Below are 56,000 nucleotides of genomic sequence, written 5' to 3' on the forward strand. Positions count from 1 at the left end.
GAGCGGATGATGCGGGACGCGAAGATCACGCAGATCTACGAGGGCACCAACCAGGTCCAGCGCATCGTCATGGCCCGCAACCTCCCGTAATCCGGGCCTGACCTGCACCGACGGCCGGACCGCAGCGCGGCCCGGCCGTCGGCGCCCACGGCGGTGCGCCGATGCTAGGTTCCGGAGAATGAGCGAGAAGGAAGAGCAGGACCTGCCCATGAACGACGGGCCCGCCAAGCCCGCGATGCGCGAGGCGCTGGTCGCCGCGGCCTTCGAGCTCTTCCTGGAGCGCGGCTTCGAGCAGACCACCGTCGACGACATCGTCTCGCTGGCCGGCGTCGGCCGGCGCTCCTTCTTCCGCTACTTCCCGGCGAAGGAGGACGTGGTCTTCCCCGACCACGAGCGCAGCCTCGCCGAGATGACCGAGTTCCTGGACTCCGGCAGCGGCGAGGAGGACCCGGTCAAGCACGCCTGCGACGCCGCCCGTCTGGTCCTGCGGATGTACGCCGAGCAGCCCTCCTTCTCCGTGCAGCGCTACCGGCTGACCCGCAAGGTGCCCGGCCTGCGGGCGTACGAGCTGTCCGTGGTCTGGCGCTACGAGCACACCCTCGCCGCCTACCTCCGCGACCGCTACGCCGACCGCCCGGACGGCCCACTGCGCGCGGACGTGATCGCCGCCGCGGTCGTCGCCGCGCACAACCACGCCCTGCGCACCTGGCTGCGGTCGGGCGGGGAGAGCGACTGGGTGGCAGAGGTGGACGCGGCGATGGCCTTCGTCACCGGCACCTGGAGCGACCGGCCGTCCGAGACCGCCGGCGAGGGCGAGTCCGACGAGGTCGTGGTCCTGGTCGCCAGTCGGCGGGCCCCGCTGTGGCGCATGGTCCAGGGCATCGAGAGCGCCCTCGGCGGCGACACCCGGCAGGCCTGACCGGCAGGCCCGACCGACGTGGCCTTACCGGGCACGCCTGACCGGCGGGCTCGACGGGCCGTGCCTCGGCTCACCCGTACGCCGCAACTGCGCTCGGGCCGGGCCCGGTTGACGGCCCGCGCGCATCGCCTGCGCGCCGCTGCCCGGCTTCGGCACCGCACCCGCCCTCGCCGTCGGGCCGGCGGCCTCCGCCGCCGCCTGCCGGTCACCAGCGCCGTCCTCGCCACCGCCCTGTTCGGCGGCGAGGCGGCGAACGCGATGCCGCTGCTGATCGTCGCCACGGTGACGGCGTTCATCACCGGCGAGGCGCTCCGGAGCCGGCCGAGACGTGACACCGCCCCGGACGACCGTACGGCGGTGGCCGGGGTCAGCTGACCTCCGAGCCTTCGGGGGCCGACCCGAGGTGGCGCTCGATCTGCTGCTGGTTCTCCACCAGCCGCAGGCAGAGGTGGCGTAGTTGGGTCAGCTCGTCCGGGTCGAAGCCACGGAAGACGGCGGCCATCGCACGCTCGGTCGGCACCCGGAAGGCATCCAGCCAGGCCAGGCCCTCAGGGGTGGCGCGGACCAGGACGGGCCGGGCCCTCCCGTTCCAGGGTGTCCACCAGGCCGGTGACATTGCGCGAACCACCCGCCGGCCCGCGCCAACATGTTCGGTGCGCTGGAAACCCCTGCGGGGGACAGGAAGTGAACATCCGTCGATTCGTGGGTGGCCGCGCCGCCGCATGCGCCATAACGGAGGGTCCCTGCCCCATCCCTGCCCCACCGGCTCCGACTCCGAGGACCCCACCCATGCCGATCAGCAACTACGGCGTGCTCGCCGCCACCGCCGTCGACCGGCGCCGCGAAGGCGGCACCGACACCCCGCACTACCAGATCCACCTGCGCGACGGGCAGGGCACCGACTACCGCGCGGCGGTCAACGTCCTCTCCCAGCAGGCCCCTTCGGACCTGCTCTACATCGTCGCCGAGAACTTCCGGCACCCCGTCACCGAACTCCTCCCGCCGGCCGGCAGCGGCTGGAACCCGCTGCCCTCCCGGCCCGGCACGGCGAGCCTGGACTTCGTCCGCGGGCACCTCTTCGACCCCGCCGCGATGCGCGTCCTGCCGCCCGACACCCCGGGCGCGGACAACGACCTCGCCGACCTGCTCGACCACCACGTCCAGCAGGCCACCGCCGACCCGGCCGCCACCCTCTACGTCTTCGGCCAGCGCTTCGGCCCCGAACCGGCCGTTCCCGACAAGCTGTTCGGCTACCTCCCCGGCAACGGCGTCCACGACATCCACCTGAACCAGGGCAACAGCGGCCGCTTCACGAGCGACGACGGCGTCTACCAGGACGGCGGCCTGCTCATCCACCTGCCCGCCCTGGACCGCTGGACCGCGATCTTCCTCGCCTCCCAGTCCCAGTCCTGGCACACCGACGACCGCACCGGCCACACCATCCCCACCCGCACCCCCGTCCCGCACCCCACCCGGCACCACCAGCCCGCCGACCGGCAGCACTGAGGCCGACCCCGCCGCCGCCCGGCCCGGTGATCGGGCCGGGCGGCGGCGGGGCGTTCCGGGATTCTTCGGGATGCTCCGGGATTCCCCGGGAAACGCAAAAGAACCCCAGAAGATTCTGGGGTTCCTGCTGGTGTCCGAGGGGGGACTTGAACCCCCACGCCCGATAAAGGGCACTAGCACCTCAAGCTAGCGCGTCTGCCATTCCGCCACCCGGACTAGGTGTCGCCCTCGCGGCTTCCGATCTCTCGTCCGTCGCGCTGACAGATGTAACTGTAGCAAAGATCGGCTTGGGCTCCCAAAACGGTTCCGGACCGGGGTACGGGGCGGGTGGCGGGAACAAGGGGTCGCGTGTGGCGGGGGCGTGACCAGGGGGTTTCGAGGACGTACGGGGGGTGGATCCGGGTCGGGGGCTGGGGGAGGATGGACGGACGTGCTCGTACGGCCCGGGTGCAGGTCCTGGGGATGGCGCGCTGGTGCGTCGGTGCGGGCCAGAGACGAGGAGTGACCGTGAGCGAGCGGAGCGAGTCGGCGGCGCCGAAGGTGACGGCTGAGTCGGAAGTCGCCGGGATCTGTCGCGATCTGATCCGGATCGACACCAGCAACTACGGCGACGGCTCCGGCCCGGGCGAGCGCAAGGCGGCCGAGTACGTGGCCGAGCAGCTCGCCGAGTTCGGGATCGAGCCGAAGATCTTCGAGTCGGCCAAGGGCCGCGCCTCGACGGTGGTCCGGATCGAGGGCGAGGACCGTTCCCGCCCGGGCCTGCTGATCCACGGCCACACCGACGTGGTGCCGGCCAACGCGGCGGACTGGACGTACGACCCGTTCGGCGGCGAGATCGCCGACGGCTGCGTCTGGGGCCGCGGCGCGGTCGACATGAAGGACATGGACGCGATGACCCTGGCGGTCATCCGGGACCGGCTGCGCACCGGGCGCAAGCCCCCGCGTGACATCGTGCTGGCCTTCCTCGCCGACGAGGAGGCCGGCGGTACGTACGGGGCGCGCTACCTGGTGGACAAGCACCCGGGGCTGTTCGAGGGTGTGACCGAGGCGATCGGCGAGGTCGGCGGCTTCTCCTTCACGGTCAACGATCAGGTCCGCCTCTACCTGGTGGAGACGGCCGAGAAGGGCATGCACTGGATGCGCCTGACGGTCGAGGGCCGGGCCGGCCACGGCTCGATGGAGAACGACGACAACGCGATCACCGAGCTGTGCGAGGCGGTCGCCCGGCTCGGCCGGCACCAGTTCCCGTTGCGGATCACCAAGACCGTCCGGGCCTTCCTGGACGAGCTGTCGGACGCGCTCGGGGTCGAGCTGGACCCGGAGAACATGGACGAGACGCTGCGCGTCCTCGGCGGCATCGCCAAGATGATCGGCACCACGCTGCGCAACACCGCCCAGCCGACCATGCTCGGCGCCGGGTACAAGGTGAACGTGATCCCCGGTCAGGCCACCGCGCACGTGGACGGGCGCTTCCTGCCCGGCTACGAGGAGGAGTTCCTGGCCGAGCTGGACAGCGTGCTCGGCCCGCGGGTGAAGCGCGAGAGCCTGCACTCGGACAAGGCGATCGAGACCGGCTTCGACGGGGCGCTGGTCGAGGCGATGCAGACCGCGCTGCGGGCCGAGGACCCGATCGCCCGCGCGGTGCCGTACTGCCTGTCGGGCGGAACGGACGCCAAGTCCTTCCAGGACCTGGGGATCCGCTGCTTCGGCTTCGCGCCGCTGCAGCTGCCGCCGGAGCTGGACTTCGCGGGGATGTTCCACGGCGTGGACGAGCGGGTGCCGGTGGACGGCCTGAAGTTCGGTGTCCGGGTGCTCGACCGGTTCATCGACGCCTGCTGATCGCGCCCACCGCGTCGCGCCTGCTGATCAGACGACTGGGTCGGCCCGCTCCCGGGATGCCGGGGGCGGGCCGACCGCATTGTCGGAGCTGATGATTGTGGGACGGGTTCGGGGAGATCGACAGAAACGATTCTGCCGAGAAATGCTTGCCGATCATGTGTGCGAGACCTCACCGTTGCGAGTGAATGGGAAATCTGTTCCGTACCCCGTTTGCCGCAGCGTCGTTCATCCCTGTGCAGCCCGCCGAACGGGTTGCGCTGTCCATACAGGAGGAATGATGAAGGTCAAGAAGATCGCCGCTGTCGCCGCCGCCACCGGCGGCCTGGTGCTCGCCGCCGCCGGTGTCGCATCCGCTCACGCGGGTGCCGAGGGTGTGGCCGCCGGTTCCCCGGGTGTCGCCTCGGGCAACCAGATCCAGGTTCCGGTGCACATCCCGGTGAACGTCTGTGGCAACACCGTCAGCGTGATCGGCGTGCTGAACCCGGCGTTCGGCAACCACTGCGCCAACATCTGAGCCGACGTCCGGGCCGCTGAGGCCTGTTGAGTGGACTCGACCCGGCCCCCGGGCGGCGGACGCGCCGCACCGGGGGCGTTCGCGTGCGCGGGGGCCGTGATACACGACCGACGACATGATCGCTCGATCGAGTGAAGCCACAGCGTTCGGCTCAACCTCGTCGTTCGCCTGTCGTTAACTCCTGTGCAGTCGAAGACCTTGCGTGATTTATGGATAGACCAAAATTCCGACTTTCATAAGGTTCACGTCAACGTCGACGCGTCGTCTCGAAAACGTCCCGAAAACGTCAGGGGAAAACATGAGGAATGTAGCCAAGAAGGGGATCCTCACGGCCGTGGCCACCGGCAGTGTGCTGGCCTCGACCGCCGGCTACGCCTACGCGGGCGCCGAGGCACAGGGGGGTGCCGTCGGGTCACCCGGCGTCGCCTCGGGCAACTCGGTGCAGGTGCCGGTCGAGGTGCCGATCAACGCCTGTGGCAACACGGTCGACGTGATCGGTGCGCTGAACCCGTCGTTCGGCAACCGCTGCGCCAATGCCGGCAGCGGCCGTCACGCGGCGCCCCAGGGCGGTCAGCCCGGTCAGTCCGGCGGCGGCACCGCGAGCTCCGGCACCGGCGGGAACCGGGGCACCACCGCCTCGGGCTCCTCCGCCTCCGGCACCGCCGCGGGATCGCCCGGCGTCGCCTCCGGCAACAGCATCCAGGCCCCCGTGCACGTCCCGGTCAACGCCTGCGGCAACTCCGTCAACGTGGCCGGCGTCGGCAACCCGGCCTTCGGCAACGACTGCGGCAACGTGGCGAAGCCCGCCCCGGCCCCCGCCCCGAAGCCGAGCGACGACTGCTCCGAGAGCAGCCACCCGGCCCCGCCGCAGCCCGGGGGCGAGACCCCCCCGGGCAACCCGCGCAACGGCGGCTCGTCCACCACGACCCCCGCCGCGCCCACCGCCAACGGCGGCCCGAGCGTCCAGGCCGTCCCGGCCGCCGCCCGTACGTCGGCCCCGGCCGCCACCGCGCCCGGCGCCCCCGTCGACAGCCAGCTGGCCTCCACCGGCGCCGGCGGCGTCGAGATGCTCGGCGCGGCCGGGCTGGCGCTGCTGCTCGGCGGTGGCGTGCTCTACCGCCGCGCCCGCGCCGGGGCCCGCTGAACCGGTAGTCCGCGGCCCCGGTAGGCCGTGGAGCCGGTAAGTCCTCGGGCCCGGTAGGCCGTGGACCCGGTGGATCGCGGACCCGGGCCTCCTCACGCGCGGCTGCGCGCACCCGCCGCGGAAACGACGCACCCGCGGTCGCCGGATGATCCGGCGACCGCGGGTGCGCGAAGGTTTCGTGCCGGCTCCCGCCCGGGGCAAGGCGACCCGCCCGTCACCAGTTCCGGACCTGGCGGATGATCCTCCGCTTGAGCCGGACCGTCCGGCTGCCGTCGGGGAACAGCCTCAGCCGGTCGAGCTCCCAGTGCCCGTACTCGGCATGCTCGGTGAGCAGTTGGCGTGCCGCGTTCCGCGTGGTGCCACGCGGCATGCGCAGCGACTGGTACTCGTACTCCGGCTGCCGGACCGGCTTGCTTGGGATCAAAACGCTCCTCCTGGGGATCACCTGCGGGCAAGCCTACGGCCTGCCCCGGACAGTCGGCCCGGGTATTTCCGGCCGTCCTCCGGTGCGAAAGCGGCGGCCCGAGGGCTCGCGGCCTGAACGGTCGACTGACAGTGCATCAGTTCTGTTGCACCTGTGGAGGGGATACCCCGATCCCGGCGCGGGAAGCGAGGCCAGGGCGGCCCCGCCCGACCCGCCGCGCGCCCTCTACGCCCGTCCCACGCCGGTACCACGGGGGGACGTACCTGTGCAGATCGGACATCAGGGCGGAAGTTGCGGTGAAATCGCGGGTGTAGGTGACAACCGCTGTGCGTACCGACACCGCGGGGAGATAGCGTCTGCACCATGTCTGATGCCGCGCAGCCAACCATTGCCGAGGTACGCGCCGCCGCTGAGGCGGTCAAGGCCGCCATCGACCGTCATCTGGAAGCGGTGTCAAGCCCCAACGCAGCGGATGATCCCGCCGTGTCCGCCGCCTACGAGCAGCTCGCGACGGCGGCCATCGCCTACGACCAACTCCTGTACGAGGCCTACGACGAGGTCACGCCCTTCGAGATCCCCGGGGACGAGGGGCCCGGCGGGTACCACGGCCCCGAACAGCCCGAGGCGATCAGCGTGCTGATCCGCCGTGACTACCACGTCGTCGACCCGAAGCGGTTGCGCGCCCAGGCCGAGCGCCTGGACGAGTCGCTGACCCCGGGCGGTGCCGGTGCGGGCGGGGTGAACGCCGCGATCGGCGTGCTGTTCGGCGAGTACGAGCCGGACGAGATCGCCGCCCGCAGCGAGGAGTTCGGCCTGGAGGAGGGGGACTCGACGCTCTGGGTCGCGGCGGCCGAGCCGACCGAGCCGGGGGAGTGGCTGCCGGAGCCCTTCGAGCACGCCGACCCGCAGCTGCTGATCTGCCGGTTCGACGTGAGCGAGGTCTACGACGACGAGGACCCGGACGACTGACTCCGTCCGGGACGGACGACGGGCGGGCCCCCACCACCGGGGGCCCGCCCGTCGCGCTTCTGCGGCTGAGCCTGTCCGCGCCTAGGCGCACCGGGTTCCAGCGCACCGGGTTCCAGCGCACCGAGTCTCAGTGCATCGGCCTCAGGCCTCCGGGGCGGCGTTCTCGGCGAGGACCGCCCGCAGCCGGGTGGTACGCGGCTGCGCCGGGCGCTCGGCGACGGCCTGGGCGAGGGCCGGGCCCGCCGCGTGCACCACGGACAGGTGCCGCTCGGCCCGGCCGAAGGCGGTGTAGACCCACTGCCGGGTGAGCGCCGGAGCGGCGTCCTCCGGGAGCACGACCACCGCGCCCGGCCAGCGACGGCCGAGCGCCTGGTGGACCGTCAGCGCCCAGCCGTGCCGCAGCCGGGCGGCCTCGGCGGGCGGGACGGTCCGGCGCGAGCCGTCCGCGTACTCCAGGTGCAGGCCGGTCGCGTCGCCGTCCAGCACCCGGGCCGGGCGGGTGATACCGGGTGCGGGGGAGTCGACCACCCGGTCGCCCGGGTCGAAGCCGCCGAACCGGCCGGGGCCGGGGTTGAGCCGCGCCTTGGCGGCGGCGTTCAGCGTCCGGGTGCCGGCCGCACCGCCGTGGCCGGGGGTGAGCAGCACCACCTGCTCGGCGGGGATGCCGAGGGCGCGCGGGATGGAGTCGGTGAGCAGCTGGATGGCTCGGTGGACGGCCTCGCCGGCGTCCTTGGCGGTCAGGATGACCACCTCCTTGTCCGGCGCCTCGACCGGCTGGAGTTCGCCGATGCCGATGCCGGAGACCAGCTCGCCGATCGGGCCGAAGTCCGGGGTGCGGGAGGCGACCGCCGGGCAGACCTTGGCGGCCAGCAGGTCGGCGAAGAAGCGGCCGGGGCCGGCCGACCAGAGCTGGCCCGGGTCGCCGCTGAGCACCAGCCGGGTGCCGTCGGCGAGCGACTCCAGGACGGTCGCGGCCAGTTCGACGTCCAGCAGCGGGGCGTCCAGGACGACCAGCAGGTCCAGGGCGAGCGTGCCGTCCGGGGCGCGGCCGGGGCCGGCCGCGCCGGAGAGCAGGTCGGCGAGGGTGACCACGGGGAGTCCGGCCGCCCCGCTCCCCGCGAGCGCGAGGAAGGAGTCCCGGCCCTGGTCGGTCCAGGTGGCGGCCCAGGCCCGCAGCCCGAGACCCCGGGCGGCGGCGATCAGCGCCACCGGTTCGGCGCGGGCCGCCTCGCCGCCGGTGTGCAGCACCAGGGCGCTGTCGGCGACGGCGCGGATGAGGGCGGTCGCGGAAGAGGAGGGCGCGGCCTCGGCCGCCGCTTCCCAGGCGGCCGGGCCGGGGGCAGCTCCGGTCTCCGCGTCGGCCTCGGTCTCCGTGTCGGTCTCGGCCTCATCCTCCGTCTCGGCCTCGGCCTCGGCCTCCGCGTCGGGCTCGGCGGTGTCCTCGCCGGGCACGAAGGTGGCCATCAGCTGGAGCAGCTTCTCCGCGAGGCTGACCTCCGCCATCGCCGGCCCCTCCAGCGCGAGCAGCGTCCGGGTCGGCGGCTCGTCGTCCTCGCCGCCCGCCGCGTGCGCCTCGGCCCCGGTGAGCTCCTCCTGGGAGGGCAGCACCCGCCCGTCCTCGACGGCGGCCTGGACCGCGGCGACCGGGTCCGGCATCCGGAGCCGGTCGAGCCCGGCGGTCACCTCGGCCAGTTCCAGGGCCGAGTGCCCGCGCAGCGCCGCCTGCTCCAGCAGCCACTGCACCAGTGCCTGGGCGCGGCGAGGGTCGCCCGGCTCGGCGTCGGGGCCGAGCAGTCCGCGGGCGAAGCCGTCCGCCTGCTCGGGACGGACACCGGGCAGGCCCAGCACCGCCCACGGGTCCTCGCGCAGCCGCTCGGCGGCGTCGTCGCCGAGCTCGGCCACGGCGGCGGCCGCCAGTTCGGCCGGGGCGCCGCCGGCGGTCAGCACTGCGGCGGTGGCGCCGAGCGCGTCACCGGGATGAAGGCCGGGCACCACCGCAGCCGGGGCAGCCGGGGCAGCGGGAGCGGCCGGACCGCTCCCGCCCGCAGCGTCCGCAACGGGAGCCTTGGGCCCCGACGGCGGCTGCCGGACCGGTCCCTGCGGAGCCGAGGCTCGGGGCGCCGACCCCTGCGCGGCGATCTCCCGCATCCGCTGCGCCAGTTCCGCGACCTTCGCCGCCTTCTCCTCGGGGGTCAGCTGGGCCCCGGCCGTCGCCTCCGGAGCGCCGTTCCCCGTGTCACTCATCGTCGTCCGCTCCAAAGGTCACTCCACTACACGTTCCACTCGACGATCCGGCCCGGGCGTCACAGCTCGGTCCACCCCTGGTCCGGGTAGCGGTGCACGGGCGACGAGATGTCGTCCAGCGCGCTGCGGATCTCACCCGGAAGCGTAAGCGCCTCCACCGACAACGCCGCCTGCAGCTGTGCCACGGTCCGCGCCCCGACCAGCGCGCTCGCGACTCCGGGCCGGTCCCGGACCCAGGCGAGTGCGACCTCCAGCGGGCTGCTGGCGAGCCCGTCGGCGGCGGTGGCGAGGGCGTCCACGATCCGCCGCGAGCGCTCCCCGAGGTACGGCTGGACGAAGCCGGTCAGGTACGGCGAGGCGCCGCGCGAGTCCTGCGGGACGCCGTGCCGGTACTTGCCGGTGAGCACCCCGCGGCCGAGCGGCGAGCCGGCCAGCACGCCGATCCCGGCGTCCAGGGCGGCGGGCAGGGCCTCGCGTTCGATCCCGCGCTGCAGCAGCGAGTACTCCAGCTGTGCCCCGGCCAGCGCCCCCCGTCCGTGGTGGGCGTGCTGCCAGGTGGCGGCCTTGGCAAGCTGCCAGCCGCTGAAGTCGCAGACCCCGACGTAACGGGCGCGCCCGGAGGAGACGGCGATGTCGAGGGCGCTGAGGGTCTCCTCGACCGGGGTCGTCGGGTCGAAGGAGTGCACCTGCCACAGGTCGACGTAGTCGGTGCCGAGGCGGTGCAGCGAGGCGTCCAGGGCGGCGAGCAGGTGGCCGCGCGAGCCGTCGAAGCGGCGGGCGCTCTCGGGGACGCTGCCGGCCTTGGTGGCGATGACGAGTTCGGAGCGGGGGATGAGGTTGTCGGTGAGCCGGGAGATCAGGTATTCGGCGCCGCCGTCGGCGTACACGTCGGCGGTGTCGACCAGGTTGCCGCCGGCGTCGACGAACTCCTTGAGCTGCTCGGCGGCCTCGTGCTCGTCGGTGTCGCGGCCCCAGGTCATGGTGCCGAGGCCGAGCCGGGAGACCTGTAGGCCGGTACGGCCCAGGTGACGCTGTTCCATCGGGCGGGCCTTTCACTGGCCGGTGGCCCCGGGCGGTTCCGGTAGCCGTGTAAACGCGCAGGTGGGGCGTGCGCTCCCCACGTCGGCTGAGCGTAGCGGCCGGTGCCCGGGCGGGGGCGAAGACCCGCAGGACGTCGACGGCCGGTGCGGCCGGGGCGCGTGTGACCCAGACCACCACTACTCGTCAGTAGCATGTCCGGCGCGGGCGCGGTTACCCTCGGCCCGACCCCAACCCACTGGAAGGTGCGGCAGATGCGACTCGGTATCAACCTCGGCTACTGGGGACTCGGCATGGACGCCGACAACATCGCCGTGGCCCAGGAGGCGGACCGGCTCGGCTACGCGGTCTGCTGGGCGGCGGAGGCGTACGGCTCGGACGCCGCGACGGTGCTCAGCTACGTCGCCGCGAAGACCGAGCGGATCGACGTCGGTTCGGCCATCTTCCAGATCCCGGCCCGCACGCCGGCGATGACGGCGATGACCGCCGCGACCCTGGACACCCTCTCCGGCGGCCGGTTCCGCCTGGGCCTCGGCGTCTCCGGCCCGCAGGTCTCCGAGGGCTGGTACGGCGTGAAGTTCGACAAGCCGCTGGCCCGCACCCGCGAGTACGTGGAGATCATCCGCAAGGCGATGTCCCGCGAGCGCCTGGTCCACGAGGGCGCGAACTGGACGCTGCCGCTGCCCGGTGGCCCGGGCAAGCCGATCAAGCTCACCGTGCACCCGGTGCGCGAGCACATCCCGCTGTACATCGCCGCGATCGGCCCGAAGAACCTGGAGCTGACCGGCGAGATCGCCGACGGCTGGCTCGGCATCTTCTTCTCGCCCGAGCACGCCGCGATGTCCCTCGACCCGCTGACGGCCGGCCGCGCCAAGGCCGGGAAGACGCTGGACGGCTTCGACCTCTGCCCGACCGTGAACCTGGCGGTCGGCGAGGACATCAAGGCCGGGGTCGACGGCCTGCGCTCGTACGCCGCGCTCTACATCGGCGGCATGGGCAGCAAGGAGAAGAACTTCTACAACCAGCTGACCCGGCGGATGGGCTTCGAGCAGGCCGCCGACGAGATCCAGGAGAAGTACCTGGCCAGGGACTACGCGGGCGCCGCGGCCGCCGTCCCGCACGACCTGATCGACGCCACCTCGCTGATCGGCGACACCGCCCGGATCGCCGACCGGATGCAGGCCTACGCCGACGCGGGCGTCACCACGCTCACCCTGGCGCCCTCCGGCTTCACCCTGGACGAGCGGATCCGGGCGCTGCGCACGGGCGTCGAGGCACTGGAGCGCGCCGGCCTGGCTTAGGACGCGCCGGGGAACGGGCGGCACTACAGCCAGTCGTGCCGCTTGAACACCCGGTGCAGGGCCACGCAGACCACGGCCATCAGCGCCAGCACCGCCGGGTACCCCCAGGGCTGGTGCAGTTCCGGCATGTCGTCGAAGTTCATGCCGTAGATGCCCGCGATCATCGTCGGCACGGCGGCCAGCGCCGCCCAGGCCGAGATCTTCCGCATGTCGTTGTTCTGCTGCACGCTGACCTGCGCCAGGTTGGCGTTGAGGATGTCGGACAGCAGCCGGTCCATGCCGTCCACCTGGTCGTTGACCCGGGCCAGGTGGTCGGCGACGTCCCGCAGGTAGGGCGCCGTCTCGGGGCGGACGAAGCGGGCACCGCGCTCCAGCGTCAGCATCGGCTCCAGCAGCGGGCCGGTGGCGCGGCGCACGGACATCACCTGGCGCTTGTAGCCGTAGATCCGCCCGGCGGTGTCGCGGCCGACCCGGCCGGGGGTGAAGATGTCCGACTCCAGCTCGTCCAGGTCGGTCTGCAGCGCGGTGGCCACCTCCACGTAGCCGTCCACGATGGTGTCGGCGACCGAGTGCAGCACCGAACTGGGCCCGTAGCGGAGCAGTTCGGGCTCCTTCTCCAGCCGGGCCCGCAGGTCGCCGAGCGGGCTGTCCTCGCCGTGCCGGACGGTCATCACGAAGTCGCGGCCGAGGAAGACCATCACCTCGCCGATCGTGACGACGTGCGCGCCGGGGGCGTAGCCGAGGGTCTTCAGGGTGAGGAGAAGCGAGCCCTGGTAGGCCTCGGCCTTGGGGCGCTGGTGGGCGCTGACGGCGTCCTCGACGGCCAGCGGGTGCAGTGCGAACTGCCGGCCGACGTGGTCGAGTTCCTCGGCGGTCGGCTCGAAGAGGCCTATCCAGACGAAGCCGTCCGGACCGGCCGCGCGGGCGGCGGCGAGCGCGCCGGCCAGGTCGTCGGGGGCCTCGATCCGGTGGCCGTCGCAGTAGGCGGCGCAGTGGACGATCATGCGGGCCATTGTCACCCGATCGCGGCCGTCCGGCACGGATCCGGAGCGGATCCACCCCGGATCCACCCCTGATCCACCCCGGAGCCGGGGCGGAACGGCCCCACCGCCCGGCCCGCCGGACCCGCGACCGGGCAGATAACCGGACGGTAACCGGCCCCCACGGCCCTGCCCGGAGGCCGTAGGCTGAGCCCCATGCCCACCCTGCTGCTCGTCCGTCACGGCCGCTCCACCGCGAACACCGCCGGAATCCTGGCCGGTTGGACCCCCGGCGTGGATCTCGACGACACCGGGCGCGCGCAGGCCGCCGCGCTGGCCGACCGGCTGGCCGGCATCCCGCTGGCGCAGGCCGTCAGCAGCCCGCTGGAGCGCTGTCGGCAGACCCTGGAGCCGCTGCTGGCCGCCCGGCCCGAGCTGGCCGAGCCGACCGAGGACGAGCGGCTGGGGGAGTGCCACTACGGCGAGTGGACCGGTCGTCCGCTGGCCGAGCTGGCCAAGGAGCCGCTCTGGCGCACCGTCCAGGACCACGCGGCCGCCGCGGCCTTCCCCGGCGGAGAGTCGCTGCGCGAGCTGAGCCACCGCACGGTGAGCGCGGTGCGCGAGTGGAACGGGAAGGTCGCCGCCGAGCACGGCGAGGACGCGGTCTGGATCGCCTGCTCGCACGGCGACGTGATCAAGGCGGTGGTGGCCGACGCGCTCGGCCTGCACCTGGACCACTTCCAGCGCATCAGCGTCGAGCCCTGCTCGGTCACCGCGATCCGCTACACCCCGCACCGGCCCTTCGTGCTGAGGATGGGCGACACCGGCGACCTCGCCTCGCTGGCGCCGAGGACCGGCCCCGCCCCGGCCACCCCGGCCGGCGACGCGGTGGTCGGCGGCACCGCCTGAGCGGCGCCGCCGGTGGCACGAGCCCGCGGCGCCGCCGGTGGCACGAGCCCGCGGCGCCGCCCCCCCCAGTGCCGACTCACACTGCCCGACCCGTGGCGCAAGCCCGCGGCACCCGTCCGAGCGGCACCGCCCGGGCGCCCGCGTGTCACCCCGCCCGCGGCCGTCGGCTCGGCTCCCCGGCCGAAGCCCGAAGGTCGTAGGGTGACTAACGAGTCCGAACACCCGCGATCCCCCACGGCGGATTCGCGCCGACCGACACGATCCGGAGCGAGAGCGTGACCCGTCAGGTCTACTTCTACGACCAGCCCGAACGGTTCGTGGCCGGCACCGTCGGCCAGCCCGGCGCCAGGGCGTTCTACCTGCAGGCCAGCGCCCGGGGCCGGATCACCAGCGTGCTGCTGGAGAAGACCCAGGTCGCGGCGCTCGCCGAGCGCATCGAGGAGGTCCTGGACGAGGCGCTGCGGCGCAGCGGCGGCGACGCCTCCATCCCGGCCGCCGCCCCGAAGGACCTGCTCGACACCGCCCCGCTCGACCTGCCGCTGGAGCAGGAGTTCCGGGTCGGCACGATGGCCCTGGCCTGGGACAGCGTGGACGGCTGCCTGGTCGTCGAGGCGCAGGCGCTGGTCGAGGAGGAGGAAGAGGAGGAGGACGCCGCCGAGGCGGTCTTCACCGACGACGACACCGGCCCGGACATGCTGCGGGTGCGGCTGACCGGCGCGATGGCCCGGGTGTTCGCCAAACGCGCGCTGGACCTGGTCGCGGCCGGCCGCAAGCCCTGCCCGTTCTGCAACCTGCCGCTCGACCCGGAGGGCCACCTGTGCCCGCGCGCGAACGGCTACCGGCGCTGAACACCGAGACCCCGCCGCAGGCCGACCCGACGGCCGCCGCCGCGCTGGCCGCCGACGTGCCCACCGCCCTCGCGCTGCTGCGCCAGGGCGAGCTGACCGTGCACGGCCGGCTCACCGACGCCTCCAACGCCGCGCTGTACTGCACGGTCGCCCACGGCTCGCTCAGCGCGCAGGCCGTCTACAAGCCGGTGGCCGGCGAGCGCCCGCTCTGGGACTTCCCGGACGGCACGCTGGCCGGCCGCGAGGTCGCCGCGTACGAACTGTCCGCCGCGACCGGCTGGGCGCTGATCCCGCCCACCGTCCTGCGCGACGGCCCGCACGGACCCGGCATGGTGCAGCTGTGGGTCGAGCCTGACCCGCAGGCCGAGCCGCTGCTCGCGCTGCAGGACCCGCGCGGCCCGGAGGAGGGCTGGCTGCCGATCGTCCGGGCCGAGGTGGAGGGCGGGCGCACCGCGCTGCTGGTGCACCACGACGACCGGCAGCTGCGCCGGCTCGCCGTACTGGACGCGGTGCTCAACAACGCCGACCGCAAGGGCGGCCACCTGATCCCGGCCGCCGACGGCCGGGTGTACGGCATCGACCACGGCGTCACCTTCAACACCGAGGGCAAGCTGCGCACCCTGCTCTGGGGTTGGGCGGGGGACCCGCTGCCCGTCGAGGCGCTGGAGGTGCTGGCCCGGCTCGCCGAGCAGCTGGACGGCGAGCTCGCCGAGCGCCTCGCCCCGCACCTGACGGGGGCGGAGCTGGACGCGACCCGGTCCCGGGTGGCCGAGCTGCGCGGCTCCGGCCGCCATCCGCTGCCCTCCGAGGACTGGCCCGCGATCCCCTGGCCGCCGGTGTAGGGACGGTCCGGAGCCTGCCGGTCGATGGTCTGGACCTGTCTCCGGAACAGGTCGCACACTGCTCCGATGGACGCGCGACGGACCACCCCCACCCCCCGCAGCTCGCCGGACCTGCCGTTGCACCGCCTGCAGGTCCCGCTGCCCCAGCTGCTCCCGTTCGCCATCGGCAGCTTCGACACGATCGGCCCGCTCTCCCGGGCGGGCTTCCCCCACCGGCACTCGTTCCACGAGATCGTCCACGTCACCGGCGGCCGCGGCGCCCACGTCCTGGACCTGGTCCACCGGCCGCTGGCGCCACCGCAGTTGTGCGTGATCGGCGTCTCCCCGGGTCACTTGCAGACCCTGGTCAAGCAGGCCACCGGCCGCACGCCGGGCGGGCTGATCCGTCGCCAGCAGACCCTGGAAGCCAAACGGCTGCTCGCCTGCACGGATTTGACGATCCGTCAGGTAGCCAAGGAGGCGGGCTTCGCGGACCCGGCGTACTTCTGCCGCTTCTTCCGCCGGGAGACCGGGATGACCCCGGGGGAGTTCCGGGCGCGGGTCGACGGAAATCACCACGATCCCCGGATCATGTCCATCGCGGTCGCGCCGGACGGCCCGTAACTTTACTGCTGGCCACCGGTGGCCGGCCCGGGGCCCTCGGATGGGCGACCGGTCAGGTCCTTGTCATGCCCCCACCATGGCAAGGGCCGCCCCCCTTACGAGCACCCCGTCTCACGAGAACCCCGGCCTCGCGAGACCCCCGCCTCACGAGAAGGAGACGGCGCATGCCCACGCCCGACGGCATGATCAGCCGCAAGACCGTCCTGAAGGCCGCCGCCGCGCTCGGGGCCGCCCCGCTGCTGGTCGGCGGCGGGGCCGCACTGGCCCGCGAGCAGACCGAAGGCCCCTACTTCAAGCCGAACTCCCCGCTGCGCAGCTCCATGGTCGACGACGGCCCCGGCACCCGGTTGGTCGTCAGCGGCTACGTCTTCGGCCGCGCCTGCCGGCCCGTCTCCGGCGTGCTGCTGGACTTCTGGCAGGCCGACGACAACGGCGCCTACGACAACGCCGGCTACACCTTCCGAGGCCACCAGTTCAGCGACGCGGGCGGCGCGTTCAAGCTGGACACCATCGTGCCCGGGCTCTACCCGGGCCGCACCCGGCACATCCACGTCAAGCTCCAGGCCCCCGGCCGCCCGGTCGTCACCACCCAGCTGTACTTCCCGGGTGAGCCGCGCAACAGCACCGACACCATCTACGACGCCCGGCTGCTGATGAACGTCCGGCAGAACGGCAACGTCCGCGAGGGCAGCTACGACTTCGTGCTGGACGTGCCGCAGACCCCCGGCACGCCGAGCCCGACGTCCACGCCCACTCCCACCGGGACGCCCACCACGCCGCCGAGCGGCAGCTGGGCCCCGGGCACCTCCTACCGCGCGGGCGACCGCGTCACCTACTCCGGCGTCTCCTACGTCTGCCTCCAGGCACACACCGCCATGGTCGGCTGGGAACCGCCGAACGTGCCGGCCCTCTGGCAGCGGTCGTAGCGGCTCCGGCCGCGTCCCCCGGGGAGCCGGGCGCCCGGTCGGCGGCAGGGCCGGCCGGGCGCTCAACCCTGCCCGGACCCGGGCAGGCTCCCTGGCGGGCGTCCTGGCGGGGTCGAAAATCCGTGCAATACCAGTCGGGAAGCGGTCAAGCAACGGCAGGAAGCGAATCCAGTCGATCTTGCGCACTGGTTAGGCTTTCAAATGTTCGCAAGGTTAAAGTTGTTTCCATGCATGCCTGGCCCGCCTCCGAGGTTCCCGCCCTGCCTGGTCAGGGTCTCCCCCTCCGTATCCACGACACCGCAGCGGGTACGGTCCGGGAGGTCGTGCCGCAGGACGGCACCGCCCGGATCTACGTCTGCGGTATCACCCCCTACGACGCGACCCACATGGGCCACGCCGCCACCTACAACGCGTTCGACCTGGTCCAGCGCGTCTGGAAGGACGCCGGCCACGACGTCCTGTACATCCAGAACGTGACCGACGTGGACGACCCGCTGCTGCAGCGCGCGGTCGAGACCGGCCAGGACTGGACCGCCCTGGCCGAGCGCGAGACGGCCCTGTTCCGCGAGGACATGACCGCACTGCGCATGCTCCCGCCGGCCCACTACGTCGGCGCCGTCGAGTCGATCCCGTGGATCGTCCCGATCGTCCAGAAGCTGCTGGCCGCCGGCGCGGCCTACAAGGTCGACGGCGACATCTACTTCTCGGTCGACGCCGACCCGCACTTCGGCGAGGTCTCCGGCCTCACCCGCGAGGCCATGCGCCCGGTCTTCGCCGAGCGCGGCGGCGACCCGGACCGCCCCGGCAAGCGCAACCCGCTGGACGCCCTGCTCTGGCTGGCCGCCCGCCCCGGCGAGCCCGCCTGGGACACCGAGCTCGGCCACGGCCGCCCCGGCTGGCACATCGAGTGCGTCGCCATCGCGCTGCAGTACCTCGGCATGTCCTTCGACATCCAGGGCGGCGGCAGCGACCTCTCCTTCCCGCACCACGAGATGGGCGCCGCGCACGCCCAGGTCGCCACCGGCACCCACCCGTACGCCCAGGCGTACGTGCACGCCGGCATGGTCGCCCTGGACGGCCAGAAGATGTCCAAGTCCCGCGGCAACCTGGTCTTCGTGTCGGCGGTGCGCCGCGATGGCGTCGACCCGGCGGCGATCCGCCTGGCGCTGCTCGCGCACCACTACCGCGCGGACTGGGAGTGGACCAAGGACGTCCTGGACGAGGCCGTCGAGCGCCTCGCCCGCTGGCGCGCCGCGGTCTCCCGGCCGGACGGCCCGTCGGCCGAGCAGCTGCTCGCCGAGGTCCGCACGGCGCTCGCGAACGACCTGGACGCGCCCGCCGCGCTGGCCGCCGTCGACCGCTGGGCCGAGCGGCAGGAGACCGAGGGCGGCACCGACATCGGCGCACCCGGGCTGGTGTCCCGCACCGTGGACGCCCTGCTCGGCGTCGCACTGTAGGCCCGCCGTAGTCCCGCTGTAGGCCCGCTGCCGTCACGCACCGCAACGCCGAAGGGGCGTCAGGACCAAGTGTCCTGACGCCCCTTCGGCGGTTCCGGGCGACGCCCGGTGACTACTCCTCCTCGGCGCCGTCCTGGCCCTCCCGGGCCGTTCCAGGCGCCTCCGGCTCGGCCGGCCGCTCCGCCGTGGCGTGCCCGGACACCGGCTTCTCGCCGGTCGGCCCGACGTTCTCCCGGCGGCGCAGGTAGCGCTCGAACTCGCGGGCGATGGCGTCCCCGGAGGCCTCCGGCAGCTCCGCGGTGTCCTGCGCCTCCTCCAGCTGCTGGACGTACTCGGCGACCTCGCTGTCCTCGGCGGCCAGCTGGTCCACGCCGAGCTGCCAGGCCCGGGCGTCCTCGCCGAGTTCGCCCGGCGGGATGCGCAGGTCCAGCAGGTCCTCCAGCTTGTTGAGCAGGGCCAGCGTCGCCTTGGGGTTCGGCGGCTGCGAGACGTAGTGCGGCACCGCCGCCCAGAGCGTCACGGCCGGGACCCCGGCGTGCGTGCAGGCCTCCTGGAGCACGCCGACGATGCCGGTCGGGCCCTCGTACCGGCTCTCCTCCAGGTCCAGTCGGCGGGCCAGCTCCGGGTCGGAGGTGACCCCGCTGACCGGCACCGGGCGGCTGTGCGGGGTGTCGCCGAGCAGTGCGCCCAGGATCACCACCAGCTCGATGCCCAGCTCGTGCGCGAAGCCCAGCAGCTCGTTGCAGAACGAGCGCCAGCGCATGCTCGGCTCGATGCCGCGGACCAGCACGACGTCCCGGGGCGTCGGCTCGGTCACCCGGATCACCGAGAGCCGGGTGGTCGGCCAGGTGATCCGGCGGATGCCGCCGTCCAGCCAGATCGTGGGCCGGTTGACCTGGAAGTCGTAGTAGTCCTCCGCGTCCAGGGCGGCGATCACCTTGCCGCCCCAGGTCTCGTCCAGATGCGCCAGGGCCGCGGAGGCGGCGTCGCCCGCGTCGTTCCAGCCCTCGAAGGCGCAGACCATCACCGGGTCGATCAACTCGGGAACATCTTCCAGCTCGATCACCCAGCGTCTCCCTCCGGTCGGCGGCCTGGCCGGCACCGCCCCGGCTGGTTTGCCGGGGCGCCGACGGGCCGGCTGCCGACTGTCGAACCTCTCGTCTCCCATGGAACGCCTCGCCCCATGGTCCCTACCTGCCCAGCCTACGGGCTTTGATGCGCACCGCGGCCGGGCACCGGGACAGTCTGGGGGAGCCGGCCGCCCCGATCCAGCGGATATCGGGACCCCGCCGACTGACGGGCCGTCAGTCGACGGGCGGGCGCGGACCGCGTCCGCCCGGTGGCGCGGTGCGACGGGCGTGCCGCGACGGCCCGGCGGCGCGATGATGAACAGGCGCGATGACGAACGGACGGGGGCCGGGCGGAAGGGGCCGGACCGATGAACCGATGGCTGTGGACCGGCGCGGGCGCGGCCGCGCTGACCGGTGCCGCGCTGATGGTGGCGGCAGTGGACCGGGCCGGGCGCCGGCTGCCGGTGGAGCACGTCACCGAGGGCGGACTGGAGCTCCACCAGCCGCCCGGCGCGGTCTGGGACGTGCTGACCGACATCGACCTCTACCCGGCCTGGCGCCCGGGCCTCACCCACGTCGAGCGGCTGCCCGCCGCGGCCGGCGGCCGGGTGCGCTGGCGCGAGTACGACCGGCACGGGCACACCACGTACGAGGTGGTGGCGAGCGAGGCCCCGCACCGCCTGGTCACCGGCATCGCCGACCAGGACCTGCCGTACGGCGGCACCTGGACGTACGTGCTCACCCCGGCCGGGCCGGGCTGCTCGCTGACCGTCACCGAGCGGGGCGAGGTCCGCCGGCCGATCCACCGGGCCGTCTCGCACTACCTGACCGGCGAGGACGCGACCGTCCACCGCTACCTGGGCGCCCTGGCCCACCGGCTGGCCGGCTGACGGGCGGCGGCTACCGGACGTCCACCCAGCCGCGCCGGTACGCCGCCCAGTTCTCGGGCGTCGAGGCGAAGTCCACGTACAGCGCGACGCCGAAGTTCGGCCGCCGCAGGTCCTCCCGGCCCAGGCCCAGCCGGACGCCGCGGACGGCCGCGTCGACGGTCTCGGCGTCGCCCCAGTGGCCCCACTTGTCGTCCCAGTAGAACGGCAGGCCGATCAGCAGGTCCACGTCGGCCGGGGTGGCCCGCAGGGCGAGTTCGGTCTGCCGGGCGACGTAGCCGCCGTACAGCGGTTCGGTCGGCATCGAGGTGTCGTAGGTCATCACGGCGATCTGGTCGACCCGGCGGGCGGTCGCGGCGAAGTACGCCGCGTCCCACCACTTGCCGTGGTCGGTGAGCAGGATCCCGGCCGTGTGCAGGCCCGGCACCGGGTCGATCTGCGGAGCCGCGACCGACAGCTTGGCGCCGCGTGCCGCGGTGACCGGGCGGACCTGGTCGAGCAGGGCCAGCCAGCCCGCCGAACCGGGGCGGATCGGCTCCATGTCGAAGTGCACGCCGTCGAAGCCGAGGTCCAGCACCTGGCGGGCGGAGCCGGTGACCCGGTCCCGGGTGGCGGCGTACTCGAGGTCCAGGGCGTCCTTCTCCGGCTTGACCTCGTCGCCCAGCCAGCTCTGCAGCCGTACGTCGGGCAGTGCCCGGTGCACGGTGTCGGTGAACCAGCGGGCCCGTGGGTGGACGGCGGGCGGCAGCGAGCCGTCGTGCTCCAGCGGGCCGGTGTGCACGTACAGGTCGCGAATGCCGGTGCCGGCCAGCTGCCGCACCAGCGCCGTGACGTCGGCCTCGGTCTTGCGGCCGTCCACCCAGGCGTGGCCGAGCCAGACCGCGTCCCGGCCCCGGGTGCGGGCCTCGGCGGCCGGTTCACCCACATAGTGCAGCCGGATCGCGACGAACAGCGAGCCGAGCGCGGCGACCGGCACCGCCGCCGCCAGCGCCAGGACCAGCAGGGTCCGGCGCCACCGGGACCACCCCCGCCATCGGCCGCGCAGCGCCCGGAACGGGGCCGCCAGGGCCCCGCCGATCCGCCGCGCGCAGGTCCGGAATCGGGCCATGCGCTTGCTCCCCCCTTGCGGTCGAGCGCTCAGGATACGGAACGGGCCCCCGGACCGACCCGTCGGCCGGATACCCTGACCACGTGCCTCCCCGACCAAGCGGGGGTGCAAAGCCGACAGCCGTCGCACCAGGGAGAAGCCCCATGGCCACTGCAGCCAATCCGTCCATCACTGCGCAGAGCCGCGCGAACGCGCTGCGTGAAGCGCTCGCCACGAGGGTGGTGGTCGCCGACGGTGCGATGGGCACCATGCTCCAGGCGCAGGACCCGACGCTGGAGGACTTCCAGAACCTCGAAGGGTGCAACGAGGTCCTCAACATCACCCGGCCCGACATCGTCCGCTCCGTCCACGAGGCCTACTTCGGCGTGGGCGTGGACTGCGTGGAGACCAACACCTTCGGCGCGAACTTCTCCGCGCTCGGCGAGTACGAGATCCCCGACCGGATCTTCGAGCTGTCCGAGGCCGGCGCCCGGATCGCCCGCGAGAGTGCCGACGCGCACAGCGCCGCGGACGGCCGCACCCGCTGGGTGCTCGGCTCGATCGGCCCCGGCACCAAGCTGCCGACCCTCGGCCACGCCCCGTACGAGACGCTGCGCGACGGCTTCCAGCAGAACGCGGCCGGCCTGATCGCCGGTGGCGCCGACGCCCTGCTGGTCGAGACCAGCCAGGACCTGCTGCAGACCAAGGCCGCCATCCTGGGCTCCAAGCGCGCCCTGGCCGAGGCCGGGCTGGACCTGCCGGTGCTGGTGCAGGTGACGGTGGAGACCACCGGCACCATGCTGCTCGGCTCCGAGATCGGCGCCGCGCTCACCGCGCTGGAGCCGCTCGGCGTGGACTACATCGGCCTCAACTGCGCCACCGGCCCGGCCGAGATGAGCGAGCACCTGCGCTACCTGGCCAAGAACGCCCGGATCGGCCTGTCCTGCATGCCGAACGCGGGCCTGCCGGTGCTCGGCAAGGACGGCGCCCACTACCCGCTCAGCCCGGTCGAGCTGGCCGACGCGCACGACGTGTTCACCCGCGAGTACGGCCTCTCGCTGGTCGGCGGCTGCTGCGGCACCACGCCCGAGCACCTGCGCGCCGTGGTCGAGCGGGTCCAGGGCCGCGAGATCGCCGTGCGCGATCCGCAGCCCGAGCCCTCGGCGGCCTCGCTGTACCAGGCGGTGCCGTTCCGCCAGGACACCTCGTACCTGGCGATCGGCGAGCGCACCAACGCCAACGGCTCGAAGAAGTTCCGCGAGTCGATGCTGGCCGGCGACTGGCAGGCCTGCGTGGAGATCGCCCGTGACCAGATCCGGGACGGCTCCCACCTGCTGGACCTCTGCGTGGACTACGTCGGCCGCGACGGCGTCGCCGACATGAAGGAGATCGCCGGCCGCCTGGCCACCGCCTCCACCCTGCCGATCGTGCTGGACTCCACCGAGCCGCCGGTGCTGCGGGCCGGCCTGGAGGCCCTCGGCGGCCGCGCGGTGCTCAACTCGGTCAACTACGAGGACGGCAACGCCCCCGACTCGCGCTTCGGCCGGATCGCCTCGCTGGCGCGCGAGCACGGTGCCGGCCTGATCGCGCTGACCATCGACGAGCAGGGCCAGGCCCGCACCGCCGACGCCAAGGTGGAGATCGCCGAGCGGCTGATCGCCGAGCTCACCGCCGACTACGGCATCGACGAGGGCTCGATCCTGGTCGACTGCCTCACCTTCACCCTGGCCACCGGCCAGGAGGAGTCCCGCCGGGACGGCATCGAGACCATCGAGGCGATCCGCGAGCTCAAGCGCCGCCACCCGAAGGTGCAGACCACGCTCGGCCTGTCCAACATCTCCTTCGGCCTCAACCCGGCCGCCCGCGTGGTGCTCAACTCGGTCTTCCTGCACGAGTGCGTGGAGGCCGGCCTGGACTCGGCGATCGTGCACGCCTCCAAGATCCTGCCGATCTCCCGGATCCCCGAGGACCAGCGCGAGACCGCCCTCGACCTGGTCTACGACCGCCGCCGGGACGGCTACGACCCGCTGCAGCGCCTGCTGGAGCTGTTCGAGGGCGTCTCCTCGGCCTCGGTCAAGGCATCCAAGGCCGAGGAGCTGGCCGCGCTCCCGCTGGAGGAGCGGCTGCAGCGCCGGATCATCGACGGCGAGCGGAACGGCCTGGAGGCCGACCTGGACGAGGCGCTGGCCGGCCGCCCGGCACTGGAGATCATCAACGACACCCTGCTGGCCGGCATGAAGGTGGTCGGCGAGCTCTTCGGCTCCGGCCAGATGCAGCTGCCGTTCGTGCTCCAGTCCGCCGAGGTGATGAAGACCGCGGTGGCCCACCTGGAGCCGCACATGGAGAAGTCCGACAACGAGGGCAAGGGCACCATCGTGCTGGCCACCGTCAAGGGCGACGTCCACGACATCGGCAAGAACCTGGTCGACATCATCCTGTCCAACAACGGCTACAACGTGGTCAACCTGGGCATCAAGCAGCCGGTCTCGGCGATCCTGGACGCCGCGCAGGAGCACAAGGCGGACGTGATCGGGATGTCCGGCCTGCTGGTGAAGTCGACCGTGATCATGAAGGAGAACCTGGAGGAGCTCAACCAGCGCAAGCTGGCCGCGAGCTACCCGGTGATCCTCGGCGGCGCTGCGCTCACCCGGGCCTACGTCGAGCAGGACCTGCACGAGATCTACGAGGGCGAGGTCCGCTACGCCCGGGACGCCTTCGAGGGCCTGCGGCTGATGGACGCGCTGATCGCGGTCAAGCGCGGCGTGCCCGGCGCGACCCTGCCCGAGCTCAAGCAGCGCCGACACGCCCGGGTCGAGGTGGAGGAACCGGAGCCCGAGGTCAACCTCGGCCAGATCCGCTCCGACGTCACCGTCGACAACACCGTGCCCACCCCGCCGTTCTGGGGCGACCGGATCGTCAAGGGCATCCCGTTCGCCGACTACGCCTCCTGGCTGGACGAGGACGCGCTGTTCAAGGGGCAGTGGGGCCTGAAGGCCGCGCGCGCCGGAGACGGGCCGTCGTACGAGGAGCTGGTGGAGACCGAGGGCCGGCCGCGGCTGCGGGCCTGGCTGGACCGGCTGCAGACCGAGGGCTGGCTGGAGGCGGCCGTGGTCTACGGCTACTACCCGGCCAACTCCAAGGGCGACGACCTGATCGTCTTCCACGAGGACGGCACCGAGCGCACCCGCTTCACCTTCCCGCGCCAGCGGCGCGGCCGTCGGCTCTGCCTGGCCGACTTCTTCCGCCCGGAGGAGTCCGGCGTGCGGGACGTGGTCGGCCTGCAGGTGGTCACCATGGGCAACCGGATCTCGGAGGCGGCCAACGAGCTGTTCGCCGGGAACTCCTACCGCGACTACCTGGAGCTGCACGGCCTGTCGGTGCAGCTGGCCGAGGCGCTGGCCGAGTTCTGGCACGCCCGGGTCCGCTACGAGCTGGGCTTCTCCGGCGAGGACCCGCAGGACGTCAAGGACATGTTCGCGCTCAAGTACCGGGGCGCCCGCTTCTCCCTCGGCTACGGGGCCTGCCCGGAGCTGGAGGACCGCGCCAAGATCGCCGAGCTGCTGAAGCCCGAGCGGATCGGCGTGGTGCTCTCCGAGGAGTTCCAGCTGCACCCGGAGCAGTCCACCGACGCGATCGTGATCCACCACCCGGAGGCGAAGTACTTCAACGCCCGGTAATCCCTCCGTCCCGCTCCGTTCGCTCTTTCCGGACGAAGCGGGCGTATCCTGGATGATCCTGAACGGGCCGGTCCGCTCACCAGCGGGCCGGCCTGTGCCATCCCCGGGTGCGCCCGGGGCCTGCCGGAAGGATCCCACCATGACCACCAGCTCCACCGCCACCCGTGTCCTGGACCACGGGGACGACCGCGGTCTGCAGGCGGTGCTGCTGGACATGGACGGGACGCTGGTGGACACCGAGGACTTCTGGTGGCAGGCCGAGGTCTCGCTCTTCGCCGAGCTGGGCCACGAGCTGGACGAGGCGGACCGCGCCCATGTGGTCGGCGGCCCGATGACCCGGGTGATGGACTACCTGGTCGCCCGGACCGGGGTGGACATCGCCCCGGCCGACCTGGGCGTGCTGGTCAACCAGCGCTTCGTGGACCTGCTGGCCGGCGGCGTACCGCTCATGCCGGGCGCCGAGCGGCTGCTCAACACCCTTGCCGCGCACGGGATCCCGGCCGCCATGGTGTCCGCCTCGCACCGGCACGTGATCGACATCGTGCTCCGTTCGCTGGGCGCCCACCACTTCGCCTTCACCATCGGCGGGGACGAGGTGCCGCGCACCAAGCCGTTCCCGGACCCGTACCTGGAGGCGGCCCGCCGGCTGGGTGCGGAGCCGGCTCGATGCGTGGTCGTCGAGGACACCCCGACCGGGGTGCGCGCGGGCGAGGCGGCCGGCTGCCCGGTGATCGCGGTGCCCTCGGTGGCGGCGATCGAGCCGGCCCCCGGGCGGCTGGTGCTGCCCTCGCTGGAGCAGGTCGACCTCGACCTGTTGCGCTCGCTGGTCGCCTCGCGGGTCTGACGGACCGCCAGTTTGAGTGTGATTGTCATCTCATTGCGGCCTGCCCCTACCGGCCGGTAAGCGGCTCGACGGCGCTCCGACTCGGGGGGATCGGGGGAGAAAAAGGGCATTGCCTGACATCTCGTCGAGCGCGCCGGGATGCCCTGAACCGCCGTGTCCCAAACGTCATCTGCGCGGGTATCGGTCGTGCGTGTTCGATATGGCACGCTACTCGGGTTTCGTGCCACCGATAAGGACGCGCCCCGTGAAGACTTCAGCTGAACGCCTCGCAGTACTCGGCTGTGCCGGTCTGGTCGCCGTGACGGTGGCCGGCTGCGGATCGGTGACCGACGCCGTCAAGGGGGACAGCGGCAAGTCGATCACCATGGGCACCGCCCAGCTGACCGGCGTGCTGGACCCCGCGGTCTCCTACGACTCCGGCTCCTGGCTGGTCATGCGCAACGCCTTCCAGTCGCTGCTGACCTTCCCGGCCGCGGCCAGCACGCCCACCCCGGACGCCGCGCAGTCCTGCGAGTTCACCGGCGGCGATGCCACCGAGTACCACTGCACCCTGCGGCCCGGGCTGAAGTTCTCGAACGGTCACCCGCTGACCGCCGAGGACGTGGTCTTCTCGATCGAGCGCACCAAGAAGATCAACGACGACGGCGGCCCGGTCTCCCTGCTCTCCTCGATCAAGTCCGTCGAGGCCAAGGGCGACACCGAGGTGCTGTTCCACCTCGCCACGCCCGACGCCACCCTGCCGGCCAAGCTGGCCAGCCCGGCCGGCGCCATCGTGGACCACCAGGTCTTCCCGGCCGACAAGGCCCTGTCCAACGACAAGGTGGTCGGCTCCGGCCCGTACCGCATCGACTCGGTCGAGATGGCGGGCAAGCAGCTGGGCAAGGTCGTGCTGACGCCCAACGACAAGTACGGCGGCGACGCCAAGCTGCGCAACACCAAGTTCACCGTGCGGTACTTCGACAAGGCCGAGGACCTGAAGGCCGCGCTGGACAAGGGCGACGTCGACCTCACCGACAACAGCCTGGAGCCGAACACCGCCGCCCAGATCCGCTCCGACCAGCAGGGCGGCAAGACCGACCTCCAGGTCACCGAGGGCGACAGCAACGACACCCGCTCGCTGGTCTTCAACACCAAGGACCCGGTCGGCGGCAACGTCGCGGTCCGCCAGGCCGCCGCGCAGCTGATGGACCGCAAGGCGCTCGCCCGCGACGTCTTCGCCCGGACCGTCCAGCCGCTGTACGCGATGGTCCCGGCCGGCGTCACCGGCCACACCACCGCGTTCTTCGACCGCTACGGCGACCAGGACGTGAACAAGGCCAGGAAGTACCTCACCGACGCCAAGGTCCAGACCCCGGTCAAGCTCACCCTCACCTGGTCCCGCTCGCGGGCCGGCAGCAACGAGGCCGACACGCTGAAGAAGCAGTTGGAGACCGGCGGCCTCTTCCAGGTCACCGTCCAGCAGGAGCCGGACTGGGAGGCCTTCAAGAAGGGCTGGGTCGACAGCAAGTACCAGGCGTACGTCATCGGCTGGTTCGCCGACTACCCGGACCCGGACAACTACATCGCCCCGCTGCTGGTCAACGGCGGTGCCTACCACCACGGTTGGGACGACCCGCAGATCAGCGGGAAGCTGGTGCCGGAGGGCCTCAAGCAGGCCGACCGCAGCGCCGCCGCGCCCGGCTACGCGCAGATCCAGCAGATCGAGGCCGTCAGCGTGCCGCTGATCCCGCTGTACCAGAACAAGGCCTTCTACGCGGCGCGTTCGTACGTCACCGGCGTCGAGGCCACCGTCGACACCACCGGCTTCTTCCGCTTCTGGGAGATCGGCCGGACCGGCAAGTAGCACACGGACGACGGCGGCCCGTCCGCTCCCCACATCACCACGGGGAGCGGACGGGCCGCCGTCACGTTTCTGCGGGCCACCGCGCGGTGCGGGAGGGGCCGCAGGAGGGGACCGCTACAGCGCGCCCGGGCGCACCAGCCCGCTCTCGTAGGCGTACACCGCCGCCTGCACCCGGTCGCGCAGCTGGAGCTTGGTCAGCACATGGCCGACGTGGGTCTTCACCGTGGTCTCGCTGACGAACAGCTCCGCCGCGATCTCCGCGTTCGACAGCCCGCGCGCCACCAGCTTCAGCACCTCCAGCTCGCGGTCGGTCAGCGCGCCCAGCGCCTGCGGCGGCGTCTCGTCGCCCGACGGCAGCTTGGTGGCGTACATGTCCAGCAGCCGGCGGGTGATGCTCGGCGCCAGCATCGCCGCGCCGTCCGCGACCACCCGGATCGCCTGCACCAGCTCCTCGGCCGGGACGTCCTTCAGCAGGAAGCCGCTGGCGCCCGCGCGCAGGGCCTCCACCACGTACTCGTCCAGGTCGAAGGTGGTCAGCACCAGCACCTTGGCCGGGCCGTCCCGCCCCGGGCCGGCGATCCGCCGGGTCGCCTCGACACCGTCCATCCTCGGCATCCGGATGTCCATCAGCACCACGTCGGGCTGCAGCGCCCGCACCTGGTCCAGCGCCTGCTGACCGTCGCCGGCCTCACCGACCACCACCAGGTCGGACTCGGCCTCCAGGATCATCCGGAAACCGGTGCGCAGCAGCGGCTGGTCGTCGACCAGCAGCACTCGGATCGTCACTAGGACTCCTTGCTCCTCGGATCCCCCGTGGGATCGTCCTCATCAGACGTACGGGCCAGCGGCAAGGGGTACGGCGGCGGAGTACCGCCGAACTCCGGGCAGCTGGCCTGGTGGTCGCACCAGTCGCAGAGGCGGTTGCGGGTGGCCGGGAAGTCCCCGGTGGCCACCGCGTGGCCGATCCGCTCCCACAACGCCCGCAGCTTGCGCTCCACCGCGAGCAGATCGGCCTGGTCCGGGTCGTAGCTGACCACGTCCCCGCCCCCGCCGAGGTAGACCAGCTGGAGGCGCTTGGGGATCACGCCCTTCCAGCGCCACACCACCAGTGCGTAGAACTTCATCTGGAACATCGCCTTGCCCTCGAAGTCCCGCAAGGGCGCCCGGCCGGTCTTGTAGTCCACCAGCCGGACCTCGCCGGTCGGGGCGACGTCCACCCGGTCGATGTAGCCGCGCAGCAGCAGCCCCGAGTCCAGGGCCGTCTCCACGTACAGCTCCCGCTCCACCGGATGCAGCCGGGTCGGGTCCTCCAGCCGGAACCACTGGCCGACCAGCTTCTCGGCGTCCGCCAGCCAGCGGGTGAGCGCCGCGCCGTCCGGGTCGTCCGGGAACAACGAGCCCAGCTCCGGCCGTTCACCCAGCAGCCGCTCCCACTGCGGGCGCAGCAGGCCCAGTGCCCGTTCCGGCGTGCGCTCGGCCGCCGGGCTGTCGAACAGCCGCTCCAGCACGGCGTGCACCAGGGTGCCCCTGGTGGCCGCCGAGCTCGGCGGCTCGGGCAGCCGGTCGATCACCCGCAGCCGGTACAGCAGGGGACAGGTGAGGAAGTCCCCCGCCCGGGACGGGGACAGGCCGGTCGGCGCCGCCGCCGGGCGCACCGGGGCCCCGGTGACGCTGGTGGTGTCGGTCTGCTGCATGACTACGACCCTATTGCCCTTTGCTGTCATCCCGCTGCCACCGTGCTGCCACCGAGGCGCGCGCAGGCCGCGCAGTGGGTATGAAGGCAGCAGGAGGGGCGCGCGGCCCCGGAGTGCCACGATCACGTAGCGTGGGCGCACCGGGGCACGACGGGGGCGACGACCGAAGGGATCACGGTGAGCGACAGCAGGGGGCAGCAGACCTCCGACCAGCCACCGCAGGACGACCGCGGGCGCCCGGCCGGGAAGCCACCGGAGCGCCGCGGCGGCCTCCTGATGGGCCGGCCCTTCGGCGTGCCGATCTACGTCACCCCCTCCTGGTTCGTCATCGCCGCGCTGATCACCTGGGTGTTCGGCGGACAGCTGGGCGACGTGCTGCCCGACCTCGGCGGCGCCCGCTACCTGGTCGCCTTCTCCTTCGCGGTCGCCTTCTACGCCTCCGTCCTGGTGCACGAACTCGCCCACACCCTGGTCGCGCTGCGCTACAAGCTCGGGGTGCGGCGGATCCAGCTGCAGTTCTTCGGCGGCGTCTCCGAGATCGAGAACGAGGCCACCACGCCCTGGCGCGAGTTCTGGCTGGCCTTCGTCGGCCCGCTGCTCTCGCTGGCGCTCGGCGGCCTGTTCTACCTCGGGGTGCGGGCCGTGGAGCTGTCCACCGTCCCCGGGGTGCTGCTCACCGGTCTGATGGTGTCCAACCTGGTGGTCGCCGCCTTCAACCTGCTGCCCGGCCTGCCGCTGGACGGCGGACGGATGCTGCGCGCCCTCGTCTGGGCGATCACCGGCAAGCCGATGACCGGCACGGTGGCCGCCGCCTGGGTCGGCCGGGTGCTGGCGGTCGCCGTGCTGTTCGGCCTGCCGCTGGTCAGTGCCGCCCGCGGGGTCGAGCGCACCACCACCGACACCCTGGTGGACGCGGTGCTGGCCGCCGTGCTCGCCGCGATCATCTGGAACGGCGCCACCGGCAGCGTGCGCAACGCCCGGCTCAAGGAGGCGCTGCCCGGCCTGCGGCTGCGCGACTTCGCCCGCCGGGCCGTCGAGGTCACCGCCGACACCCCGCTCGGCGAGGCGATGCGCCGCGCCCGCGAGGCCGAGGCCGGCGCGGTGGTCGTGGTGGACGGCCGGGGCGAGCCGATCGCGATCGTGCGCGAGTCCGCGGTCCGGGCCGTACCCGAGCACCGCCGCCCCTGGGTGGCCGTCGGCCCGCTCGCCCGCGACCTCGAGCCCGGGCTGCGGCTGGACGCCGACCTGCACGGCGAGGACCTGCTGCGGGCCGTCCAGACCACCCCGGCGGGGGAGTACCTGGTGGTCGAGGCGGACGGCCGGGTGTACGGCGTCGCCGCGCTCAGCGACATCGAGCGGCGGCTGACCGCCGCCGTCGCCGGGAAATGATCACCGTGGTCGGGCGGGAGGCTCCGCTTCCCTTAGGATTGTCCGTATGTCCGAACCGACCGGTGCCGCCCGCCGACGCGGGCCCTTCCAGGTCGGGGACCAGGTCCAGCTGACCGACCCCAAGGGTCGCCACTACACGTTCACGCTCCAGGCCGGGAACCAGTTCCACACCCACAAGGGTGCGTTCCCGCATGACGAGCTGATCGGCGCTCCCGAAGGCACGGTCGTGCGCACCACGGGTAACGTCCCGTACCTCGCGCTGCGCCCCCTGCTCCCCGACTACGTCCTGTCCATGCCCCGCGGCGCCGCCGTGATCTACCCCAAGGACGCGGGGCAGATCCTGGCGATGGCCGACATCTTCGCGGGTGCCCGCGTGGTCGAGGCCGGCGTCGGCTCGGGCGCGCTCAGCATGTACCTGCTGCGCGCCGTCGGCGAGCACGGCATGCTGGCCTCCTACGAGCGCCGGCAGGACTTCGCCGACATCGCCCAGGGCAACGTCGAGCGCTACTTCGGCGGGCCGCACCCGGCGTGGAAGCTCACCGTCGGCGACCTCCAGGACAACCTGGTCGAGTCCGACGTCGACCGCGTCCTCCTCGACATGCTGGCCCCCTGGGAGTGCCTGGACGTCGCCTCCAAGGCGCTCGTCCCCGGCGGCCTCATCTGCTGCTACGTGGCCACCACCACGCAGATGTCCAAGACCGTCGAGGCGCTGCGCGACCACGGCACCTTCACCGAGCCGCAGGCCTGGGAGACCATGGTCCGCACCTGGCACCTGGAGGGCCTCGCCGTCCGCCCGGACCACCGGATGATCGGCCACACCGGCTTCCTGCTCACCGCCCGCCGCCTGGCCGACGGCGTCGAGCCGCCGCTGCGCCGCCGCCGCCCCGCCAAGGGCGCGTACGGCGAGGACTACGACAGCGGGGCGCCCGAGCCGAGCCTGCAGGAGCGCGCCGCCGCCCGCAAGGCCGCGCGCGGCGAGGACGACCAGCCCGACCTGGGCTGAGCCCGCACACCACGCAGGGGTGGCACGAGCAATCTCGTGCCACCCCTTGGCATTTCCGTCGACCGGGTGTGGGACGATGCTCGCTCACGCAGACCAGCTCCTGGAGCTCTGGAGGGGACGCCTGGTGGAGACCGCGGTCGGGACGACGGCGACGGCTGGACAGCAGACACCGCGGGGCCGCACCCGGCCCGCGCACGTGCGCACCGCCCCCTGGCACTGGGCCCTCGCCCTGGCCGGCTGCGGCGCGGTCGTGGGCGCCGCCCTCGCCGCGTCCCCGGCGACGGGCACCCCGGTGCCCGCCCACGGCACCCCCAAGGCCCTCGCCGCGAGCGCGGCCCCCGACCCGGCCAAGGCCCAACTCCCGATCGACTGCGGCCCGTTCCCGGTCACGACGGCGCTCAGCGTGCCCGCCGAGCTGGGCGACGGACGCCCCGGCACGGTGGTCGCCGCGCACTGCGCCGCCGAGACCGGCACCCCGCCGGACGCCGTCTTCCTGCTCGGCTACGGCCCCGGCGACCGCCCGACGGTGCTGGCCACCCTGCTCACCGAGCGCGAGAACCTCACCGTGAGCCGGCTCGCGGTGCGCTCCGACGGCGCCATCACCGGCCGCGCGCAGGGGTATTCGAGCGAGGACGTGCCGCGCTTCCGGCCCGACATCTCACTCGAACTCACCTGGACGCACCGGGGCGGCGGCTGGGAACGCTCCCAGACCACCGCCCCGCTCAGCCAGACCTGAGGCTGCTATTCGCCCGCTCGCCTCCGGGGCGCTTGGACCCGGTGCCGACGGTCGGCGCTCCCTCGCTCGTGCCTCGCTCCCTCGCTTCTCCCTTTCGGCACCGGCGCGCCCCTTCGGCTCGGGGCGGGAGTTCGCCCGCTCGCCTCCGGGGCGCTTGGACCCGGGGCCGACGGTCGGCGCTCCCTCGCTCGTGCCTCGCTCCCTCGCTTCTCCCTTTCGGCACCGGCGCGCCCCTTCGGCTCGGGGCGGGTCGCCCGCTCGCCCGTGACGCCGCTCGGGGCGGGTCGCCCGCTCGCCTCCGAGCCGGAGGGCGGTTACTCACTCCGCGTCAGGTCCGTACACCTCGACCCGGTCCGCGGCCCGGCGCACGTGGATGCAGTCGCCGGGGCAGTCCTTCACCGAGTCCACCACGTCCTGAAGGAGCGTCAGCGGCACCGGGACGGTCTCCCCGGGTTGCTGGCGCAGCTCGTCGTCCGACCCCTTCACGTAGGCGAGGCCGTCGATGTCGAGCTCGAAGACCTCCGGTGCGTACTGGACGCAGATGCCGTCGCCGGTGCACAGATCCTGGTCGATCCACACCTCCAGCTCCTCGGTCGTCGCCGCCGTCTGCTCGGTCACCGACATGGTCCCCTGCCGTTTCTGTCCCGGGTCGCCCATTTCTGGGAGCAATCCCGCCATTCGTACAACGATCGGACCTCGAGTCGTGGTCGCGATCGGATATCACTTCGCTCGACGATACATCTGGCCCGCTTTGGGCGGTGCGCGGTGGGTATCCCCTTAGCAGAGGGGAAGCACGCTGGGGCGAAGATCGGACACGCCCGTTCCATCTTTCTTGATCTAGGGGTTTACGGACCCCTGGTCCCAGGTAGGGTCTGGAAGCGTCCAGCTCCCCGGAGGAGGTGAGGACCGTGGCAGCCCACGATGACGACTACAACCGCAGCACCGGCAGGCCCGCTCGTGGTTCCGACGAGGCCGCTCAGGTCTCGTACCTTGAGCAGGAAATCGCCGTGCTGCGCCGCAAGCTCGCCGACTCGCCGCGCAATTCGAGAATCCTCGAAGAGCGGATCGTCGAGCTCCAGACCAACCTGGCCGGCGTGACCGCCCAGAACGAACGGCTCGCCTCCACCCTGCGTGAGGCCCGCGACCAGATCGTGGCCCTCAAGGAGGAAGTGGACCGGCTGGCACAGCCCCCGGCCGGCTTCGGCACCTTCCTCGAAGCGAACGAGGACGGGACCGCGGACATCTTCACCGGCGGGCGCAAGCTCCGCGTGAACGTCAGCCCCAACGTCGCACTCGACGAACTGCGGCGCGGCCAGGAAGTGATGCTCAACGAGGCCCTCAACATCGTGGACGCGATGGCCTTCGAGCGCATCGGCGAGATCGTCACCCTCAAGGAGGTCCTGGAGGACGGCGAGCGCGCCCTGGTTCTCGGCCACACCGACGAGGAGCGCGTGGTGCGCCTCGCCGAACCGCTGCGCGACCTCACGATCCGGGCGGGGGACGCCCTGTTGCTGGAGCCCCGCTCCGGCTACGTGTACGAGGTCGTGCCGAAGGCCGAGGTCGAGGAGCTGGTCCTCGAAGAGGTCCCGGACATCGACTACCGCCAGATCGGCGGCCTGAGCAACCAGATCGAGCTGATCCGCGACGCGGTCGAGCTGCCGTACCTGCACGCCGACCTCTTCAAGGAGTACGAGCTGCGCCCGCCCAAGGGCGTCCTGCTCTACGGCCCGCCCGGCTGCGGCAAGACGCTGATCGCCAAGGCGGTGGCCAACTCGCTGGCCAAGAAGGTCGCCGAGGTCACCGGCCAGCCCCAGGGGAAGAGCTACTTCCTCAACATCAAGGGCCCCGAGCTCCTCAACAAGTACGTCGGCGAGACCGAGCGGCAGATCCGCCTGGTCTTCCAGCGGGCCCGGGAGAAGGCGAGCGAGGGCACGCCCGTCATCGTCTTCTTCGACGAGATGGAGTCGCTGTTCCGCACCCGCGGTTCCGGCGTCAGCTCGGACGTGGAGAACACCATCGTCCCGCAGCTGCTCGCCGAGATCGACGGCGTGGAGGGCCTGGAGAACGTCATCGTCATCGGCGCCTCCAACCGCGAGGACATGATCGACCCGGCGATCCTGCGGCCCGGCCGCCTGGACGTCAAGATCAAGATCGAGCGCCCGGACGCCGAGGCCGCGAAGGACATCTTCTCCAAGTACCTCAAGGACTCGCTGCCGTTCCACCCGGACGACCTCAAGGAGCACGACAGCTCCGTCGGGGCCACGGTGGCCGCGATGATCCAGTCGGTGGTGGAGCGGATGTACTCCGAGACCGAGGAGAACCGCTTCCTGGAGGTCACCTACGCCAACGGTGACAAGGAGGTCCTGTACTTCAAGGACTTCAACTCCGGCGCGATGATCCAGAACATCGTCGACCGCGCGAAGAAGATGGCCATCAAGGACTTCCTCGACCACGGTCAGCGCGGTCTGCGCGTCTCCCACCTGCTCGCCGCCTGCGTGGACGAGTTCAAGGAGAACGAGGACCTCCCGAACACCACCAACCCGGACGACTGGGCCCGCATCTCCGGCAAGAAGGGCGAGCGGATCGTCTTCATCCGCACGCTGGTCACCGGCAAGCAGGGCGCCGAGTCCGGCCGCTCGATCGACACTGTCGCCAACACGGGGCAGTACCTGTAAGCACGCGGTTACCCGGGCCGACAGCGGTCCCCGGAGCTGTACGCACACCGTCCGGCTGTGGCGCCTCGCGGCCCCGCAGCCGGACGGCGCGTCTCGGGGCCCGCCGATCGGGGCCGGGTTCTAGGCTCGACCCACCGTCCGCGGTCAGATGGCCGGCGCCGGTGTTGTCCAGCGGTACGTCAGCGTGTTCCGCCCGCCGGGGGCGGCGCACCGGGCAAGGAGGGCCGCATGACCGTACGGCGCGTGATGGGCATCGAGACCGAGTACGGGATCTCCGTGCCCGGGCACCCCAACGCCAACGCCATGCTCACCTCGTCCCAGATCGTCAACGCCTACGCGGCGGCGATGCACCGGGCACGGCGGGCCCGCTGGGACTTCGAGGAGGAGAATCCGCTGCGCGACGCGCGGGGCTTCGACCTGGCGCGCGAGGTGGCGGACGCCAGCCAGCTGACCGACGAGGACATCGGCCTGGCCAACGTCATCCTCACGAACGGGGCCCGGTTCTACGTGGACCACGCGCATCCCGAGTACAGCTCGCCCGAGGTGACCAACCCGCGCGACGCCGTGCTGTGGGACAAGGCCGGCGAACGGATCATGGCGGCCGCCGCGCAGCGCGCGCTCGAGCTGCCCAACGGGCAGAACATCCACCTGTACAAGAACAACACCGACAACAAGGGCGCCTCCTACGGCACCCACGAGAACTACCTGATGAAGCGGGCGACGCCGTTCGCCGACATCGTCCGCCACCTGACCCCGTTCTTCGTCTCCCGCCCGGTGGTCGCCGGGGCCGGCCGGGTCGGCATCGGCCAGGACGGCTCGGCGCACGGCTTCCAGCTCAGCCAGCGGGCGGACTACTTCGAGGTCGAGGTCGGCCTGGAGACCACCCTCAAGCGCCCGATCATCAACACCCGGGACGAGCCGCACGCCGACGCCGAGAAGTACCGCCGACTGCACGTGATCATCGGGGACGCCAACCTCTCCGAGATCTCCACCTACCTCAAGCTGGGCACCACCTCGCTGGTCCTGTCGATGATCGAGGACTCCTTCATCGCCTCCGACCTCGCCGTCGACCAGCCGGTGCGCACCCTGCACCGGGTCTCCCACGACCCGACGCTCAAGTACCTGATCACCCTGCGCAACGGGCGCAAGCTCACCGCCGTCCAGCTCCAGCTCGAGTACTTCGAACTGGCCCGCAAGTACGTCGAGGACCGCTTCGGCACCGACGCGGACGAGCAGACGGTGGACGTGCTGACACGCTGGGAGGACGTCCTGGGCCGGCTGGAGCGCGACCCGATGTCGCTCTCGAAGCAGCTGGACTGGGTCGCCAAGCGGGAGATCCTGGAGGGCTACCGCAGCCGGGACGCCCTGGAGTGGGACAACCCGAGGCTGCACCTGGTCGACCTCCAGTACAGCGACGTGCGGCCCGAGAAGGGCCTCTACAACCGCCTGGTGGCCCGCGGGCGCTTCGAGCGGCTGCTGACCGAGGACGAGGTCGAGCGGGCCGTCTCCAAGCCCCCGGAGGACACCAGGGCGTACTTCCGCGGGCGCTGCCTGGAGCAGTACGCCGAGCACGTCGCGGCGGCCTCCTGGGACTCGGTGATCTTCGACCTGCCCGGCCGGGACTCGCTGCAGCGGGTGCCCACGCTGGAGCCGCTGCGCGGCACCCGCAACCACGTCAAGGAGCTGCTGGACCGCTGCCGCACGGCGGAGGACCTGCTCCGGGTGCTGTCCGGCGGGTAACTTTTCGATCACCACGGGTGAACGTCCGCCGAATGGGAATCATCCGGGGTGGCAGCGGGTGTTGGACAGGAAGCGCCACCGGCAAACCGGGAGCGGCAGTCGCACCTTGTGTATAGGGTCGGTGTCAACCGGCAACGACCCTACCGACCAAACCGTGCCAGACGAATCGAGCGGGGTGAGGGAAATGGCGAGCAAGGACACCGGCGGCGGCCAGCAGCGGGCAAACCGTTCCTCCGAGGAGGTCGAGGAGCAGGCCGCGGAAACGCAGAATTCCGACGACCTCAAGGAACGCCAGGAAAAGCTGGGCGACGACGTCGACGCGGTGCTGGACGAAATCGATGAGGTCCTGGAATCGAACGCGGAAGATTTCGTGCGCGGCTTCGTGCAGAAGGGCGGGCAATAGTCCGGTCCCGGTATTCGGGAATTCACGTCGTGACCGTCGAGGGCGGTCGGGCGGCACTCGCCGCCCGGCCGTCCGGCACCTCACCTCCACGCCCGGGCAGTGATCGTCGGGCGGGTAGGGTGCGGGCAGCGCGCGCTTCAAGCTACCTGGAAGGAATCGTGTGGAAGCCAACACTCTCGGCACCGGGCGTCTACCGGCTGCCTTCCTGACCCCGGGGTCGTCCTCGTTCCTCGACTTCCTCGCCGAGCACAGGCCGGAGCTGATCCCCGGCCACCGCGGGCTCCCCGAGGGCTCCGTGGTCGAGGCCCCGCACGGCACCACGATCGTGGCCGCGATCTTCGACGGCGGCGTGGTGATCGCCGGTGACCGCCGGGCGACGATGGGCAACGTCATCGCCCAGCGCGACATCGAGAAGGTCTTCCCGGCCGACGAGTACAGCGCGGTCGGCATCGCCGGCACCGCCGGCCTCGCGGTCGAGATGGTCCGGCTCTTCCAACTGGAGCTGGAGCACTACGAGAAGATCGAGGGCACCACGCTCTCCCTGGAGGGCAAGGCGAACCGCCTCACCAGCATGATCCGGGGCAACCTGGGCATGGCGATGCAGGGGCTCGCGGTCGTGCCGATGTTCGCCGGCTACGACCTGGACCTCGGCCGCGGCCGGATCTTCAACTACGACGTCACCGGCGGGCGTTCCGAGGAGCGCGGCTTCGCCGCCACCGGCTCGGGCTCGGTCTTCGCCCGCGGCTCGATGAAGAAGCTCTACCGCGACGGCCTGACGGCCGACCAGGCCGTCACCCTGGTCGTCCAGGCGCTCTACGACGCGGCGGACGACGACTCCGCCACCGGCGGTCCGGACCTCTCCCGCAAGATCTTCCCGATCGTCTCGCTGATCACCGAGGACGGCTTCCGCCGGCTCACCGAGGCGGAGGTCGCGGAGGTCGCCGTCGCCATCACCGACGAGCGCCTGATCCACCCCAATGGCCCGCAGGCCCCGCTGATCTAGCCATCACCTCACAGGAAGGGGACGACCGCCGGTGTCGACACCGTTCTACGTCTCACCCCAGCAGGCCATGGCGGACCGCGCGGAGTACGCCCGCAAGGGCATCGCGCGCGGCCGCAGCGTGGTCGTGCTCACCTACGCCGACGGCATCGTCTTCGTCGCGGAGAACACCTCCAGAGCGCTCCACAAGGTCTCCGAGATCTACGACAAGATCGCCTTCGCGGCGGTCGGGCGCTACAACGAGTTCGAGAACCTGCGCATCGGCGGCGTCCGCTACGCCGACCTGCGCGGCTACTCCTACGACCGGGCCGACGTCACGGCCCGGGGCCTGGCCAACGTGTACGCCCAGACCCTGGGCACCATCTTCTCCTCGGTCGGGGACAAGCCGTACGAGGTCGAGCTGATCGTGGCCGAGGTCGGCCGCGGCGCCGACAACGACCAGATCTACCGGCTGACGCCGGACGGCTCGGTCGTCGACGAGAAGAACTACGTGGTGGTCGGCGGCAACGCCGACTCGATCGGCAACTACCTCGGCCAGCGCCACCGCGTCGGCCTGAGCCTCACCGAGGCGGTCAAGGTCGCGGTCGACTCGCTCGCCCGCGACCCCAACGGCGGCAGCCCGCGCAGCCTCACCCCGGAGCAGCTGGAGGTAGCGGTCCTCGACCGCCAGCGGTTCCAGCAGCGCAAGTTCAAGCGGATCCTCGGCAACCAGCTCAGCCGACTGCTCGACGGAGACCAGTCCGCCGAGTCGGACGACGAGGACACCCCGGCGGGTACCACGCCGGAGTAGCAGTGCCTGCGGAGTCCCGTACGGCGGCCGGACCGCCGTCGTACGGGACTCCGGTGCCCCTGCGACGGCCCGGCCGTCGTGGAGGCGGTTTCGGACAGCTCCGACAAGAATGGAGTGCTCATGGACCGCCGGATCTTCGGGCTGGAGAACGAGTACGGCGTGACCTGCACGTTCCGCGGGCAGCGGCGGCTGTCGCCGGACGAGGTCGCGCGGTACCTGTTCCGCCGGGTCGTCTCCTGGGGCCGCAGCAGCAACGTGTTCCTGCGCAACGGCGCCCGGCTCTACCTCGACGTCGGCTCCCACCCCGAGTACGCCACCCCCGAGTGCGACGACGTGGTCGAGCTGGTGACGCACGACAAGGCGGGCGAGCGCATCCTCGAAGGGCTCCTGGTGGACGCCGAGCGGCGGCTGCACGAGGAGGGCATCGCGGGGGACGTCTACCTCTTCAAGAACAACACCGACTCCGCCGGGAACTCCTACGGCTGCCACGAGAACTACCTGGTGGCCCGGCACGGCGAGTTCTCCCGGCTGGCCGACGTGCTGATCCCCTTCCTGGTCACCCGCCAGCTGATCTGCGGCGCCGGCAAGGTGCTGCAGACCCCGCGCGGCGCGGTGTTCTGCGTCAGCCAGCGCGCCGAGCACATCTGGGAGGGCGTCAGCTCCGCCACCACCCGCTCGCGGCCGATCATCAACACCCGGGACGAGCCGCACGCGGACGCCGAGCGCTACCGCCGGCTGCACGTGATCGTCGGCGACTCCAACATGTCCGAGACCACGACGCTGCTCAAGGTCGGCGCCACCGACCTGGTGCTGCGGCTGATCGAGGCCGGCGTGGTGCTGCGCGACCTCACCCTGGAGAACCCGATCCGGGCGATCCGCGAGGTCAGCCACGACCTCACCGGCACCCACCAGGTGCGGCTCGCCAACGGCCGCGAGGCCAGCGCGCTGGACATCCAGGAGGAGTACTACAGCAAGGCCCTGGAGTTCGCCGACCGCAAGGGCATCAACACCGGCACGATCGCCCGGGTCCTCGACCTGTGGGGCCGCACCCTGGAGGCCGTCCGCAGCGAGCGGCTGGACGGGGTCGCCACCGAGATCGACTGGATCATGAAGTACAAGCTCATCGAGCGCTACCGCGAGAAGCACCAGATGAGCATGTCCAACCCGCGGGTGGCCCAGATCGACCTCGCCTACCACGACATCCACCGCCGTCGCGGTCTGTTCTACCTGCTCCAGGGCAAGGGCCAGGCGCAGCGGATGACCACCGACCTCAAGACCTTCGAGGCCAAGTCGATCCCGCCGCAGACCACCCGGGCCCGGCTGCGCGGGGACTTCATCCGCCGGGCGCAGGAGCAGCGCCGGGACTTCACGGTGGACTGGGTGCACCTGAAGCTGAACGACCAGGCGCAGCGCACGGTGCTGTGCAAGGACCCGTTCCGTTCGGTGGACGAGAGGGTGGAGAAGCTCATCGCGGGGATGTGATGCCCCGATCGTGATCAAGGCGTCGTGATCACGGTGCGGCCGGCCCCGGTGGTGTCTACCGGGGCCGGACGCATGCCGGGCATACGCTGTCCGTCGAGTCAGGAGAGCCGACTTCGACCGACAGTTAGGACCACCGTGCGCCGCAACGCCGGTTTGCTACTCACCCTGCCGTTGCTGCTGGCGGTCGCCTGCAGCAGTACCCCCAAGGCGGCCGGTCCGGCGACGCCGTCCGCGGCGAGCGCCGCCCCGACGGTGCCGGCGCCGGTCGGCGAGGCGTCGCCGATGCCCACCCTTTCGGGGGGCGGATTCGGCAGCAAGGCCACCATCACCATCCCCGAGGGGCAGCAGCCCAGCGGCCAGTTCGTGGTGAACACGGTCAGCGAGGGCGAGCGCTCGACCGTCAACAAGGGCGACTGGGTGACGGTCAACTACACCGCGAAGGACTGGACCACCGGCAAGGACCTGCCCAGTTCGTACGACCCGGGCGGGAAGCCGCAGCTCTACCAGGCGGGCAGCGGGCAACTGGTGCCGGCGTTCGACCAGAGCGTGATCGGCAAGAAGGTGGGCACCCGGCTGCTGGTGGTGGCCCCGCCGGCGGCGGCCTTCGGCGATCAGGGCTCCGGCCAGCTGGGCGTCAACAAGAACGACACCGTGGTGTTCGTGCTGGACATCATGGAGAGCCTGCCGCAGGACTCCACGCTCACCGGGAACATGACCCAGCCGGCCGCGACGCTGCCGCAGGTCAAGGACAACGGCAAGGCGCCGGTGACGATCACGATCCCGGCCGGTCAGGCCGCGCCCACCGACCTGCAGCAGGCGGTGCTGATCAAGGGCGAGGGCAAGCAGGTCAAGAGCGGGCAGACCCTGGTGGTGCAGTACACCGGGGTGCTGTGGAGCAATGGCCAGCAGTTCGACTCCTCCTGGACGCACGGCGGCGCGCAGGCGGTGCAGATCGGCACCGGCAGTGTGATCGAGGGCTGGGACAAGGGCCTGGTCGGGCAGAACGTGGGCAGCCGGGTCCTGCTCGTGGTGCCGCCCGCGCTCGGGTACCAGGACAAGCCGCAGGGCGCGGTCCCGGCGAACTCCACGCTGGTCTTCGTGATCGACATTCTGGAAGCGGTCTAGGAAGTCACCCGGAAGATTCCGTACGCTTGGGCGGACGCTCGTACAACGAAGCGTCCGCCCTCATCCTGAGCTGTCATACTGCCCTCGCGCTGTGGCAGGCGCCGCCCGGCGCCAGGTCGGGGGCGGGCCGTGCGGCGGCAGGCCGGCGCTCAGCACGCCGGGCGCAGACCTGAAAGACCTGTGGCGAGATGGATGGGGAGTCATGACTGAGAAGACGCCGAGCCCGGGCGGGGCCGGCACCGCGGCGAACGACAGCTCTGCGGGTGACCCGGCCGCCTCTCGCCCCGGCGGCCCGCTTCCGGGGGACGGCGAGTCGATCGTCGTCCCGCCGTCGATCCTGAAGCAGCAGGCCGGCTGGGCGCAGCCCGGCGAGGCGCCGCGTGCCGCGGGCGGGACCAAGACCGACGACACCCCGCAGATCTTCGCCTCCAACGTGCGCAAGGCCGACACCTCCGAGGCCGGGTACGACGAGAACCCGCCCGGCGTCGGCCGGCTCGGTGTGATCCTCGGCACGGTGCTGGCCGTTCTGCTGGCCGGCAGCGCCGTGACGCTGTACATGGTCAACAAGGACGGCAGCAAGGACACCAACGCCGCCCAGCCGGACGCCGCCAAGACCGCGCCGCCCACGCCGAGCGCCGAGCCGGTGCCGCCGATCAAGGACAGCGCCAAGGTGCTGCCGACCGTCACCGGCGACTTCGGTAAGAAGGCCGACATCCAGGTGCCGGGCGAGGCGTCGGACGGCACCTTCGTGGTCAAGGTGCTCTCCGAGGGCACCGGCGCCAAGGTGGACAAGAACTCCTGGACCTCGGTGGACTACACCGCCAAGGACTGGAACACCGGCAAGGACATCCCGAGCTCGTACGACGCGGACGCCAAGCCGCAGATCTTCCAGGCGGGCACCGACTCGCTGATCCCGGCGCTGGACCAGGCCGTGATGGGGAAGAAGGCCGGCAGCCGGCTGCTGGTGGTGGCCCCGCCGGCCGCCGCGTTCGGCTCCCACGGCAAGGCCGACATGTCGATCGGGCCCAAGGACAACCTGATCTTCGTGATCGACATCCGCAACGCCAACGCGCCCGACTCGACGGTCAGCGGCACGGTCACCCCGCCGCCGGCGGACTTCCCGCAGGTCAAGGACAACGGCAAGAAGCCGGCCGACATCACGCCGGTGGCCGGTGCCAAGGACCCGACCGAGCTGAAGAGCCACGTCCTGATCAAGGGCACCGGGCCGAAGGTGGAGAAGGGCGAGAAGATCGTCGTCCAGTACACCGGCGCGCTGTTCAAGGACGGCAAAATGTTCGACTCCTCGCTCGGCAAGGGCCAGGCGTACGCCTTCCCGCTCGGCGGCGGCCAGGTCATCCCGGGCTGGGACCAGGGCCTGGAGGGCCAGACCGTGGGCAGCCGCGTCGAGCTGGTGGTCCCGGCGGCGCTGGGCTACGGCGACAAGGGCCAGGGCGACATCCCGCCCGGCGCGACGCTGGTCTTCGTGGTGGACATCCTGGACGCCGGTCAGGGCTGATCCACTTTCGGGTGACAATGGTGGAGTGTGACCTTCGGGTCGGAATGCAACGCGAAACGTGAGAAGAGGGACTGTGAGCGTCAACCTCAACGAGAAGCCCGAGATCGACTTCCCGATCGGCGACGCCCCGACGGAGCTGCAGATCCGCGACATCGTCGTCGGTGACGGCGCGGAGGCCAAGAAGGGTCAGAACGTCAGCGTCCGCTACGTCGGCGTGACCTTCGAGACGGGCGAGGAGTTCGACGCCAGCTGGAACCGGAGCCCGAACGAGTTCCGCTTCCCGCTGGGTGCCGGCCGCGTCATCAAGGGCTGGGACCAGGGCGTCGTCGGCATGAAGGTCGGCGGTCGCCGCGAGCTGACCATCCCGTCGCACCTGGCCTACGGCGACCAGTCGCCGACCCCGCTCATCCCGAAGGGCTCGACCCTGATCTTCGTGGTCGACCTGCTGGCTGTCTGAGCCTGCTCGCGCCGTGGGCCGGACCCCTCCGGGGGCCCGGCCCACGGGCATGTCCGGGCCCGGCGGGCACGGCTCCGGGACCGGGTGTGGGACGCCGCTTTTGCACTGCGTACCGCTACCGGTACGGTCGGTCCCGCCGGGTGGTGATCGCCCGGTTGGCGCACCCCGCGCGCGGCGCGGCACACCGGAAGGGTCAGCGATGGCGATCGCCAAGGCAGAGCGGCTGATGAATCTCGCCCTGTGCCTGATGAACACCAGACGTCCGCTCTCCAAGAAGGAGCTGCGGGAATCCATCGAGGCGTACCGCGAGGCCTGGCAGGGCAGCAGCGAGGACGCCTTCAACCGGATGTTCGAGCGGGACAAGGACGACCTGCGCGAGCTCGGCCTGGTGATCGACGTCGACGAGAGCGCCCTGGACGGCGAGCTGGGCTACCTGGCCCGCGCCGACCGCAACCGGCTGCCCGAGATCGCGCTGGACGCCGAGGAGGCGGCCGCGCTGACCCTGGCCGCCCGGGTCTGGCAGCAGGCCAAGATGTCCGGCGCGGCCAGCGGCGCGCTGCAGAAGCTGCGCGCGGCCGGGGTGCCGTTCGCCGAGCCCGAGGGCCGTACCGCCCTGGAGCCGCGCATCCCCGCCCGGGAGGCCGCGTTCGAGCCGCTGCTCACCGCCGCCCGGGACCGCCGTCCGGTCACCTTCGAGTACCGCAAGGCCGGCGCCGCCGCCGTCGAGCAGCGCAGCGTCGAGCCGTGGGCGCTGGAGTGCTGGCGCGGGCACTGGTACCTGGCCGGGTACGACCGCGACCGCGGCGACGCCCGGGTGTTCCGGCTCAGCCGGATCACCGGCAAGGTGCGGGCCAAGAACGGGGCCTTCCTCGGCACCGTGCCCGAGCACGTGGACGTCCGGGCCACCGTGGCGAAGTTCGCGGGGGAGGGCGCCACCGCCACCGCGACCGTCCGGGTCCGCCGGGGCGCCGGCTTCCCGCTGCGCACCAAGGCGCTGAACAGCACCCGGGTGGACGAGGTCTGGGACGAGCTGGAGATCCCGTACGGCAACGGGCTGGGCGCCGACCTGGCGGAGTTCGGGCCGGACGTGCTGGTGCTCGGGCCGGAGGAGCTCCGGGCGGATGTGGTCGACCGGCTGCGGGCGGTCGCGGGTATCGAGGTGGACGCATGAGCAACGCCATTGACCAGACGCGACGGATGCTGTCACTGGTCACCTATCTGCGTGAGCGGCCGGGGGCCGAGGTCGCCGAGGTGGCCCGGGCCTTCGGGATCAGCGAGCGCGAGCTGATCGGGGACCTCAACGTGCTGCCGATGTGCGGCACCAGCTTCCGCGGCGGCGACCTGCTCGACATCGACACCGACGGCGAGCGGATCTGGTGGCACAACGTCGACGACGTGGCCCAGCCGCTGCGGCTGGCCGCCGACGAGGCGACCGCGCTGCTGGTGGCCGCCCGCGCGGTGGCCGGGCTGCCCGGGCTGCGGGCCGGGGACCGGGAGGCGCTCACCCGGGCCGTCGCCAAGATCGAGAACGCGGCGGGGGAGAGCGCCGAGGGCAGCGCCCGGGTCGGCGTGACCTTCGAGGCGGAGAGCCACGTCTTCGCCGACATCGACCGCGCGCTCAGCGAGGGCCGCCGGCTCTGGCTGCGCTACTACTCGCACGGGCGCGGCGGGATGACCGAGCGCGAGGTCGACCCGATCCGGCTGCTCACCGAGGGCCACACCTACCTCGAGGCCTGGTGCCGCACCTCCGAGGACCACCGGATGTTCCGGCTGGACCGGGTTGCCGAGATCCGCGTCCTGGACGTCCCGGCCGACCCGCCCCGGCGCGAGCCGCGCGACCTGAGCGGCGGGCTGGTCAACCCGGCGGCGGACGACCCCGAGGTGGTCGTCGAGGTCTCCTCCGGTGGCCGCTGGGTGGCCGAGTACTACACCCACGACCGGGCCGAGGAACTGCCCGACGGTGGGCTGCGGATCACCCTGCGCAGCGCCGACCCCTCCCAGCTGCGCCCGCTGGCGCTGCGGCTGGGCCGGGACGGCCGGATCGTCTCGCCGCCCGAACTGGCCGAGCAGGCGCGCTGGGCTGCGCGGGAGGCGCTGGCCGCCTACGGGGAGGGGCAGGTCTGAGCGGTGGAACCCGGGACCAGATTCAAGGTGTACTGCTCGGAGTGCCGGGAGAAGGTGGAGCTCCCGGCCGAGGAGTTCCGGCTCACCCTCGGTCGCACCCCCGCCCAGGCGCACTACAGCTTCGGCTGCCCGCTGTGCGGGGCGGCGGTGCGCAAGCCGGCCGGGGAGAAGATCGTCGAGGCGCTGGTCGGGGCCGGGGTCCGCACCATGCGGCTCGTCCCGGCCGAGGGGTAGGGCCCGTATAGGGTGGGGCGCATGTCCTGGATGCTCGTCGCCGCCGTCCTGCTCGCCACCGCGGGCCTGCTGGTCCTGGGGATCCTCGCGATCCGGCTGTGGCTGGACGTGCGGGCGCTCGCCAAGGGCGTGGACACCGCCTCGCGGGCGCTGGCCACGGCGGCGGAAGAGCTGGCGGACGCGGTGCCGAGCCGGTCGTAGCGCCTCCGCGGTCCGGCCCGGCCGGGGCGTCGGCGGTACGGGGGCTGCTGCGCGCGGGCAGGGGCGGGTTACGCTCTCAGATGGCTCCTGAAACCGTGTACCGGGGGTCGCTGTCCTGTTCGGGCGGCCGTCGTCGTGGCGTCATCCGCAGCGGTTACCATCCGCAGCGGACGGCCCGTCGGGCCGCCATGACTGAAGGTGGTCGCGCATGCGTATCTCGATGACCGGGATCGTGGTGATCGTGGTCCTCGCCATCGTGCTGTTCGGAGCCAAGCGGCTGCCGGAGCTGGCGCGGTCGCTGGGACAGTCGCTGCGGATCCTGAAGAGCGAGGCCAAGGCGATGCGCACGGACGGCGAGTCCGAGGGGAGCGCCCCGGCGGCGCCGGCTGCTCCCGGGCAGGTGGACGGCGGCGCGGTCAGGACCGTCCAGGCCGCTCCGGGCGCGTCGGCCACGGCCCGTCCGGTGGCGGAGCCCGGCGCCGGGCCGTCGGCGTCCGACGGCGACCGCCCGCACTGAACGCGGCGCACACGGCGCACGTGACGCACGCGACTATCCATGGAGGCCCGTCGACCGGCGGGCCTCGACGCACGATGTGAGGACCGGGGTTGAGCAAGCTCTCCAAGGCGCCGACGGCGTCCAAGGCGTCGAAGGACCCTGAGGGGCGGATGGCCCTCGCCGACCATCTGCGGGAACTGCGCAACCGCGTGGTCAAGTCGGTCCTGGCCATCCTGGTGATCACGATCGTCGCGGCGGTCTACCACAAGCAGCTCGAGGAATTCCTGCTGAAGCCGCTGCCGCGCTGCACGAAGGACACCGCCGACCAGTTCCACGGCAAGTGCGCCCTCGTTTCCAACATCGGTCTGACCGCCGGTTTCACCTGGATGCTGAAGGTCTCGCTGACCGCCGGCGTGGTCGGGGCCGTGCCGGTCTGGCTCTACCAGGTCTGGGCCTTCGTGGCGCCCGGCCTGCACCGGCACGAGAAGAAGTACGCGGCCGTCTTCATCGCCTGCGGGGCCCCGCTCTTCCTGGCCGGCGTGGGCGCCGCGATCATGGTGCTGCCGGTCACGGTCGACGTGCTGCTCTCGTTCACGCCGAACAACACCACGCCGATCCTGCCGCCCGAGGACTACCTCGACATCGCCACCCGGATGGTGCTGGTCTTCGGCCTGGCCTTCGAGTTCCCGCTGCTGCTGGTGATGCTGAACCAGGTCGGCATCGTGACGGGCAAGCGGCTGCTCAGCTGGTGGCGCGGGATGGTCATGGGCATCACCGTGTTCGCCGCGTTCGCCACGCCGGGTGCCGACCCGTTCAGCATGCTGCTGCTGGCCGCGCCGATCTGGGCGCTGTACTTCCTCGCGGTCACCATCTCGCTGCTCAACGACCGGCGGAAGGCGCGCCGCAACCCGGACGCCGGGCTGGACGACGAGGAGGCCTCGCACCTGGACCTCACCGTCCAGCCGGTGGCCGGTGCGGAGACCGTCGAGGCCTCGGCGGCTCCGGCGGCCACCGCCGCCCCGGTGCCGGCCGCGCGCCACGAGCAGATGGACGACATCACCTGAGCCGACCTGTCCTGAGGGAGCCCCGGCCCGTCGCTCGCGAGCGGCGCGCCGGGGCTTTCCGCTGGTCGGGGCCCTTTCCGGGGCCTTCCGGGTGCCGGCCGGGCGCTAGCGGGGGTTTCGGCCGCGCGGTCTTGGCAGGGTGGATGGCATGTGACATATTACTGACGTGCTGAAGACCGAGAGACCTCCCCTGGATGTCGTCGTGGTCGGCGCCGGTGTGGTCGGCGCCGCCTGCGCCTACTACGCCGCCCGCGCCGGGCTCGCCGTCGCCGTCGTGGACCGCGGGCCGGTGGCCGGCGGCACCACCGGCGCGGGCGAGGGCAACCTGCTGGTCTCCGACAAGGAGCCCGGGCCCGAACTCGACCTCGCCCTGCTCAGCACCCGGCTCTGGGGCGAGCTCGCCGAGGACCTCGGCGCGGCCGTCGAGTACGAGCCCAAGGGCGGCGTGGTGGTCGCCTCCACCGCCGCCGGACAGGACGCGCTGCGGGCCTTCGCCGCCGGGCAGCGCGCCGTCGGAGTGGTCGCCGAGGAGGTGCCCGGCGAGCGGCTGCGAGAACTGGAACCGCACCTCGCCCCCGGCCTGGCCGGCGGCTTCCACTACCCGCAGGACGCCCAGGTCCAGCCCGCCCTGGCCGCCGCCCACCTGCTGCGCGAGGCCCGCCGGGCCGGCGCCGAGCTGATCACCGGGGAGACCGTGACCGCCGTCGACCGGGGGCCGGACGGCGCCGTGCGCGGCGTACGGACCGACCGCCGCCGACTGGCCGCGCCCGCCGTGGTGAACGCGGCCGGCACCTGGGGCGGCGAACTGGCCGCGCTGGCCGGAGTGCACCTGCCGGTGATGCCCCGGCGCGGCTTCGTCCTGGTCACCGAGCCGCTGCCGCGGGTCGTCCGGCACAAGGTCTACGCCGCTGACTACGTGGCCAACGTGGCCAGCGGATCGGCCGGGCTGGAGACCTCCGCCGTGATCGAGGGCACCCCGGGCGGACCGGTGCTGATCGGCGCCAGCCGGGAGCGGGTCGGCTTCGACCGCACGCTCTCCCAGGAAGTGCTGCGCCGCCTGGCCGGCCAGGCGGCGGAACTCTTCCCGCTGCTCGCCGACGTCGCCGTGCTACGCGCCTACCGGGGCTTCCGCCCGTACCTGCCGGACCACCTGCCGGCCATCGGCGCGGACCCCCGGGTGCCCGGGCTCTACCACGCCTGCGGGCACGAGGGGGCCGGCATCGGGCTGGCCCCGGCGACCGGGCTGCTGATCAGCGAACAGCTCACCGGCAAGCAGCCGGAGCTGGACCTCGCGCCGTTCCGCGCGGACCGGTTCCCGGCGGTCTGAGACCGACCCCGCGTGAGCTCGGGCCCCCGCGTGAGCTCGGGGCCCGGCATAGCTCGGGGCTCCGCATAGCTCGGGCCCGTAGGAGATTCCGTCCCGCATGAGATTCCGTCCTGGATTGGAGAAGCCGCCGATGCGCCGCCGCACCCCCGCCGGGCTGGTCGAGGCCGAGCCCGGGCCCGCCCACCACATCGAGTTCGACGGGCGGCCCGTCCCCGCGCTGCCCGGGCAGTCGATCGCCGCCGCGCTCTGGGCCGACGGCGTGCTCGCCTGGCGCACCACCCGGGTCGGCGGGAAGCCGCGCGGGGCGTTCTGCGGGATCGGCAGCTGCTTCGACTGCCTGGCCACCGTGGACGGCCGACCCAACCAGCGCACCTGCCTGCTCCCCGCCGAGCCCGGCACCACCGTCACCACCCAGGAGGGCCACGGCCGTGCCGACCTCGCCGTCTGACTCCTCGTCGTTCGACCCCTCGCCGTTCGACCCCCTGCCGTTCGACCTCGCGGTGGTCGGGGCCGGCCCGGCCGGGCTCGCCGCCGCCGTCACCGCCGCCGACCTCGGGCTGCGCTGCGTCCTGCTGGACGGCGGGCAGCACACCGGCGGGCAGTACTACCGCCACCCGGCGCCCGGCCTCGGCGCGGCCCGGCCGGACCGGCTGCACCACCACTGGTCCGCCTACACCGGCCTGGCCGACCGGCTCGCCGCCCACGAACGGGCCGGGCGGGCCGCCTTCCGGGCCGGGCACCAGGTCTGGGCGCTGGAGCGCTCCGGGGACGGCTTCGCGGCGCACGTCACCCGCGGGCCCGAGAGCAACGACCGGGCCACCGTCCGGTCCCGGTCGGTGCTGCTCGCCACCGGCGCGTACGAGCGGCAGCTGCCGTTCCCCGGCTGGACCCTGCCCGGGGTGGTCACCGCGGGCGGCGCGCAGGCGATGCTCAAGGCCGGGCTGGTGCTGCCCGGGCGACGGATCGTGGTCGCCGGGAGCGGGCCGCTGCTGCTCGCGGCGGCGTCCTCGCTGGTCACCGCCGGGGCCGAGGTGCCCGCGGTGGTCGAGGCCACCGCCTACCTCGGGTACGCGCGGCGGCCGGGCGTGCTGGCGGGCGTCCCCGGCAAGCTGGTCGAGGGCGCCGGGCACGGCGGCGCGCTGCTGCGGCACGGTGTCCGGCTGCGCCCGCGCAGCGCGGTGGTCGAGGCTCACGGGACGGACCGGGTCACCGGCGTCACGGTGGCCCGGCTGGACGCCGAGTGGCGGCCGGTGCCCGGCACCGAGCGGCGGATCGACTGCGACGCCCTAGCCGTCGGCCACGGCCTGCTGCCGCAGATCGACCTGGCCACCGAACTGGGCGCACGGACCCGTACCGGGCCGGACGGCGCGGTCGCACTGGCGGTCGACGCCCGGCTGCGTACCAGCGTGCCCGGCCTCTGGTCGGCGGGGGAGACCAACGGCGTCGGCGGCGCCGACCTCGCGCTCGCCGAGGGCGAGCTGGCCGCGTACGCGGTGGCCGGGGCGCTGCCGACGGCCGCGCTGCTGCGCCGCCGCTCGCGGCTGCGGGCCTTCGCCGAGCTGATGGCCGCCGCCCACCGGCCGGGCCCCGGCTGGACCGGGTGGCTGCGCCCGGACACCGACGTCTGCCGGTGCGAGGAGGTGCCGGTCGCGGCGATCCGGGAGGCCGTGGACGAGCTGGGCGCGGGCGATCCGCGCACCGTCAAGCTGCTCACCCGGGCCGGGATGGGCTGGTGCCAGGGGCGGATGTGCGGTCCGGCCGTGGCCTGCCTGGCCGGCTCGGGTGAGCCCGGACCGGACCGACGGCCGCTGGGCTGCCCGGTGCCGCTCTCGCAGTTGGCGGCGGGGCCCTCCCCGGAGTCGTAACGGGCCCGTTGTCGAACGTGACGGGCCGGGGACCTTGTCTCCGGCCTGTCCGCTCTTATAAAATGTCACACCTCACCAAGGAGTTCACCGTGTCCATCACCCCGCACGACACCACCCGTCCCTGGCGCGGCATCATGGTCGCCACCACGATCCCGCTGCGCCCGGACCACTCCGTCGACTACGACGCGTACGCCGAGCACGTCCGCTGGCTGATCGACTCCGGTTGCCAGGGCGTCGTCCCCAACGGCTCGCTGGGCGAGTACCAGACGCTCACCGCCGAGGAGCGCGCCCGGGTCGTCGAGGTGGCCGTCGAGGCGGCCGGCGACGGCTCGCGGGTCATGCCCGGTGTGGCCGCGTACGGCAGCGCCGAGTCCCGCCGCTGGGCCGAACAGGCCGCCGAGGCCGGCGCCGGCTCCGTCCTGCTGCTGCCGCCGAACGCCTACCGGGCCGACCACGCCTCGGTGCGCGCGCACTACGCCGAGGTCGCCAAGGCAGGCCTGCCGATCGTCGCGTACAACAACCCGATCGACACCAAGGTGGACCTCGTCCCCGCGCTGCTCGCCCAGCTGCACGGCGAGGGCTCGATCGTCGCGGTCAAGGAGTTCAGCGGGGACGTCCGCCGGGCGTACGAGATCGCCGAGCTGGCCCCCGGGCTGGACCTGCTGATCGGCGCCGACGACGTGCTGCTGGAGCTGGCGCTGGCCGGCGCGGTCGGCTGGATCGCCGGCTACCCGAACGCGCTGCCGGAGGCCTCCGTGGCGCTCTACGACGCCGCCGTCAAGCACGACCTGGAGACCGCGCTGCCGCTGTACAAGTCGCTGCACTCGCTGCTGCGCTGGGACTCCAAGACCGAGTTCGTCCAGGCGATCAAGCTCTCGATGGACCTCGCCGGGCGCCCCGGCGGTCCGGTCCGGGCCCCGCGCCAGCCGCTCACCCCGGAGGTCGAGGCGGCCGTGCGCGCGGCCACCGAGAAGGCGCTCGCCGAGGGCCTCGCCTGAGGCTGCCCTCGGTCCGGTGGCCTCGGACTGAGGTTGCCGCTCGGTCCGGTGACCCCGGACTTCCCGGCCGGCTGCGGGGGCAGCCGGCCAGGCCCCCATCAACCACCAGAACCTGTACGGGAGTTGTGACCCATGCGCAGCCGTCACGTGTTCCACGCCGTCGACTCGCACACCGAGGGCATGCCGACCCGGGTGATCACCGGCGGCTTCGGCGTCATCCCGGGCGCCACCATGGCCGAGCGCCGGGTGCACTTCCAGCAGCACCTGGACCGCTTCCGCACCCTGCTGATGTACGAGCCGCGCGGCCACGCGGCGATGAGCGGCGCCATCCTCCAGCCGCCCACCCGGCCGGACGCCGACTTCGGCGTGCTCTACATCGAGGTCTCCGGGCTGCTGCCGATGTGCGGGCACGGCACCATCGGGGTCGCCACCGTGCTGGTCGAGACCGGGATGGTGCCGGTCGTCGAGCCGGTCACCACCGTACGGCTGGACACCCCGGCCGGGCTGGTGATCGCCGAGGTGCACGTCGAGGACGGCGCCGCCAAGGCGGTGACCATCCGCAACGTGCCCTCCTACTCGGTCGCGCTGGACCGCAAGATCGAGGTGCCCGGCTACGGCACCGTGACCTACGACCTCGCGTACGGCGGCAACTTCTACGCCATCCTGCCGCTCGCCGAGTTCGGGCTGCCCTTCGAGCGCGAGCGCAAGCAGGAGATCCTGGACGCGGGCCTCGCGATGATGGACGCGATCAACGCCGGCCCCGACCGGCCGGTCCACCCGGAGGACCCGTCCATCCACAGCTGCCACCACGTCCAGCTGCTCGCCCCCGGCTCCACCGCCGAGCACTCCCGGCACGCCATGGCCATCCACCCCGGCTGGTTCGACCGCTCGCCCTGCGGCACCGGCACCTCGGCGCGGATGGCCCAGCTGCACGCGCGCGGGGAACTGCCGCTCGGGCAGGACTTCCGCAACGACTCCTTCATCGGCACGACCTTCGTCGGGCGGCTGGTCGAGGGCACCGAGGTGGCCGGGCGGCCCGCCGTGGTGCCCACCGTCACCGGGCGGGCCTGGGTCACCGGCACCGCCCAGTACTTCCTCGACCCGAGCGACCCTTTCCCGGCGGGGTTCCTGCTGTAAGCCCCGCCTGCTCCGACCCGGCGGGCTTCCCGCTCTGACCCCCCCCTGAAGGGCTGCTAGTCGTGACCATCACCTCGTACAACCCCGCCGACCCGGACGACCTCGTGGTCGCCGTCGAGGAACCCGGCGCCGAGGCCGTACGGGCCGCCGTCGGGCGGGCCCGGACGGCGCAGGCCGGCTGGCTCGCGGCCGGCGCGGGCGCCCGGTCGGCGGCACTCGGCCGGATCGCCGACGCGGTCGAGGCGCACGCGGAGGAACTCACCGCGCTGATCGTGCGCGAGGTCGGCAAGCCGCTCGCCGAGGCGCGCGGCGAGGTCGCCCGGACCGCCGCGATCTGGCGCTACTACGCGCAGGCGCCGTACGCGCCCTCCGGGGCGGTGCACGAGACCGCCGCCGGGCCCGGCCTGCTGCTCACCCGGCGCCGCCCGTACGGGGTGGCCGGGCTGATCGCGCCGTGGAACTTCCCGCTGGCGATCCCGAGTTGGAAGGCCGCTCCGGCGCTGGCGGTGGGCAATACGGTGGTCCTCAAGCCGGCCCCCGAGGCGACGGCGTGCGCGCTGCGGCTCGCCGAGCTGGCTCTCGCCGCCGGGCTGCCCGCCGAGGTGTTCACGGTGGTGCCCGGCGGGGCGGAGGAGGGCACGGCGCTGGTCGACGCGGCGGACGTGGTCTCCTTCACCGGCTCGACCGGGGTCGGCCGCGCCGTGGTGCGCGCCGCGACCGAGCGCGGGGTGCCGGTGCAGGCCGAACTCGGCGGACTGAACGCCGCGTTGGTGCTTCCCGACGCCGACATCGCCCAGGCCGCCGGCCACATCGCGGCTGCCATCGCCGGGTACGCCGGGCAGAAGTGCACCGCCACCAGCCGGGTGATCGCGGTCGGCGCCGCGTACGAGCCGCTGCGCGAGGCCCTCGTCAAGGCGCTGGCGGCGGTCGACGACTCGGTGTGCGGGCCGGTGGTCAACTCCGGCGCCCGGGACCGGCTCACCCGCGCCGTCGGCTCGGCCGTCGAAGCCGGGGCGAACGTGCTCACCGGCGGCGGGGTGCCCGAGCGGGCCGGCTGGTACGTCGAGCCCACCCTGCTCGCCGACGTGCCGGCCGAACACCCGCTGGCCCGCGAGGAGTTCTTCGGCCCGATCGCCGTGCTGCACGCCGCCGCCGACCTGGACGCGGCGATCGCGCTCGCCAACGACACCCCGCACAGCCTCTCCACCTCGGTGCACACCGGCAGCCTGGACGTGGCGCTGGCCGCCGCCGACCGGCTGGACGCGGGGATGATCCGGGTCAACGCCCCCTCCAGCGGCGTCGACTTCCACCTGCCCTTCGGCGGGGCCAAGGGCGCGAGCCACGGCGAACGCGAACAGGGCCAGGCCGCACTGGACTTCTACACCGTCAGCCGGACCGTCAGCGTGCTGCCCGGCGGAGGCGCCTGATGTACGTCCGCACCGTCGACTACCACACCGCCGGCGAGCCGTTCCGGATCGTGCTGGACGGCGCGCCCGTGATCCCCGGCGACACCGTCGCCGAACGGCGGGCCATCGCGCTCGGCGCCGGCGGCAGCGCCACCGCGCCCCGCCCCAGCGCGCTGGACGAGGTCCGGCAGCTGCTCACCCGCGAGCCGCGCGGCCACGCCGGGATGTACGGCGGATTCCTGGTGCCGCCGGACGACGACGAGGCGCACCTGGGCGTGCTGTTCTGGCACAAGGACGGCTACTCGACGGCCTGCGGGCACGGCACCATCGCGCTCGGCGCCTGGGCGGTCGACTCCGGACTGGTGGCCGCCCCCGAGGACGGCGTGGCGCGGGTGCGGATCGACGTGCCCTCCGGCCGGGTCACCGCGCTGGTGCACCGGGCCGGCGGGCGGACCACCGGCGTCACCTTCCGCAACGTGCCCACCCGGGTGAGCGCGCTGAAACTGCCGGTGGAGACCTCGCGCGGAACGGTGGAGGTCGCGGTCGCGCACTCCGGCGCCTGCTACGCCTCGGTGCCGGCCGCTTCGCTGGGGCTGGCCGTGGAACCCGCTCAGCTACCCGAACTCACCGCCTTGGGGCGGGAGATCAGGGCGGCGCTGGCCGGCGCGGAGGCCGTGGCGCACCCCACCGACCCCCGGCTGTCGGGGGTGTACGGGGTGATCCTGTACGACGAACTCCCGCCGGGCGAACTCCCCTCGCTGGAAGGGGTGTTGAACCAGCGGAACGTCACCGTCTTCGCGGACGGGCAGATCGACCGCTCGCCCTGCGGCTCCGGCACCTCCGCCCGGCTCGCGGTGCTCGCCGCCGAGGGACGGCTGGCGCCGGGGGAGCCGCTGCGGCACGAGTCCGTCATCGGCACGGTGTTCACCGGCCGGGTGCTCCCGGGCGGTGACCCGCTGGGCGAGGGCGTCGTCACCGAGGTCGGCGGGACGGCCTGCCGCACCGGCGAGCACGGCTTCGTCCTGGAGCCGGGCGACGAACTGGGGACGGGGTTCCTCCTGTGAGTCCAACTGCAAGTCCCGGTAGGGCGGTTGTGCCGCTCCAGTACGCCGTACCGGGCACCGGCGGAGTCGGGCCCGCCGGGGCGGTGGGGGCGATCGAGCGGGTGCTGCTGGACGGGTTCGACCCGGAGGCCGCACCCGCCCGGTCCGCCGTACCGGTGCCGGCCGGCGAGTTGCTGCTGATGCCGGCCGCCGCCGGACCGTAC

The 56,000-nt window shown here is 72.7% G+C and carries 55 protein-coding genes and 1 tRNA gene (1 of these 56 running past the window's edge); 45 read left to right on the forward strand and 11 right to left on the reverse strand.

The window, feature by feature from the left end:
* The 3 genes from ACZ52J_RS38380 to ACZ52J_RS38390 form a co-directional block, all read left to right on the forward strand.
* A partial coding sequence (locus ACZ52J_RS38380; RefSeq protein ID WP_144385854.1) for an acyl-CoA dehydrogenase family protein occupies nt 1-90 on the forward strand: 90 nt, incomplete at its 5' end.
* 88 nt (nt 91-178) lie between these two features.
* Entirely contained in the window at nt 179-919 is a 741-nt protein-coding gene (locus ACZ52J_RS38385; RefSeq protein ID WP_360498194.1) for a TetR family transcriptional regulator, read from the forward strand.
* 60 nt (nt 920-979) lie between these two features.
* Nucleotides 980-1,294: a hypothetical protein gene (locus ACZ52J_RS38390; protein ID WP_465625540.1), complete on the forward strand. Its 315-nt coding sequence runs from the start codon at nt 980-982 to the stop codon at nt 1,292-1,294.
* Here ACZ52J_RS38390 and ACZ52J_RS38395 read toward each other — a convergent pair.
* The gene (locus ACZ52J_RS38395) at nt 1,287-1,535 is read right to left on the reverse strand and encodes a hypothetical protein (RefSeq protein ID WP_465625541.1); all 249 of its coding nucleotides are present in this window, start codon (nt 1,533-1,535) and stop codon (nt 1,287-1,289) included. The two genes, ACZ52J_RS38390 and ACZ52J_RS38395, sit on opposite strands and share 8 nt — an antisense overlap.
* Nucleotides 1,536-1,708: 173 nt before the next feature.
* On the opposite strand from ACZ52J_RS38395, the gene ACZ52J_RS38400 reads away from it, so the two are divergent.
* Nucleotides 1,709-2,425, forward strand: a complete 717-nt coding sequence (locus ACZ52J_RS38400; RefSeq protein WP_465625542.1) for a DUF2278 family protein — start codon at nt 1,709-1,711, stop codon at nt 2,423-2,425.
* Nucleotides 2,426-2,553: 128 nt separating this feature from the next.
* On the opposite strand, the gene ACZ52J_RS38405 is transcribed toward ACZ52J_RS38400, so the two are convergent.
* Nucleotides 2,554-2,641 (reverse strand) — tRNA-Leu (locus tag ACZ52J_RS38405).
* A 246-nt stretch (nt 2,642-2,887) separates the two neighbouring features.
* On the opposite strand from ACZ52J_RS38405, the gene ACZ52J_RS38410 reads away from it, so the two are divergent.
* The 3 genes from ACZ52J_RS38410 (at nt 2,888) to ACZ52J_RS38420 (ending at nt 5,922) form a co-directional block, all read left to right on the forward strand.
* Nucleotides 2,888-4,264, forward strand: coding sequence for a M20/M25/M40 family metallo-hydrolase (locus ACZ52J_RS38410; RefSeq protein ID WP_465625588.1), 1,377 nt, complete (start codon nt 2,888-2,890; stop codon nt 4,262-4,264).
* 277 nt (nt 4,265-4,541) lie between these two features.
* Nucleotides 4,542-4,778 (forward strand): chaplin, encoded by a 237-nt coding sequence (locus ACZ52J_RS38415; protein WP_465625543.1) that lies wholly within the window; start codon nt 4,542-4,544, stop codon nt 4,776-4,778.
* Between the two features lie 298 nt (nt 4,779-5,076).
* Complete coding sequence (locus tag ACZ52J_RS38420) at nt 5,077-5,922, forward strand: chaplin (RefSeq protein ID WP_465625544.1); 846 nt, start codon at nt 5,077-5,079, stop codon at nt 5,920-5,922.
* 214 nt (nt 5,923-6,136) lie between these two features.
* Here the strand turns inward: ACZ52J_RS38420 and ACZ52J_RS38425 are convergent, their stop codons facing one another.
* Complete coding sequence (locus ACZ52J_RS38425) at nt 6,137-6,343, reverse strand: DUF5703 family protein (RefSeq protein ID WP_360498519.1); 207 nt, start codon at nt 6,341-6,343, stop codon at nt 6,137-6,139.
* Nucleotides 6,344-6,709: 366 nt separating this feature from the next.
* Between ACZ52J_RS38425 and ACZ52J_RS38430 the strand changes: the two genes are divergently transcribed.
* Nucleotides 6,710-7,315 (forward strand): hypothetical protein, encoded by a 606-nt coding sequence (locus ACZ52J_RS38430; RefSeq protein WP_465625545.1) that lies wholly within the window; start codon nt 6,710-6,712, stop codon nt 7,313-7,315.
* A gap of 141 nt (nt 7,316-7,456) precedes the next feature.
* On the opposite strand, the gene ACZ52J_RS38435 is transcribed toward ACZ52J_RS38430, so the two are convergent.
* Together ACZ52J_RS38435 and ACZ52J_RS38440 are read right to left on the reverse strand one after the other, a co-directional pair.
* Nucleotides 7,457-9,559 (reverse strand): helix-hairpin-helix domain-containing protein, encoded by a 2,103-nt coding sequence (locus tag ACZ52J_RS38435; protein WP_465625546.1) that lies wholly within the window; start codon nt 9,557-9,559, stop codon nt 7,457-7,459.
* Between the two features lie 59 nt (nt 9,560-9,618).
* Nucleotides 9,619-10,599 (reverse strand): aldo/keto reductase, encoded by a 981-nt coding sequence (locus ACZ52J_RS38440; protein ID WP_465625547.1) that lies wholly within the window; start codon nt 10,597-10,599, stop codon nt 9,619-9,621.
* Nucleotides 10,600-10,851: 252 nt separating this feature from the next.
* Between ACZ52J_RS38440 and ACZ52J_RS38445 the strand changes: the two genes are divergently transcribed.
* Nucleotides 10,852-11,898 (forward strand): LLM class F420-dependent oxidoreductase, encoded by a 1,047-nt coding sequence (locus ACZ52J_RS38445; RefSeq protein WP_360498212.1) that lies wholly within the window; start codon nt 10,852-10,854, stop codon nt 11,896-11,898.
* Nucleotides 11,899-11,921: 23 nt separating this feature from the next.
* Here ACZ52J_RS38445 and ACZ52J_RS38450 read toward each other — a convergent pair whose 3' ends face one another.
* The gene (locus ACZ52J_RS38450; RefSeq protein WP_465625548.1) at nt 11,922-12,902 is read right to left on the reverse strand and encodes a magnesium and cobalt transport protein CorA; all 981 of its coding nucleotides are present in this window, start codon (nt 12,900-12,902) and stop codon (nt 11,922-11,924) included.
* A 192-nt stretch (nt 12,903-13,094) separates the two neighbouring features.
* On the opposite strand from ACZ52J_RS38450, the gene ACZ52J_RS38455 reads away from it, so the two are divergent.
* The 6 genes from ACZ52J_RS38455 (at nt 13,095) to mshC (ending at nt 18,463) form a co-directional block, all read left to right on the forward strand.
* On the forward strand, nt 13,095-13,787 hold the full coding sequence (locus ACZ52J_RS38455) for a histidine phosphatase family protein (protein ID WP_465625549.1): 693 nt from the start codon (nt 13,095-13,097) through the stop codon (nt 13,785-13,787).
* Between the two features lie 275 nt (nt 13,788-14,062).
* Entirely contained in the window at nt 14,063-14,635 is a 573-nt protein-coding gene (locus tag ACZ52J_RS38460; RefSeq protein ID WP_360498218.1) for a DUF3090 family protein, read from the forward strand.
* Between the two features lie 44 nt (nt 14,636-14,679).
* Nucleotides 14,680-15,477, forward strand: coding sequence for an SCO1664 family protein (locus ACZ52J_RS38465; RefSeq protein ID WP_360498521.1), 798 nt, complete (start codon nt 14,680-14,682; stop codon nt 15,475-15,477).
* 66 nt (nt 15,478-15,543) lie between these two features.
* Nucleotides 15,544-16,080, forward strand: coding sequence for a helix-turn-helix transcriptional regulator (locus ACZ52J_RS38470; protein ID WP_465625550.1), 537 nt, complete (start codon nt 15,544-15,546; stop codon nt 16,078-16,080).
* A 164-nt stretch (nt 16,081-16,244) separates the two neighbouring features.
* Nucleotides 16,245-17,006 carry a dioxygenase family protein gene (locus ACZ52J_RS38475; RefSeq protein ID WP_465625551.1) on the forward strand — a complete coding sequence of 254 codons (762 nt, stop codon included), beginning with the start codon at nt 16,245-16,247 and terminating at the stop codon, nt 17,004-17,006.
* Between the two features lie 227 nt (nt 17,007-17,233).
* Complete coding sequence (gene mshC, locus ACZ52J_RS38480) at nt 17,234-18,463, forward strand: cysteine--1-D-myo-inosityl 2-amino-2-deoxy-alpha-D-glucopyranoside ligase (protein WP_465625553.1); 1,230 nt, start codon at nt 17,234-17,236, stop codon at nt 18,461-18,463.
* 112 nt (nt 18,464-18,575) lie between these two features.
* Here the strand turns inward: mshC and ACZ52J_RS38485 are convergent, their stop codons facing one another.
* Nucleotides 18,576-19,529: a PAC2 family protein gene (locus tag ACZ52J_RS38485; protein ID WP_360498226.1), complete on the reverse strand. Its 954-nt coding sequence runs from the start codon at nt 19,527-19,529 to the stop codon at nt 18,576-18,578.
* A gap of 372 nt (nt 19,530-19,901) precedes the next feature.
* Between ACZ52J_RS38485 and ACZ52J_RS38490 the strand changes: the two genes are divergently transcribed.
* Complete coding sequence (locus ACZ52J_RS38490) at nt 19,902-20,423, forward strand: SRPBCC family protein (protein WP_465625554.1); 522 nt, start codon at nt 19,902-19,904, stop codon at nt 20,421-20,423.
* A gap of 10 nt (nt 20,424-20,433) precedes the next feature.
* Here the strand turns inward: ACZ52J_RS38490 and ACZ52J_RS38495 are convergent, their stop codons facing one another.
* On the reverse strand, nt 20,434-21,528 hold the full coding sequence (locus ACZ52J_RS38495; RefSeq protein ID WP_465625555.1) for a glycoside hydrolase family 18 protein: 1,095 nt from the start codon (nt 21,526-21,528) through the stop codon (nt 20,434-20,436).
* Nucleotides 21,529-21,671: 143 nt separating this feature from the next.
* On the opposite strand from ACZ52J_RS38495, the gene metH reads away from it, so the two are divergent.
* From metH to ACZ52J_RS38510, 3 genes are all read left to right on the forward strand, one after another.
* Nucleotides 21,672-25,184, forward strand: coding sequence for a methionine synthase (gene metH / locus ACZ52J_RS38500; RefSeq protein ID WP_465625556.1), 3,513 nt, complete (start codon nt 21,672-21,674; stop codon nt 25,182-25,184).
* Between the two features lie 139 nt (nt 25,185-25,323).
* Nucleotides 25,324-26,028, forward strand: coding sequence for an HAD family hydrolase (locus ACZ52J_RS38505; protein WP_465625557.1), 705 nt, complete (start codon nt 25,324-25,326; stop codon nt 26,026-26,028).
* A 244-nt stretch (nt 26,029-26,272) separates the two neighbouring features.
* Entirely contained in the window at nt 26,273-27,871 is a 1,599-nt protein-coding gene (locus ACZ52J_RS38510; RefSeq protein WP_360498236.1) for an ABC transporter substrate-binding protein, read from the forward strand.
* Between the two features lie 114 nt (nt 27,872-27,985).
* Here ACZ52J_RS38510 and ACZ52J_RS38515 read toward each other — a convergent pair whose 3' ends face one another.
* Complete coding sequence (locus ACZ52J_RS38515) at nt 27,986-28,657, reverse strand: response regulator (RefSeq protein ID WP_465625559.1); 672 nt, start codon at nt 28,655-28,657, stop codon at nt 27,986-27,988.
* Entirely contained in the window at nt 28,657-29,565 is a 909-nt protein-coding gene (locus ACZ52J_RS38520) for a RecB family exonuclease (RefSeq protein ID WP_465625560.1), read from the reverse strand. The genes ACZ52J_RS38515 and ACZ52J_RS38520 overlap by 1 nt, the downstream gene beginning before the upstream one ends.
* Nucleotides 29,566-29,742: 177 nt before the next feature.
* On the opposite strand from ACZ52J_RS38520, the gene ACZ52J_RS38525 reads away from it, so the two are divergent.
* The 3 genes from ACZ52J_RS38525 (at nt 29,743) to ACZ52J_RS38535 (ending at nt 32,693) form a co-directional block, all read left to right on the forward strand.
* Nucleotides 29,743-30,954 carry a site-2 protease family protein gene (locus tag ACZ52J_RS38525; RefSeq protein ID WP_360498242.1) on the forward strand — a complete coding sequence of 404 codons (1,212 nt, stop codon included), beginning with the start codon at nt 29,743-29,745 and terminating at the stop codon, nt 30,952-30,954.
* A 46-nt stretch (nt 30,955-31,000) separates the two neighbouring features.
* Nucleotides 31,001-31,957: a tRNA (adenine-N1)-methyltransferase gene (locus ACZ52J_RS38530; protein ID WP_360498244.1), complete on the forward strand. Its 957-nt coding sequence runs from the start codon at nt 31,001-31,003 to the stop codon at nt 31,955-31,957.
* A 76-nt stretch (nt 31,958-32,033) separates the two neighbouring features.
* Entirely contained in the window at nt 32,034-32,693 is a 660-nt protein-coding gene (locus ACZ52J_RS38535; RefSeq protein ID WP_465625561.1) for a hypothetical protein, read from the forward strand.
* A 318-nt stretch (nt 32,694-33,011) separates the two neighbouring features.
* Here the strand turns inward: ACZ52J_RS38535 and ACZ52J_RS38540 are convergent, their stop codons facing one another.
* Entirely contained in the window at nt 33,012-33,317 is a 306-nt protein-coding gene (locus ACZ52J_RS38540; protein WP_360498248.1) for a ferredoxin, read from the reverse strand.
* 284 nt (nt 33,318-33,601) lie between these two features.
* Here ACZ52J_RS38540 and arc point away from each other — a divergent pair, with 284 nt between their 5' ends.
* The 23 genes from arc to ACZ52J_RS38655 form a co-directional block, all read left to right on the forward strand.
* On the forward strand, nt 33,602-35,368 hold the full coding sequence (gene arc, locus ACZ52J_RS38545) for a proteasome ATPase (RefSeq protein WP_360498250.1): 1,767 nt from the start codon (nt 33,602-33,604) through the stop codon (nt 35,366-35,368).
* Nucleotides 35,369-35,596: 228 nt separating this feature from the next.
* Nucleotides 35,597-37,108: a depupylase/deamidase Dop gene (dop, locus tag ACZ52J_RS38550; RefSeq protein WP_360498252.1), complete on the forward strand. Its 1,512-nt coding sequence runs from the start codon at nt 35,597-35,599 to the stop codon at nt 37,106-37,108.
* Nucleotides 37,109-37,292: 184 nt separating this feature from the next.
* On the forward strand, nt 37,293-37,511 hold the full coding sequence (locus tag ACZ52J_RS38555; protein WP_280681804.1) for a ubiquitin-like protein Pup: 219 nt from the start codon (nt 37,293-37,295) through the stop codon (nt 37,509-37,511).
* Nucleotides 37,512-37,671: 160 nt separating this feature from the next.
* Complete coding sequence (gene prcB, locus ACZ52J_RS38560; protein WP_465625562.1) at nt 37,672-38,514, forward strand: proteasome subunit beta; 843 nt, start codon at nt 37,672-37,674, stop codon at nt 38,512-38,514.
* 31 nt (nt 38,515-38,545) lie between these two features.
* Complete coding sequence (gene prcA / locus ACZ52J_RS38565; protein ID WP_360498256.1) at nt 38,546-39,301, forward strand: proteasome subunit alpha; 756 nt, start codon at nt 38,546-38,548, stop codon at nt 39,299-39,301.
* A 120-nt stretch (nt 39,302-39,421) separates the two neighbouring features.
* Nucleotides 39,422-40,783, forward strand: coding sequence for a Pup--protein ligase (gene pafA, locus ACZ52J_RS38570; protein WP_360498258.1), 1,362 nt, complete (start codon nt 39,422-39,424; stop codon nt 40,781-40,783).
* 135 nt (nt 40,784-40,918) lie between these two features.
* The gene (locus ACZ52J_RS38575; protein WP_465625563.1) at nt 40,919-41,908 is read left to right on the forward strand and encodes an FKBP-type peptidyl-prolyl cis-trans isomerase; all 990 of its coding nucleotides are present in this window, start codon (nt 40,919-40,921) and stop codon (nt 41,906-41,908) included.
* 202 nt (nt 41,909-42,110) lie between these two features.
* Complete coding sequence (locus ACZ52J_RS38580) at nt 42,111-43,424, forward strand: FKBP-type peptidyl-prolyl cis-trans isomerase (RefSeq protein ID WP_360498262.1); 1,314 nt, start codon at nt 42,111-42,113, stop codon at nt 43,422-43,424.
* A 73-nt stretch (nt 43,425-43,497) separates the two neighbouring features.
* Nucleotides 43,498-43,881: an FKBP-type peptidyl-prolyl cis-trans isomerase gene (locus ACZ52J_RS38585; RefSeq protein WP_360498264.1), complete on the forward strand. Its 384-nt coding sequence runs from the start codon at nt 43,498-43,500 to the stop codon at nt 43,879-43,881.
* 199 nt (nt 43,882-44,080) lie between these two features.
* Nucleotides 44,081-45,052 (forward strand): helix-turn-helix transcriptional regulator, encoded by a 972-nt coding sequence (locus tag ACZ52J_RS38590; protein WP_465625564.1) that lies wholly within the window; start codon nt 44,081-44,083, stop codon nt 45,050-45,052.
* Nucleotides 45,049-46,005 carry a helix-turn-helix transcriptional regulator gene (locus ACZ52J_RS38595; RefSeq protein ID WP_465625565.1) on the forward strand — a complete coding sequence of 319 codons (957 nt, stop codon included), beginning with the start codon at nt 45,049-45,051 and terminating at the stop codon, nt 46,003-46,005. The genes ACZ52J_RS38590 and ACZ52J_RS38595 overlap by 4 nt, the downstream gene beginning before the upstream one ends.
* A gap of 3 nt (nt 46,006-46,008) precedes the next feature.
* The gene (locus ACZ52J_RS38600; RefSeq protein WP_360498270.1) at nt 46,009-46,239 is read left to right on the forward strand and encodes a hypothetical protein; all 231 of its coding nucleotides are present in this window, start codon (nt 46,009-46,011) and stop codon (nt 46,237-46,239) included.
* A gap of 21 nt (nt 46,240-46,260) precedes the next feature.
* On the forward strand, nt 46,261-46,440 hold the full coding sequence (locus ACZ52J_RS38605) for a hypothetical protein (RefSeq protein ID WP_360498272.1): 180 nt from the start codon (nt 46,261-46,263) through the stop codon (nt 46,438-46,440).
* A 208-nt stretch (nt 46,441-46,648) separates the two neighbouring features.
* Nucleotides 46,649-46,957 (forward strand): Sec-independent protein translocase subunit TatA, encoded by a 309-nt coding sequence (tatA, locus tag ACZ52J_RS38610; protein WP_465625566.1) that lies wholly within the window; start codon nt 46,649-46,651, stop codon nt 46,955-46,957.
* A gap of 149 nt (nt 46,958-47,106) precedes the next feature.
* Complete coding sequence (gene tatC / locus ACZ52J_RS38615) at nt 47,107-48,000, forward strand: twin-arginine translocase subunit TatC (RefSeq protein WP_465625590.1); 894 nt, start codon at nt 47,107-47,109, stop codon at nt 47,998-48,000.
* Nucleotides 48,001-48,166: 166 nt separating this feature from the next.
* On the forward strand, nt 48,167-49,327 hold the full coding sequence (locus ACZ52J_RS38620; protein WP_465625568.1) for an NAD(P)/FAD-dependent oxidoreductase: 1,161 nt from the start codon (nt 48,167-48,169) through the stop codon (nt 49,325-49,327).
* A 97-nt stretch (nt 49,328-49,424) separates the two neighbouring features.
* Nucleotides 49,425-49,775 carry a (2Fe-2S)-binding protein gene (locus tag ACZ52J_RS38625; RefSeq protein ID WP_465625570.1) on the forward strand — a complete coding sequence of 117 codons (351 nt, stop codon included), beginning with the start codon at nt 49,425-49,427 and terminating at the stop codon, nt 49,773-49,775.
* A complete protein-coding gene (locus ACZ52J_RS38630) occupies nt 49,756-51,192 on the forward strand; it encodes an FAD/NAD(P)-dependent oxidoreductase (RefSeq protein WP_465625571.1) in 1,437 nt (478 codons plus the stop codon). The genes ACZ52J_RS38625 and ACZ52J_RS38630 overlap by 20 nt, the downstream gene beginning before the upstream one ends.
* 62 nt (nt 51,193-51,254) lie before the next feature.
* Nucleotides 51,255-52,190, forward strand: a complete 936-nt coding sequence (locus tag ACZ52J_RS38635; protein WP_465625572.1) for a dihydrodipicolinate synthase family protein — start codon at nt 51,255-51,257, stop codon at nt 52,188-52,190.
* Nucleotides 52,191-52,322: 132 nt separating this feature from the next.
* The gene (locus ACZ52J_RS38640) at nt 52,323-53,327 is read left to right on the forward strand and encodes a proline racemase family protein (protein ID WP_465625574.1); all 1,005 of its coding nucleotides are present in this window, start codon (nt 52,323-52,325) and stop codon (nt 53,325-53,327) included.
* A 62-nt stretch (nt 53,328-53,389) separates the two neighbouring features.
* Nucleotides 53,390-54,754: an aldehyde dehydrogenase family protein gene (locus ACZ52J_RS38645; protein ID WP_360498284.1), complete on the forward strand. Its 1,365-nt coding sequence runs from the start codon at nt 53,390-53,392 to the stop codon at nt 54,752-54,754.
* A complete protein-coding gene (locus tag ACZ52J_RS38650; RefSeq protein WP_465625577.1) occupies nt 54,754-55,797 on the forward strand; it encodes a proline racemase family protein in 1,044 nt (347 codons plus the stop codon). The genes ACZ52J_RS38645 and ACZ52J_RS38650 overlap by 1 nt, the downstream gene beginning before the upstream one ends.
* A 29-nt stretch (nt 55,798-55,826) precedes the next feature.
* On the forward strand, nt 55,827-56,000 hold the start of the coding sequence (locus ACZ52J_RS38655; protein ID WP_465625579.1) for an ornithine cyclodeaminase family protein. Its footprint extends 741 nt past the window's final position; 174 of the gene's 915 nt are visible here — the first part of the coding sequence; it begins with the start codon at nt 55,827-55,829; its stop codon lies beyond the right edge, outside the window.

Source organism: Kitasatospora sp. NPDC034035 (genome assembly GCF_055575755.1).

Bases quoted from the DNA above. Each gene is read 5' to 3' on its own strand.
- ACZ52J_RS38410 (WP_465625588.1), top strand. From the start codon at position 2,888: ATGGCGCGCTGGTGCGTCGGTGCGGGCCAGAGACGAGGAGTGACCGTG.
- ACZ52J_RS38580 (WP_360498262.1), top strand. From the start codon at position 42,111: ATGACTGAGAAGACGCCGAGCCCGGGCGGGGCCGGCACCGCGGCGAAC.
- ACZ52J_RS38445 (WP_360498212.1), top strand. From the start codon at position 10,852: ATGCGACTCGGTATCAACCTCGGCTACTGGGGACTCGGCATGGACGCC.
- tatC (WP_465625590.1), top strand. From the start codon at position 47,107: ATGGCCCTCGCCGACCATCTGCGGGAACTGCGCAACCGCGTGGTCAAG.
- ACZ52J_RS38400 (WP_465625542.1), top strand. From the start codon at position 1,709: ATGCCGATCAGCAACTACGGCGTGCTCGCCGCCACCGCCGTCGACCGG.
- ACZ52J_RS38520 (WP_465625560.1), bottom strand. From the start codon at position 29,565: ATGCAGCAGACCGACACCACCAGCGTCACCGGGGCCCCGGTGCGCCCG.
- ACZ52J_RS38450 (WP_465625548.1), bottom strand. From the start codon at position 12,902: ATGATCGTCCACTGCGCCGCCTACTGCGACGGCCACCGGATCGAGGCC.
- ACZ52J_RS38395 (WP_465625541.1), bottom strand. From the start codon at position 1,535: ATGTCACCGGCCTGGTGGACACCCTGGAACGGGAGGGCCCGGCCCGTC.
- tatA (WP_465625566.1), top strand. From the start codon at position 46,649: ATGCGTATCTCGATGACCGGGATCGTGGTGATCGTGGTCCTCGCCATC.
- ACZ52J_RS38625 (WP_465625570.1), top strand. From the start codon at position 49,425: ATGAGATTCCGTCCTGGATTGGAGAAGCCGCCGATGCGCCGCCGCACC.
- mshC (WP_465625553.1), top strand. From the start codon at position 17,234: ATGCATGCCTGGCCCGCCTCCGAGGTTCCCGCCCTGCCTGGTCAGGGT.
- ACZ52J_RS38595 (WP_465625565.1), top strand. From the start codon at position 45,049: ATGAGCAACGCCATTGACCAGACGCGACGGATGCTGTCACTGGTCACC.
- ACZ52J_RS38415 (WP_465625543.1), top strand. From the start codon at position 4,542: ATGAAGGTCAAGAAGATCGCCGCTGTCGCCGCCGCCACCGGCGGCCTG.
- ACZ52J_RS38635 (WP_465625572.1), top strand. From the start codon at position 51,255: ATGTCACACCTCACCAAGGAGTTCACCGTGTCCATCACCCCGCACGAC.
- ACZ52J_RS38435 (WP_465625546.1), bottom strand. From the start codon at position 9,559: ATGAGTGACACGGGGAACGGCGCTCCGGAGGCGACGGCCGGGGCCCAG.
- ACZ52J_RS38495 (WP_465625555.1), bottom strand. From the start codon at position 21,528: ATGGCCCGATTCCGGACCTGCGCGCGGCGGATCGGCGGGGCCCTGGCG.
- ACZ52J_RS38430 (WP_465625545.1), top strand. From the start codon at position 6,710: ATGTCTGATGCCGCGCAGCCAACCATTGCCGAGGTACGCGCCGCCGCT.
- ACZ52J_RS38540 (WP_360498248.1), bottom strand. From the start codon at position 33,317: ATGTCGGTGACCGAGCAGACGGCGGCGACGACCGAGGAGCTGGAGGTG.
- pafA (WP_360498258.1), top strand. From the start codon at position 39,422: ATGGACCGCCGGATCTTCGGGCTGGAGAACGAGTACGGCGTGACCTGC.
- ACZ52J_RS38535 (WP_465625561.1), top strand. From the start codon at position 32,034: ATGCTCGCTCACGCAGACCAGCTCCTGGAGCTCTGGAGGGGACGCCTG.
- ACZ52J_RS38530 (WP_360498244.1), top strand. From the start codon at position 31,001: ATGTCCGAACCGACCGGTGCCGCCCGCCGACGCGGGCCCTTCCAGGTC.
- ACZ52J_RS38470 (WP_465625550.1), top strand. From the start codon at position 15,544: ATGGACGCGCGACGGACCACCCCCACCCCCCGCAGCTCGCCGGACCTG.
- ACZ52J_RS38475 (WP_465625551.1), top strand. From the start codon at position 16,245: ATGCCCACGCCCGACGGCATGATCAGCCGCAAGACCGTCCTGAAGGCC.
- ACZ52J_RS38650 (WP_465625577.1), top strand. From the start codon at position 54,754: ATGTACGTCCGCACCGTCGACTACCACACCGCCGGCGAGCCGTTCCGG.
- ACZ52J_RS38455 (WP_465625549.1), top strand. From the start codon at position 13,095: ATGCCCACCCTGCTGCTCGTCCGTCACGGCCGCTCCACCGCGAACACC.
- ACZ52J_RS38490 (WP_465625554.1), top strand. From the start codon at position 19,902: ATGAACCGATGGCTGTGGACCGGCGCGGGCGCGGCCGCGCTGACCGGT.
- ACZ52J_RS38505 (WP_465625557.1), top strand. From the start codon at position 25,324: ATGACCACCAGCTCCACCGCCACCCGTGTCCTGGACCACGGGGACGAC.
- metH (WP_465625556.1), top strand. From the start codon at position 21,672: ATGGCCACTGCAGCCAATCCGTCCATCACTGCGCAGAGCCGCGCGAAC.
- ACZ52J_RS38420 (WP_465625544.1), top strand. From the start codon at position 5,077: ATGAGGAATGTAGCCAAGAAGGGGATCCTCACGGCCGTGGCCACCGGC.
- ACZ52J_RS38440 (WP_465625547.1), bottom strand. From the start codon at position 10,599: ATGGAACAGCGTCACCTGGGCCGTACCGGCCTACAGGTCTCCCGGCTC.
- ACZ52J_RS38385 (WP_360498194.1), top strand. From the start codon at position 179: ATGAGCGAGAAGGAAGAGCAGGACCTGCCCATGAACGACGGGCCCGCC.
- ACZ52J_RS38555 (WP_280681804.1), top strand. From the start codon at position 37,293: ATGGCGAGCAAGGACACCGGCGGCGGCCAGCAGCGGGCAAACCGTTCC.
- ACZ52J_RS38605 (WP_360498272.1), top strand. From the start codon at position 46,261: ATGTCCTGGATGCTCGTCGCCGCCGTCCTGCTCGCCACCGCGGGCCTG.
- ACZ52J_RS38640 (WP_465625574.1), top strand. From the start codon at position 52,323: ATGCGCAGCCGTCACGTGTTCCACGCCGTCGACTCGCACACCGAGGGC.
- ACZ52J_RS38590 (WP_465625564.1), top strand. From the start codon at position 44,081: ATGGCGATCGCCAAGGCAGAGCGGCTGATGAATCTCGCCCTGTGCCTG.
- dop (WP_360498252.1), top strand. From the start codon at position 35,597: ATGACCGTACGGCGCGTGATGGGCATCGAGACCGAGTACGGGATCTCC.